Genomic DNA, 55,986 nt, shown 5'->3' with positions numbered 1-55,986 from the left:
ACGATCGTTGGTCGGGGTCTGGACAACATTGAGGACGAGTTCTGCCCCCATCCAGGCCAGGTGCCTGCTGTGTTCGGGGAACCAGGCGTCGTAGCAAATCGACAACCCGACGCGGCCGTAGCCGGTCATGTCGAAAACCACGAAGTCCTTACCGGAACAAACGGTCTCATAGGGCTTCCAGGGAAAGATCTTTCGGTACGCGGCTACTGCTTTTCCTTGTGGAGAGTAGACAACGGCGGTGTTGTAGATATGCCCGTCCGTACCACGTTCAAGCACGCTGCCAGGCAAAAGCCAGATCCCAAGGTCTCCTGCGAGCTCAGCAAGGGTACGGCCGCGTGGGCCATCAAGAGGTTCTGCCGAGGCGTCCATGTAGGCCTGCCGGTCCACAAACCCGGCAGAATCTACCGTGTTCAAGTGAAGCTCCGGGTAAACGAAAAGGTCGGCGACGGCATGCGCTTTGACCCTTCGCTCGAGACCAGCAGCAAAATCAGTCAAGGTCTCGGCGGGTGATTGCACAAGAGCCAGAGGGAGAAGTCGAGTCATGACGGTAGCATTCCTAGCGTGGGAGATTTCATTAACTAAAGATTAATTAAAGAATAATTAACGAACCTGGGTGTGTCAAGGGTCACTTCGAGGCCAGTGTGAAAGCATGGTGAGCATGGCAAGACCACGGAATCAGACAGCCCGCCGGGATCAACTCGTAGCAGCAGCAGGACGAGTCCTGCTGGACAGAGGGTCATCAGCGGCCCGCCTTTCCGACATTGCCAACGAAGCGGGCGTCACCCCGGCTGCGGTGCTGTACTACTACCGGGACGTCGACGAGCTCTTCAGCGAGGTCTTCCATCAAGGAGTTACGGAGTACTGTGACCGCCGGGAGGCCCGCATCAAAGCCGAAAGAGACCCTGAAGCGCAACTGAGGGCCTGCATCCACTCGGGCGTACCTTGGCCCGGGGAAAGCGAAACCGCTTCCCGGATCCTCGTGGAACTCATCCCAGTTTATCTGCGCAACGAGGCAGCCGCTCGGCAGCAGATGGCGTTCGTGGAGCGTCAAACGAACCTTTACAAAGGGATCCTGGAACGAGGCGCGCAGGAGGATGCCTTCACCCTCTCAGCGCCAGCCGGATTCTTGGCCCGGAGCTTCGTAGCCCTCGAGGACGGCCTCGTTATGGATGTACTCCTCGGCGACCTGACGCCGGAAGACGAGTACGAATTCCTGATCAGCTACGCGACGAACATGGTCAAAGCCAAGACCGGCAACAACTTGCAGCTCAGCTGACTCCCCGAGCAACAGCGGACACACGCAAGTTGACGGGCGCCACTCATCGGGCGCGCACCCCGGTGCGTCGGTATGCTCCGGCGATGCAGTCCTCGAAGGTCGTTGACCCCAAAGGATGTCGCGGTATCCGGACCGACGTGGGCCCAGATCCGCGAATCGCTGGGGATCACAAAACAGGCCGCCCACGGCTTCTACCGCCGGAAGATCGAAGAACAGGAGAAGTACCTGCCGAGCTTCACGACGCGGCAGCTGCGCGTGCGGTCCTGAAAGAAGTCCAGGAAGACTAGCCAGGCTCTCGCACCCAGCCTCCTGCGCGCGAAGAGTGCCTGGTTCGATCACTCCCCCAGTTCGCGATAGGTCCGGTATCGGCATTTTCCAGGGAGCGGAAGTAGCTTCGAGAGCTCCTGTCGATGGCCACTGCCCCTGGAGCCACGCCCCGCGAATCCCGTGAGCCCTTAGCAATCAGGGTTCGGGGGCCGGTCAACCACCAGGGCCGAGAGTTGAGGATTGCATCCCTTCTATATTCGAGCGGCGGGGTACAGCTCCGAGGTGAAACGTGAAAGGTTCTGCAGGCACTCCCTTATGGCAGGCGCGGCGAAATGCAGCGGATTCCAGACGCCGAAGAGAGTGAACACGAGGTCCTTTCCCCGATGAGTGATGGGCATGGCGTGCACCCCAAAACTCGGATCATCCGAGAGTACGCAGATGCCTTTGCCGGCGGCTGCCAAGGCTTGGCCGATCCGGGCGGAGCGTACTTCAAATCCGGTCGTGTAGGTCAGGCGCTCAGTGCTAACAGCATCGTCGAACATTGTGCGGACACCAAAATCGGCTGTCATGGTTATGAGAGGCCATTGGACGAGTTCCTGGAGGCTGATTTTCTCCCTCCCGGCAAGGGGGTGTTTGGCGTTGCACTGGGCCCAAAGGAACGCCCTGCCAACTACAACCGATTTGAGCTCGGATGGTGGTGGCTTTGTTCCCAGAGCTAAGTCAGCCTTACCCTCCTGCAGCGCATGGTAGACAAACTCGGGGGTCGCCTCGACAACATTGGTCAGGACTCCATCGGGCCCCTGCGAAACAATGAAAGGGGCGATGATGTCGGCGATGGTGGCAGAGGCTGCCGCTATCGTAAGCCGTTGCACCGAACCTCCGGCCATCGCCCGTGCGGATGATTTGGCCTGGGCGGCGCGGGTGACCAGGTCCTTGGCGATGGGCAGAAACGCAGTGCCCGCCGCGGTCAGCGACAATTTTGCTCCTGATCTATCGAAGAGGGTGAGTCCCAGGTCCTGCTCCAAGGAGCGAAGCTGCCGGGATAAGGATGGTTGGGCCACCCTCAAAGAGCGTGACGCAGCATTGATTGATCCTTCATCAACGATGCTCAGGAAATATGTCAGGTGCCTCAAGTCCACTATGCCTCCAAGGTATGAGTTTTACTCATCATAGGCATTTCCCAGGCATAGTCGCGCTTAGTTAGACTCGTCACACTTTCCTCCCTTCTTCAAGGAGTCTCTGTTGGCACTCTCATTTCCACACCCGGCTCGGACTGTGCTTGTCACGGCCACAGCCGCCGTCGTTGCCCTTAGCGCGGCGGGATGCAGTCCTGCCGCACCCAAAGCTTCTTCCGGCCCCGACGTTTTCTCTGTGGCCGCATCTGCAGCCATTACTACGTGGGATCCGGTTCGTTCGTTTTCCACCGAAGCCCTCTACATGGGCAACATATACGAACCCCTGCTTTGGAAGAACCCTGCAGGTTCCGCAGAAGCGTATTCCCCGGCAATAGCCGAGTCCTGGAGCGCCACTGCCGACGGAAAATCCTGGACATTCAAGATCCGCTCCGGAGCCACCTTCCACGACGGCGAGCCGATCAATGCCGCGGCGGTCAAAGCCAGCATCGACGCTGCCAGGGACCATGCAGCCGCATCCTTCATCTGGGCACCGGTGGAGAGCGTTACCGCCCCGGACGACTCCACTGTCACGCTGCAGCTGAAGTACGCTGCGCCGATGGACCTCGTCGCCTCCTCGACCTACGGCGCCTGGATCGTTGCCCCGAAGGCCCTGGCCGCATCCGCCAAGAATGACAAGTACTTCGAGGCCGGAATCGACGCGGGCTCCGGCCCCTACACCATCGACTCCTACAAGCCCGGCTCTAAGGTCGTGCTGAAGAAGTACGACGGCTACTGGAACAAAAAGGCTGCATCGCACGTCGACTTTGTCGACATCTCTATCACCCCGGATGCAGTCACGGCCCAGCAGATGCTGACCGCAGGTGAGGTGGACTACGCGACCAACATTCCCTTGGAAAACGTCAAGACCCTGGCMAGCGATCCGAAGTTCACGGTGAAAGACTTCAACTCACCGTTCAACTTCCTGGCCATGTTTAACACGAGCCGCGCACCACTCAACGACCCGGAGGTCCGCCGCGCGCTCAGCTACGCGATTCCGTACAAAGAGATCATTGACATCGGCGGGCAGGGCTACGGCACGCAGTCCCACGGCCCTGCTCCCAGCGGCATCTTCCCCTACAGCCAGGACGTCCCGCAGTACTCCCAGGACTTGGAAAAGGCCAAGCAACTATTGGCCTCAGCTGGTCATGCCGACGGCATGAACCTCAAACTCACCTACGCCTCCGAGAATCCCGCGGAAGCACGGTTCGTGCCGCTGATCAAGGACGCCTTCGCCAAAATCGGTGTGAAGCTGGACGTGAAAGCCGAACTTTTCAACCAGCAATGGGACAGCGCAAAGGCTGATCCTCAGAGCGCCCAGGACATCTTTGTACTTAACTACTGGCCGACTTACAGCGACGCCGGCAGCGACAATCTCACGACGCTGTTCCATTCCAGCGAAAAGCCATCCTTCAACCTGAGCTATTGGAAGTCCCCGGAGTACGACAATTTGGTTGACAAGGCGGCAACCTTGACGGGAACGGACAGGGACGCAGCCCAGGGCATTTATAAGGAAGCCATGGACCTCCTCTATAGGGAAGCACCTGCCGCATTCCTCTACGATGCGCGCACAGTCTCAGTCGTTCCGGCCGGGTTGGAAGTTCCCCCCTACAACGAAAATTACCCGTTCACGGCCTTCTTCGCCCCCATCAAACGCGCCGCCTAAACGATACGACGCAGGCAGGGGCCCGGGCTGCACCAACAAAGCCCGGGCCCTTGCCCTGCCCGCCCATCCCGCCACACCAATCAAGAAAAGGAGAACCATGTTGCGTTTCGTCGCCCGGCGGCTCATCACCTCGGTGCTGGTTCTCGCCGTGCTTACCGCGATCGTCTTCATCCTTGCCCGCATCGTTCCCAGCGACCCGGCCGTCATCTACGCCGGCCCGAAGGCGCCCCCAGCCGAGCTGGACAGGGTCCGGGAGCACCTCGGCTTTAACCGTCCGATCCTCGAACAGTACTTCGACTACGTCGCAAAGCTGATCACCGGGGACTGGGGCCAGTCTCTGGCCACAAAACGCCCCGTGTTGGATGAGCTGTTCACCCGCCTCCCAGCCACATTGGAACTCATCGGGTTTGCCATGGTTCTTGCTGTTTCGGCAGGGGTCATCTTGGGCGTTGTTGCCTCCCGCCGTCCCGGCGGATTCATCGACGGAGCAATCCGTTTCCTCTCCATCGGAGGGATTTCCGTGCCCGCCTTCTGGCTCGGACTGCTCCTTCAACTGTTGTTCGTTGGGGGGCTGGGCATACTTCCGGCCACTGGGCAATTCAGCAACTCCATCAAATACTCCAACCCCATCTCTCACGTGACCGGGCTTCCCCTGTTAGACAGCATGATCACCGGCAACGGCGTGGCCTTCACCGATGGGTTGCAGCACGTGATACTGCCGGCCCTCACCTTGGCCGCATATCCCCTCGGACTCGTTGCACGAATGACCAGGGCCGCCATGCTCGATGTCATGAACCAGGATTACATCTTCACCGCCAGGGCCTACGGTCTGAGGGAGACCGCCATCCGTTGGCGCCTGGCCCTGAAAAATGCTCTACCACCAGTCCTGTCTATCGCCGGAATGGCTGCCGCCTACGCCCTGACCGGAACATTCTTCGTCGAAGCTGTCTTCAACTGGCCAGGAATTGGGCAGTTCGCTACATCTTCCATGCTTGCAGTGGACTACCCAGCCATCATAGCAATTACGCTCATGGGCGCCACAGCATACCTGCTGGCCAACCTTCTGGTGGACATCCTGCAATCCCGAATCGACCCCAGAGTGAGCATGTCATGAGCCCCACGACCCAAATCTCCGCCCCGACCCGTTCCGGGCCGGCCGGAGAACAGGCCACCCTCAAACCGATCAAACTACTTAAACAGACCCTGGGCCGTGACCGTTTGGCCGCTGTTGGCGCGATGATCATAGTCCTTGTCGTAATCCTTGCTGTTTTTGGGCAATGGCTGGCACCTTTCCCTGATCAGGGCATGGGGGCGACCAATGCCTCCGACCGAAACCTCGCTCCCAACGCCTTGAACTGGCTCGGCACCGATCAACTCGGTCGTGACGTCCTCAGCCGCATCATCATGGGCGCGAACCCGGCGCTGACCATCTCTGCCGTCGTTGTCGCGGCCGCGGCCCTCATCGGCATTCCCCTCGGCGCTGTCGCCGGATATCGCGGTGGCTGGCTCGACGAAGCCTTGATGCGTGTGACCGAGATCTTCCAGGCCTTCCCGCCTCTGCTCCTGGCCATGGTGACCGTTGCGATCCTTGGGCCCAGCCTCACCAACGCCGGCATCGCCTTGGCCATCAGCTGGTGGCCCTGGTATGCGCGCCTTGTACGAGCGGAAGCAAAATCCCTTCGGGAACGCTCCTATGTCGAAGCAGCCCGCGCCATGGGCATTCCGCAACTGCTCATCATCAGCCGCCATGTACTTCGCAACTGCATGACGCCCATCCTCGTCCAAGCCACCGTCGACATCGGCACTGTGATCCTGGCCGCCGGGTCCCTGGCATTCATCGGCCTTGGAACGCAACCGCCCCTGCCAGACTGGGGCCTGATGGTCGCCGAAGGGCGCGGGCTCATATTCAGTTCCTGGTGGATAGCCACCTTTCCGGGGCTGGCCATCTTTCTGGCCGTCCTGGGATTCAACCTCCTCGGAGATTCGCTGCGCGACCTCCTTGACCCCAGGCAGGTAAAGCGATGACACATGTACTTAGCATCCGCGACCTCAACGTCGAATTCACCGACCGGGGAAGGCTTACCAACCGCCCCGTCCGCGGGATAGACCTCGATGTTTCCGCCGGTGAAATCCTCGGCCTGGTGGGGGAAACGGGGTGCGGCAAGTCCCTGACAGGACTCGCAGCCTTGGGGATCCTTCCACGCGGTGCACGGCGCACGGGGCAAGTGACCATCGGCAACGATCCCTTACAGGCCTCGTCAGAACCAGGTGGCTCGGCGGCCATCGTATTCCAGAACCCCGGGACTGCTTTCAACCCCGTCTTCACGCTTGGCCGCCAACTCAGCGATGTCCTGGCCCGGCACCGGCATATCTCGAGGGCCGAAGGCAAAGCTGAAATCATACGTCACCTAAGCCTGGTCGGCCTTCCGGACCCTGAACGGGTCTACCGCAGCTATCCGCACCAATTGTCCGGCGGGATGCTGCAGCGGGCCATGATTGCCATGGCTCTGCTACGCCAGCCCCGGCTGTTGATCCTGGATGAGCCCACAACGGCTCTTGACGTTACTGTTGCCCGGCAAATTTTGGTCCTCATTGACGAACTCCGACACAAGTTCGGGTTCGGTGTGCTGCTCATCAGCCACAACCTTGGCATCATCCGCGATGTCTGTGACCGCGTGGCGGTCCTTTACGCAGGCAGGGTGATCGAAACCGGACCTGTGGAAGCGGTCATGAACAATCCACGCCACCCATATACCCGCGGCCTCTTGGGCGCCATCCCAGCAGGGCGAACCCACGGCCAGCGACTGAACGCTATTTCTGGAACAGTGCCGGGAAACCTCCTATCCCTCACCGGGTGCGCCTTCAGAAGCCGTTGCTCACATGCAGTCACCGACTGCTCGCTCACCGACCCGCTGCTCACCGAGACCGGGCCACACCAGGCAGTCGCCTGCCTCCAGGAAGGCGAACTATGACCAACGTTCTCACGCTCGAAAACATCGTCAAAACGTTCCCGCACCACAGACGAGTCTTCACCGCAGTCGACGACGTCTCCCTCAGCATCAAGGAAGGTACGGTCTACGGCCTTGTCGGAGAGTCCGGCTCCGGCAAAAGTACCCTCGCCCGCTGCGCCATGCAGCTGATGCGCCCAACATCCGGGCGAGCTGTCTTTGAAGGACATGACCTCGGCAAACTCGGACCCAAGGCACTGCGGACCATCCGTTCCCGGATGGGAATAGTACTTCAGAATCCAGTGGCATCATTGAATCCACGAATGACTATCGGCGCTTCAGTGGCAGAGCCCCTCCGGACCCACACTGCCCTGACAGGGCAGGCCCTCCAAGCAAGAATAAACAATCTGCTGGACGAGGTCGGGCTGGGAGCCGGGCACGCCCATCGGCTCCCGCACCAGCTCTCCGGAGGACAGTGCCAACGCGTCGGCATCGCACGCGCCCTGGCCACCTCTCCCCGTCTCCTGATCCTGGACGAACCCACCAGCGCCCTTGATGTTTCCGTCCAAGCCCAGATTCTGAACCTGCTCCAGGACCTGCAGCAACAAAAAGGGCTCACATATCTGCTCATCTCCCACGACCTGGACGTCGTCCGCTATCTCAGCGATGAGGTGGCTGTCATGAAGACCGGAAAGATCGTAGAAAGCGGACCAGCCGAACGGATCTTCACAGATCCACAGCACGACTACACCCGCAGACTCCTCGAGGCAGCCCCAGGGCGCGGCCGGCCCGAATTGGCAGACTCCCACGCCCTCCCCACCCTCACCACGCAAGGCAGCGACTAGACATGCTAGAGACAACAGCAAATGGTTCCCTTCTGACCAGCCCCGGCAAGATCGACCGCTATGCCGGCCAGGACTTCAATGAGCACGTCACCCTGGACAACTGGCAGGAAAGCCCATTCAATCGCTGGGGCTTCGCTCACATCAGCGAACTCATCACTACCGCAACGATCCGTCGAGGCAGAGCATCCGAGCCCTCTACTGGAAGTGAGTCAGCCACACCGGAACACGCGGAGAGGTGGCACAGCGTTGAGGAGTTCCTGGAATCCACGCACACAGATGCCATCGTCGTACTTCAACACGGGAAACTGGTCCTGGAACGCTATTTTGGCTCTTTCCAGCCGCACGACCGGCACGTCCTGATGTCTGTTTCCAAATCCGTCTGCGCGCTTACCATGGGTATTTTGGTGGGCCGGGGACTCATAGACACGCAACAGCCTGTCCACCACTACGTCCCGCCGCTGAAGGGAAGCGCCTACGGGAACGCGACGGTCCGCCAAGTACTCGACATGACCGCCGCAGTCCGGTACAGCGAGAACTACCTGGACGCGGCCGCTGAAGTCCAGCAGCAGGATAGGATCGCCGGCTGGCGCCCCAAGCTCGAAACAGACCCAGAGGACACTTACGAATTCCTCACACTCCTCCAAGCTGTCGGAGAACACGGCCGATCATTTCAGTACTGCTCAGCCGGTACAGACGTGCTGGCATGGATCATCGAGAACGTCACCGGCAAGCGATACGCCGAAGTCGTCTCCGACGAACTGTGGTCCCAGCTTGGGACACTCGATGATGCACTCATCACCACTGATTCCGGTGGTTTCGCATTTGCGAACGGAGGAATCGCCTGTACCGCACGAGACTTGGCCAAGATCGGACAGCTCATGCTGGACGAGGGGAAAGCCAGCGGGCAAACGGTCGTCCCATCATGGTGGATCAACGACACGATGCGCGGCGGAGACCCGCAACTGGCCAGAGGAACCGGCTACCAGAAAGTCCACCCCAACGGCTCCTACCGGAACCAGTGGTGGGTCCCCGGAGATAGCCGAGGCACGGTCTACGCTGCAGGCATCCACGGCCAATTCATTTGGATTGACCCCGTCAGCGACACGGTAATAGCGAAGTTTTCCTCTTGCCCGCAGCCGGTTGCACTCGAACTCAGCCGGGCACACGCCGCGGGCTTCAGGCAATTGATCAGCATCCTGGAATACACGAGCTGATTGAGGCGACCCCTCGGAGCGCAGGTCCTCAGCAATCCCCACTAAATAAAGGTCAAAGGATAAAAATCGCCTCCACGGGTAATCCGAAGCAGACCGCCGAAGCAGACCGCCGCCCGGCGGCCGTGCACCCAATTGCCGGCCTTCCGCTGCCCATCACAGAGCCAAACCGACTGCTGCAAATCCCGGTTTCCCACTCTGTTCGTTGCCTGCCCCTGTACTTCAGGGTTCGATTCCTTCTCCTGACAACGAACCACAACGGCTCAGACGCCACCTGACACTCCTAGCGGTCCTCCCCCTTTCCCCGACACATGGGCCCTTATCGGCACCGTGTAACAAAGGAGTGGTCATTCTCACCGGACGTGGCCTCGGGTTCCAGCGAAACCTGGGCAGCAGGTAGACGAACCCAAAGTGGTACGCGTCTTTGTCCTCGAGGACGGGCGCAACGCAGACAACTTCGGCGGCCTGGTGGCGGCCATTCCTCCCGAACACCTGACACTGGCCGCCCAGGCACTGGAAATTACCCGCAGCGGTACAAACACGGCCTCTTCCTGACGGTGAGCAGGGACCAGCCTGCCCACTCCAAACACAGTCGACAGTGCGCGCGTACTCGTAGCAGTCAACTGCGGCCATCGCATCTAAGGAATCAAAACCTGTACCCCGGAAGAGCACCAAACGATAGGGAATGCTTGGAAAGCGGAGGCGAGACATCTGGCACGCACGAAATGTGCCTACGAGAGGATTCAAAGTGCTATCGCAATCAACTTCCAACGCCCGCCTAGCGGGCAAAGTCGCGTTGGTCACAGGCGCTACTTCCGGTATCGGGGAAACAATCGCCCGCAGACTGGTAGCCGAAGGAGCCCAGGTGCTGGCAACCGGGCGGTCAATCGAGCGAGGGCGACGACTTGAAGCGGCACTCGGTTCCCATCTGCACTTCTATTCCACGGACATCAAAGACGAAGAATCAGGCAATGCCCTCACCTCCGCAGCAGTTTCACGCTTTGGTCGACTCGACGTGCTGGTCAACAACGCCGCGGTCGATCATACGGGAGACCTTCTGTTAGTTCCCGACAAGGAGATCCGAGAAGTCTTCGAAGTCAACACTTTCGCTGCCATCCGCCTTCTGCAAGCGGCCGCCCGAACCATGCAGGACACTGGCGGATCGATCATCAACATCACTTCACGTTTGGCCTCAATCGGAGTGCCCACCATGGGGATTTACAGCGCCAGCAAGGGAGCAATGCTGGCGCTGACGAAGGCTGCAGCCGTGGACCTAGCCCCCTACAACATCCGAGTAAACGCCGTTGCCCCAGGCATGACAAAGACACCGCTATACGACGAGTGGCTGGAAACGCATGCAGATCCAGCAGCGGCCGAAGCAAGGGTTGTTGACCAAATCCCCCTTAAACGGCTTGCACTTCCAAGCGACGTGGCCGGAGCCGTGGCATATCTGGCCTCGGATGAAGCCTCTTACATCACCGGCACCTCGTTGCCCATAGACGGCGGATACACAGCTCAATAGCCGCCACAAGAAAAGAGGATGACATGTCAACGCCTTCAGTCTCCGCCATTAACATTCCCTGGGCCGACGGCACTAGCCACGTGGACCAATCCAGAGGGCGGCTTCTTCCTATGGGTCACCTTCAACAACGCGATTGACACTTCAAAACTGTTCGAGGTTGCAGTTGCCCAAGGCGTAGCCTTCATCCCGGGTCGCGCCTTCTCGGTTTCCGGAAGTTTCGGCAATGCACTTCGACTTTGCTGCGCATCGCAAACCCCAGAAAGGATTGAGGTAGGGCACGCGCGCCTGGCAACGGTTCTCAAAGAACTCTGACGTTCCAGAGCAACGTGCTGGCGGACCGTATGAGGAACCATGCCGCCAGCAGCGCCGTCGTGGGCACGGACGCCGGAGCTGCGAGGTGACGGGGCCAAACTGGTGAAAAATGAGGACGAGCCCGCCGGCATTGGAACTCCAAGGCAGCCGAAGAGATTTCCCCAAGCCTGTTCGCTCCAATAACCACGTCAACCCACGGTCAGGGACAGCTGAACAATCGTGATGTCAGAAAGGAACACAATGAGGGCCCTTGCCAGGAAGGGAGCATTGCGCAGTGGCGCAAGCTATTTCTCCACGACCCACTGGGCGGCGCAGCACTATCGTGCCCAGGAATACAGCGTGGCCCTCTTGGGCGTGATGTACCCGTGTGCGGTCCAACACTGCCACGACGGCCCAGAACATTTGGAGCCCACGCTGCCACCCGAGATCCCCATCCGTCGACGGAGCACCGACCTCATCTTTTACTACCCCATCCATACCGATGTAGGCCGGATTTCTCAGCCAACCGGCGAACAAACACCGGTACCAGCACGCCACGAAAAGCCCGCCGGCGCGAAGCACGCAAGCCGTAGGGCTTCCATCGACGCCGTAGTCCGCGACCTGGCGGTGCTTCTCCTCCGGAAACGACCACAGTAAAACCGCCGCTGCATTTCCATGATCTAAGCGTGAGAAGGCTGCTCACCACGATTGATTCCCTTCGCCCACCGAGGACCAGGCCTTTTAGGAGTCCGATATCACCGATTACTCATGCCGCACATATGCAGCACGCCCTGTCAGGGTTAGCTACACCCCAGACTGACGTCAGGCGGCCAACCAAATATTGTCAGATTAGGGTCCAGCGGGCGTTTTCTGCACCCCACCGGTTACCGGTCTTGGATCTCAATCTGACAGAAGGAGGCGGAAACGCAGCGCCGGCGCAGCTGGATATCGCTGCCATCAACCACGAATTGGCACTGCTCTTCCCGTCCGTTGCTGTCAACGGACCGGATCCCGGCAGCCAGCAGTGCTCCAAGAACTGATGCATCGGCTGCCTCCGGGCATTCGCCGCGAGTTCCGCTCCTACCTGGCCGGGGCAGGCCTTGACGGGCCGCACTAGTGGACAGGGACGTCGCCGAGGCGATGACCGCCCCTTACCGCTGGCTCGCCCGCCGCATCGGCCCCGAGGCCTAGCCCTCACCGCTGCGAGGATGGGGGCCGCCGGCCGAGGTCCATGAGGAAATGACCGAACTCGACCGGGTCCGGGACTGGATCGTCAAAGGCAACCGCGAGGACCAGACCGTGCCCGGGCTCCTGCTGCGTGAAGGCGCCCAGCAGCTCGGCCTGATCCGCAAGATCAAAGGCAGGCTCGTCCGCGGCGAAGAGGCTGGGTGATGACCGCGCAGTTGTGGCTGTTCCTCGCCCGAGCCATTGGCCGGACCTGCTTGGGCACCTCAGGCCGCACCTCAAGCTGTCCTCGCCGCCCGGAACTTGGACGGAAGCGCCCGTGCACTGCCCCGGAGTCCTTAATGGCCGTGCGCGCCGCGGTCGTCCCTCCGCACGGTTGCGCCCTGTTCAGGTTGATCTGTTGTTATCCAGGTCACATTGCGTCTATCGTTGTCGAGGGCCACAGCGCGGTGGCCCGTTTTAGAGCGGAGAAGTGTGTGAACGAGAAGCTGCGGGTGCTGGTCCGTGTGGACCTCGATGGCGCCAAGGCCCACGTCAAGGTCCAGGGCCACGTGACGGTTCAGAACCTCAATGGCCTCTACGGCGTGGTCCAGCGCGCCAGCTCGCTCGCCTCAGGACTGTCGCTGGAACTCGATGTGACGCGCGCACAGACTGACTCCGACGCCATGGGAGAGCTTCGTGCGTGCGCAAAGTCGCATCACCTGCCGGTGCACGTCGACCCTCGCCAGCACGACTACCAGATCAGCCTCCTGACGCAGAACACCGCGGTGTCCGCGGCCCTGTCGCCAGTCCTGGCAGCCTGACCTGCAGCACTGGCTACTGGGGCTGGCCGTGCCCTTGGCTCACAGCCTGGCCTGCGTGCCTGAATCTGATGTCAGCGCAGGGCGCGCGGAGCATGGGTGCGAGAGAGCGCGTTGAACTTGAAGCATCGCTCCTTTGCGCGACCGGATAGCTTGCGGCATGTCTTATCCCGCGCACTCGATGCAGTACGGGTGGCCGTCCCGTTCTCGCGCGAGCTGGGACCGGTGCCGGACCAGGAAGCAGGAGTAGCAGGTGAACTCGTCCTTGGCCTGGGGAATGACCTGGACGATGAGTTCCTCGGCAACGAACTCCCCGCCGGGGGTCATGGCCTCATCCAGTGCGTCGGTCTCGTCCAGTTCGCGGATGACGCTGCGGGCATCTGGTGCGCTGGCGGACTGCAGCGCTTCCAGGGACCTGTCCTGGGATTCCTTGACGTCGGAACGTACTTCGTCGTAATCAGTAGCCACTGAGGTGTTTCTCTTTCTGGTGTTCTTCTCTGACGGAACTGCAACATACACCATCGCCCGGGTATTCCCTTTGCCGGGAGACTGGCCGACCGGGTCCGGGCGCCCGGCGGAACGCCGGTTGGCGGAGAGGATGCCGATGGCTTCGCTGCGCCGGTCACGTTGGAGTCCATCGCCGATCAGGCCGGCGTAGAAGTTGGGTTTGACGGTGTTACGGGCAGCAGCGCAAGACCGGGGTGCCCCGGCATTGAGCTTGCCGGTCGCAGGCTCGATGGCGCAGTGGCCGGCCATCTGCACTCCGGGTGGCCCTGCCTGACCGCATGGCGGTAGGGGTGGCAGCGCGGGGTCCAGTCGGGGGGATCGATGTGCGTGGGTGCACCGGTGCATCCGGACCGGCAGTGCCCGCCGGTGTTGGGCGGAGAGTCTTGACTTACTCTCCCTCCGGCGAGACCCTGCAGGGATCCGGCAAGTTCCATCGACGAAGGACACCGCCATGCCCGCGGCAAACCACGAAAACGTCGGCGAGGACCTCTCACAGGTCGCTGAACTCGCTGCGCAGCTCCGGGTGGATTCCATCCGGTCCAGCACGTCCGCCGGATCCGGCCATCCGACGTCGAGCATGTCGGCCGCAGACTTGCTGGCTGTCCTGGTCAGCCGTCATCTGCGCTACGACTGGGACAACCCGGATCTGGACACGAACGATCACCTGATCTTCTCCAAAGGCCATGCCTCTCCCCTGCTGTATTCGGTCTTCAAGGCCGTCGGCGTCGTCTCCGATGATGAGCTCATGACCGGCTACCGCCGGTTCGGCCAGCGCCTGCAGGGACATCCGACGCCGGCACTGCCATGGGTAGATTTCGCGACGGGCTCGCTGGGGCAGGGACTTCCGGACGGCGTCGGAGTGGCCCTCGCCGGGAAATACCTGGATCGGCTCCCCTACCGGGTGTGGGTGCTGTGTGGCGACAGCGAAATGGCGGAAGGCTCCATTTGGGAAGCCCTGGACAAGGCCTCCCACTATGGCCTGACCAACCTGGTCACCGTCGTCGACGTAAACCGGCTGGGACAGCGGGGCGAGACCGAACTCGGCTGGGACATGGAGTCCTATGCCCGCCGGGTCCAGGCTTTCGGCGCCCAGGCCATCGTCATCGACGGCCACGATCTCAGCGCCATCGACGAGGCTTTTTCCACTGCGGCAGAAGCACCTGAAGGCAAGCCCGTTGTCATCCTCGCCAAGACCATCAAGGCCAAAGGCTTCGCCGAGATCGAAGACAGCCCGGATTGGCATGGAAAACCCTTACCGCCCGACATGGCCGAGAAGGCTATTGCAGAACTCGGCGGTCCAAGGACCCTGACATTGCGGGGCCCTCTTCCGGAAGAAGGGTCAAAGGCACGCATCGACGCTCCCGGCGCAACCTTCCCCAGCTACACAGTGGGCGAGAAGGTCGCTACGCGAAAGGCTTACGGCGACGCTTTGGCAGCACTCGGCGGCATCGATCCCGCCGTTGTTGCCCTGGACGGCGAGGTCAGCAATTCCACCCATGCGGACCAATTCGCGAAGGCATTTCCCGGCCGGTTCTTCGAGATGTACATCGCCGAGCAGCAGCTCATCGCCGCCGCCACGGGACTGAGCAGCCGGGGATATAAAGCCTTCGCCTCGACTTTCGCGGCCTTCCTCACCCGCGCCTACGACTTCATCCGCATGGGGTCCATCTCGAGCGCCGATCTTCGCCTGTGCGGTTCGCACTCCGGCGTCGAGATTGGCGCCGATGGTCCATCCCAGATGGCGCTGGAGGACCTGGCGATGTTCCGGGCCGTGCATGGTTCGACCGTCCTGTACCCTGCGGACGCGACCAGCACGGCCGCCCTGGTGCAGCGCATGGCGGAAACTTCCGGCATCAGCTATCTCCGGACCACCCGCGGCACCTACCCCGTCCTGTACAGCGCCTCCGAGCAGTTCCCGGTCGGCGGTTCCAAGCTCCTGCGGTCCTCCGGCAACGACGACGTTACCCTCGTCGGGGCAGGGGTCACCCTTCATGAAGCGCTTAAGGCAGCAGACATCCTCGACGCGGACGGAATCCGGGCCCGCGTCGTTGACTGTTACTCCCTCAAGCCCATAGACGCAGAAACACTGCTCACCGCCGCCGGCGAGACACAGGGCCGCGTCATCATCGCCGAAGACCACCGCATCGAGGGAGGCCTGGGATCAGCGGTCAAGGATGCCCTGCTCACGGCACCGCCGAGTGACCTGTCCATCACGCACCTCGCCGTGCACGGCATGCCCGGGTCCGGAACCGGGCAGGAGCTCCTCGCCTGGGCAGGCATCGACGCCGAACATATCGCCGAGGCCGCCCGGCGCCTGGTCGGGCCAAACGCGCGCCGGTCGTCATGGCGCGGCTCCCCGGGACCCACATAGACCCACGACAGGCCTCTCTCCCCGACTCTCGGCACCAAGCCGGGCGCGCGCGATGGCCTCATAGAACTCCTCACCAGGCGAGCCGACGGGCTTGCGAAACTGGGTTGCCTCCTCTACGAAGTAGGGATTAACGATGCCCAACCTGACACGGTGTTCGTTGCCGAGTTGTGGATATCCGAGAGCGCCCACCGGGCCTCCTTGAAACTGGACTCGATCCGGAGCAGCATTGCCGAAGCGATGCCGCTGCTGTCAGGATCGATGAGCAGCCAGGGTTTCGAAGTCGTCGGATCTCCACTGCACGATTGAGGTTCCGCTTACGAATACCGCTTCCTAACCAAAACAACTCCCCCGTAAGCCGCTTCTCCACCGCGAGGAATCCGGAACAGTAATGGTCGCGCTATTGACTCGTCCTGAGGAGCCACAGCACACGGCCCTTCGGGCAGCCTTGTGAAGGCTTCCCAATACGCACGCCGCTAAAACGCCGGCACGGGATTTCGGTGCTCCTGGCGACGCGGCTGTTGTGATCGTTCAAGGGTGTCGCGAAGGATGGCGGGCCGCCGCTGGTGCGTGACTGCGGTGGTTGGCCCTAAGCGGCGGACCGCCCGGAATTTCCAGGTTCGATGACTCTGGGAACATGAGTTACCGGACGACTGTATTGGGGGATCCAGCCGCCCGGGCTCACTGCAAGGTTACTCCGTTTCGTCGGTGAATAGGGCGAAGATGGTCTGCCCAACGTCGCTACCGTGCAGCCCCAGCAGTTAGGCGTCGAAGTACGTCCGGACTGTCGGGTCTTGTGAAAGAGAGGCGACCACTGATGCGGCGATGTCCCGGAGTTTGACGTTTGTGCAAGGGCTGCCCCCTGCCGCAGCTTACGCGCCGCTGCCAAGTCCCGATCACTGTTGGGCCACGGACCATGGCAGCCCTGGCGCTTGGCAGACCCTGGATCTGCCTCGCCGTGCTAGGCCCGCCCCCAAAGTGTCCGTTGAGGGATCCCTCGACGGGCGCCTTGTGGGTGGCGAGTTCGGAGCCGTGGGGATCGGTTTTCGCGAATGCTCACGCTCCTTTTGCTGGCGTGAGCTGGATCAGCTTCGCGAGTTCGTACGCCGTGTGGCGGTCATCTTCGTTGGCGACGAAGACCCGACCGATCAGCAGGGCGGCGTGGTGGGGCACGTCGATCCGTGTCATGCCGTGTGGCGTATCCTCGCCATTTGGGTTCGCAGAGGAGGAAGTCGCCGATAGCGGTTCCAGTGGTGCGTTTGCCCACGTAGGCAAAGTTGGCGCCGCTGGTCGGGTCGGTGAACTGCACGCTGTAATAGCGTTGTTCCATCTCGGGCACGTGCAGCACTTGTGGTCCGGCGTTGACATCCAACCAGCCGCCAAAGTACAGGACGTCGTCGGTGCCGGTCGCGATGACACTGCCGGACAAAGCGGACTGAGACGGGCTCTCCGGCACGGCATAAATCGTGTTCACAGGGATCGGTCCGCCACCCAGCCCGCGCCGGACAAATATTCGTTTGAAGCCGCCCACTGTGATCCGCGGCCAGAAGTAGATGAAGACGAACGTACCGATCATCCAGATGGCCACAGTTGTCGCCACCAGCAGAATGATCGAGCCCAAGCCGCCGGCCGCGATTCGCCGGTAGGTGACCCACGCGAAGATTGCCAGGATGGCGATCGTCACCGGAGTGGCGTATTTCAGGATCAGGCGATTCATGACTGCACCTGGACGAGCGGCGGAACCTCGTACCCGCCGTCTACGATGGCCGGTCCGGGTAGATAGGCGCGGAGCATGAGCTTGAACCGGCCGGGCGGTGTCGCTACCCAGTTCTGCGCCGCACCCGATGGCTGATTCGGTTGGAGCAGAATGTCGACTGAGCCGTCGGCGTTCGTCACGAGACCAGAGTGGTCGTTCACGCTTGCCCGCCCGGTTGGGGCGTTGACCATATAGCCGACGGTGTCCGTCGCGGTAAGCGACCAGAAGGCATCATTCGGTGGAAGCTGACCTACCGAGAAATGAAGGCGATACGCATGCTCCCCACTGAGACGCTTCCCCGCGTCATCGCTGGTCGTTGTCCAGTAGGCGGCCTCTTCGAACACGTTGACAACCGGGAGCGCCTTCTGCAAGGCCGCACGAACGAGTAGTCCGTTGCCTGGATGGCCAGCATTGCGAATCGCGCTCCAGCCATTGACGCTCTTCGTCTCCGTCTTCGCCACGGCGTTCAAGACCAGGACGGTGGTCAGGTACGCGAAGGTTAGGCCCATGATCAGACCCTGCACTATGCCGGAACCCGCGACCCAGGCAAGGAAGCCGCTCACGATGACATCCGCATCACAGCACGACAACGGTAACCACCGCGTCGACGATGACGCCAATGGTCCGCCCACCCTCCAACGAACTGGGATGCCAGCCCGGGTTGGACTCGTTTGGTCGGAACCAAGGCTTCCGCGCTTTAACATCCATGAGTGAAACCTAGCCTGATTCCCACCGCATGAGAGACCAAAGGGCCAGGGCTACGCACGCGTCGTTAGGGCCTCCAGCAACCATGCGACCCGCGCCCGTTAGCCGGTCCCCCACCGCGACACCGTCCGCCCGCACTGGCGCTGCGAGAAATCAGATACAGATACTGGAAACTTGGATTCGCGCATGCCCCGCCCGCAAAACTGTCCCGCTCAGGTTGGACAATCGCGACAGTTGCACCCCTGCCCGCGCAGATCATCGGGCTACGCCCGGATCTCCACCAACGAACAGGACCTGACAGCGCCACGCAATGCGCTTTTTGGCTGGGTGTCCCCAGGGGGCCCGATCTATTTCGACAATGGCTGACCGACAGGAAAAAGAAACGGCCAGGACCAAGCGAAAGCCGTGGCGGCTGTTCGAGCCGGCGACGCCCCTTGTCGTCACCAAACGCGATAGGTTGGCCCGGCTCCTGCCCGCTGCTCGAGAACATTGCCGAGGACACAACGAAAATTTCCCTGGAGTTCTGGCTGCCGACAGGGATGACTATAGAGTTTTTGATCCCGAAGTCGCAGCAGGTCATGCAGTTCCAAGCGCTCCCGGCCATGAAGGAGTAAGCAGCAACACCGCTGTCCAAGGCAAGAGAGGAGCCGCCAGACCGCAACGGGCATCAACAAAAATGGGCCCCCGGAGGGGCCCATAAAAGGAGATTTGTACACACTCAGCGGCCCACAAGCCCCTGAACAGGGAAAACACTTGCCCGAGGTGGGACTCGAACCGCGTTCCCTCCCCGCAAACACTGGACTCCCGCAAAAACATGCGTAAACCGGCCCGATCCGTCCTATCTACAGCCGATCCGACGCCCAAAGTGTGTACTTTGTACACACCCCCAATATCCGATGTACACACCCATATCCGCGGCTACAAACGTCTCAGACCAACGACCGCGCTTCTCATTGACGGAGTGGTCGCGACCTCTCACAATTCTCATCCCCCCACCGCTCTCATCCCCCACGGCGCCATCATGAACCCAGCGTGCGCATGCAAATGACAGCTACGCGTCGGCCCACGACAAGGTTATGACCTGCATACGTCGGTTCCTTAAGAGGCCCCGGACGCCAAGCCAGCGCTGCTCGATGCCGCCAGGGCGAACGCCCTCGACCTACTTTAGGCAGCCGCCGGCCTGTCGACGGTGTGCACTTAGCACAAGGCGAATGTCCCCCCGTTGACAGGCGCAGCCCGGCATCTTAAATTTTCTATGTACCCGAAGCCGGGACGGTTTTGCTTCACCCCTTGATAGCTGTGCCAGTTGAGCGGCTACGCCGCGGACGCAGGAGGCCAAGATGTTGAAGTCACCGCTACACGAATTCGTCAATGACTGCATCGCCCGGAACCAGGACGCTGACGGACTCACCCAGGAAGAGCTGTACGGTCTATACCTGAGCTGGTGCTCCCTCCGGGGAACCACACCCGCTCCAGCCAGAAGTTTCAGAGCCGGGCTGCGCGCAGCGAACATCCAGCCCGACCACCCGGGCGGCCTGTGCACCGGGCTGGCGATGATTGGCCCCGCTGCCTGCGATTACATCGTCCACCGGGAACTTCCCCTCGCACCGCTCCCCCAGGGATTCCAAACCAAGGGTGCCGACGCCGACCGGACCACCCCGATCGGCCGGGGACCGGCGAAAGAAAACGGCCCGGCATCGGCTCCGGCTGCCTAGACCCCGGGCCGTTTCCTCGATCCGTGGGGGAACACTTGCGCTCCCAGGCGTTGCAAAATTGTGCCTTTTGCCCAGAAAGATCGTGTGCGACGATGCGGTCATGAACGAACACACCGAACCCGGGCCGGCACTACGCGCTGCCCCGTGGACGCGCCGCGAGGACCTGACCACACACCAGATGCGCACCATCGGGCAACGGCGCGCGGCCGCTGAGGAAAAGCTCGCACGCCATCTCAAGCAAGCACACCACTCGTCCGGAGAAAACCCTCCGGCCACGGAAAAATCTCCTGACGTCTAACCGGCCACATCAGCCCCGCCCTACGCCGCACCGGACCGGGCCGGCGTCGGGTGCAGGCCGCACGCAACCCGAACCGAATCCGTGCGAGCCCCTTTCGGGGAACGCCGCGGGCAAATTGGCAGACCGGCCAGGGGGCAGAATCAGCATTTCCACTCGCAGAAAAACAAGGGAGACTCTCATGCTGCTTTGGATAGCCATCATTATCGCTGTTCTCTGGCTTCTCGGCTTGCTCGGAGGCATCGGCGGTGGGCTCATTCACCTGCTTCTGGTAATTGCCGTGGTCGTCCTGATCTTCCACTTCCTCCGCGGCAGGTCCCGCGTGTAGTCCCGCGTGTGAATAGGAACTATGTTCCCGCCGCCGCCGAGTTGTCGGACAGTCGGCAGGTGCCGGAAGAGCATCCATGATGCCCAGCCAGTCAACGCGCCGGGACAAAACTGCCGACGGGTGTTTGCCCCGCCGGTCTCCTGGGAACACAGACATTGAGTGAAGGACTCCCATCCGTAGATCCCGGTCACCTGATGCCCGGCAAATCTCGTTGAACGGCCGGCAGGAAGCGGACCGCAGGATCGCTGAACGGCGGGCTGGACGGACGATGCGGCTCCATCAGCTGGTGGGGCATTAGGCCGCAGGCCGATGGCATAGTTGTTGCATTCGAAACGGAAGGCGGTCCGAATCCTATCCATTCCAGGTGCTTTTTGACTGCGCTGGAGGGAGATGTGATGCCCGGCCGCACGCCGGTTGAGGAGAGCCCGCGGCCGGAGTCTTTGGATCTTCGGCCGAGCCGGGGTTGGCATTTCGGGGCTTTTCTCAATGTCCCTGTTCGGGCTGAGAACAGCCTGAGAGCCGTCCCTCCACGGTCCCGCATCCCACCGGCCGGACCGGGGCCATCAGCAAGCCCGCTTAGGTGGTTGGCCCCGGCGAGTTCCAACGCCACACTCGGGCCAACCACCGCCGCGCGGCCCCCCACTGCGGGCGCACGGCCACGGCACGAAAACCTACCTCCGCACCCGCCGCGCGGCAAGAGCCCGAGGCCCACAAAATCAGAGTGCCCCCGCTGTGTCTACGCAGGGAGAGCCCGCAGCTAGTGTTGACGAGAACGAGGCAAATAGAATCTGGCTGGAGGTCACCGCTGCATGAGCGAACCTTCAACGTTGGGTTTTACCCTGACGCTCCCGCCACACTTCGAGTGGCGCTGCTGTCCTCCTGGCCGGGATCATCACCATGAGCGCGCTACTGGCCTTGGCCGGAGTCACCGCTGCACTGCCGGGACATTCCCGTCCATGGCTCGGCTCCTGTCATAGTCCCCTCCATCCGGAAAATGTGCGGCGGGCTGGCTGTGGAGTCCCGCGCCCGAGAGGCTTCACAGGGCTTACTCAGGGGCTACAGAGACAATGTTGATTCTGGTGTGGAACAGTAGACGCCACTTGGCACCTGGCCCATCGGGAGCCGGGCCAGAGAGAAAGCCGGAACCGATGAGCCGGAATACCTTCGAATTTCTGGGGCTGGACCGCGCGGCACGACCCGCCTCGCTGATTCTTGCAGCCATCCTCGCCGTGGCGGCTACGGCCTGTGAGCCCACCCCGCCAGGAGGCGGGCCATCGCCGGGCAAGGGCAAGACAACGGCCGCCCCCGGCACTCCTACGACAACCCCCTCCCCACAACCCACACAGGCCTCGGGGAAGCCCGGCCACGTCTTCGTGATCAACTTGGAGAACCACGACTACAACGACGTCTGGGGCGCCGAATCGGCGGCCACCTACTTATCGAAGACCCTGCGCCCACAGGGCGTGCTGCTCTCCCAGTACTACGGGACAGACCACAACTCCCTCCCCGACTACCTGGCCCAGATTTCCGGGCAGGGCTCGAACGCCATGACGCGCGCCGATTGCCCTGTATATGCCGAGTTCCAATAAACCGGGACATCCGAGGCGGGCCAGGTGCAGGGTACCGGCTGTGTGTACCCGGCCTCGGTTCCCACCCTTGCAGGCCAGCTCAGTTCCGCCGGCAAGACCTGGAAAGGCTACATGGAGGACATGGGCGCTCCCTGCCAGCATCCCGAGCCCGGCTCCACGGACGATCACAACAAGGCGAAGGCGGGCGACCAATACGCAACGCGCCACAACCCGTTCGTGTATTTTGACGAAATCACATCGTCTCCGGACTGCCCGAACAACGTGGTGGACTACACCCACTTCGCTGATGACCTGAAGTCCACGGACACGACACCGAACCTTTCCTACATCACACCCAACCTGTGCAACGACGGACACGACACACCGTGCATCGACGGGAGGCCCGGCGGTCTCGAAAGCGCCGACAGGTGGCTGCAGCACCAGGTCCCTGCCATCCTGGACTCCCCAGCCTACAAACAGGACGGGATGCTGGTCATCACCTTCGACGAAACCGAAGCCAAGACCTCCGGTCCGTCGGGAGTCGCCGGAGGCACAGCGGGCGGGCGCGTCGGCGCGCTGGTGATCTCGCCGTTCACCAAGGGGAGAACGACGTCGGACACGATGTACAACCACTACAGCCTGCTTGCCAGCATCGAAGACATCTTTTCAGTACCCAGGCTCGGATACGCCGGGGCCGCCGGCCTGAACAGCTTCGGCCCGGATGTCTTCAACGCCCGGTAATCGCCCGTGTCACTTAATTTCCCAGCATTGCCGCTCCCCAATGCAGGGCTCCCACATGGCAAGAAAAACCGCAGTTTCAAATCCTACTGTTGCGTTGTGGCACAGCAGCCCACTAAGGGGCATGTCACAACGTCATTTCTCCTCAGAATGACGAAGGGCACCCCAGAGACCGGCGCCAACTTCCTGGCCTCCGCGGAATCCAGCTTCGTCGCGGGCGAGACCCCTCAACGTCAACGGGGGCGGCCCCACTCCGTGACCCCTTGGCGGATCTAAACATAGCGGCCGCAGTGCCGAGGGGCTGACCCAGCGGGCCCCTATTCGTCGTGGCCCTGGTCCCGGCTCATCGCGTCTTCGGCCGGGGGCGTCTCTCCCGGAGGGACTCCCCCGCCTGGCTCCAGCCCCATGATCTTGCCGCTGAGCGGATCCGGGTTGGCCGAGGCAGCCGGCTCGGCGGCCGGCTCACCCCTCGTGCCCGGATGCGCTAGATGCTCCCCGTTGTTCCCCGACTGCAGTGGCTCCGGGTTGGCCGGGTCACTTTCGGGATGATAGGCGCTCATGATTGTCCCTTTCCTCGTGTGGCGGCTCTGGACTATTTGTAAGCATGCTGATAATCCTGGAACCGTCAATGGCGGGGAACCCGAAGCACTTAAGCGATGTGAGGAGCAAACCGATGGGAATTGGTGACAGCATCAAAAGAGCCGCAGAAAACGCCATGGAAGACCTGGGCGGGACCTCTATGTCGAAGGATGACGGGCATGTGCCCGAGCCGGGGGCGCCCGACGAGGACATCCGGGTTCACTCGTCCATCAGCGAAGGGTCCAACGCCATGGACGACGCCAAGGAGACATCCCGCCGCAGCAACGACCAGCAGCAGCTAACGGACGAAAACGCGGGCCCCGGCGGCGAGGGGAAAACCGGCGACCTCGCGGCTTCGGATGCAGACAGTGCGGTCCGTGAGGTTCCGCGGGACGTGCCGGGCCCGGCAGGCCTTCCCGGCGCGGACCCGGACGCGCTCCGCGCTGACCCATCAGAGGGTGACGAGGATCCCTCCAAGGAAATGGGCCGAAGCTGAAGGGCACCCTCCCGGACCTGAACGTAGAGAGCGTAGTGACATGGTCGAGCGGATAGCCAGTCGCTTATTGCTCGCTGGGCGAACTATATGTTGTCCGGCCCCGCGCCTCAGGGGATTCGTTGTCCTGTTCCTCGGCCGGGCCCGAGGACTTGATCGCATCCTCGGTGCTGCCAGGGACACCGGGCAGATTACCGTTGCCACTGTCCAGGGCTTCGGTTCCCGCTCCGGCACCCGGGTGGTCCGTCGCCGTTGTGCCTTCGTCCTCCCGTGGGTCCCTCGGGATATGACGGGTTCCGTCCCGCCCGCCATCAGGCACGTCGTCGCCAGGCTGGCTAGGTTCGTTGCTCATGACTTCTTAGCTCCTTCCGGAGGCATCGTCCCTCTCACGCTAACAATTGATTGCCTTGAAGGTAAGGGCCGGGCCGGGTTCACCCGGCCACGGGCCCGGCCACCAACGCCTCCCGGAAAGGAATTGAGATGACCTCCGCCTACTTTGCCCGGTTCCTCAGCGAAGCTCTCGCCACCGGCCGCGAGTCCGACGACGGACTGGGCAAGGACGAACTGTACGGCCTCTACACCCGCTGGTGCCTGACAACCAGGACCGGCCACAGCTCGCCCCGTCCCTCCGGGCGGGATTGAAGGAACACCGGATCAACCCAGTGGACAACCGCCTGACGTGACCGGACCGGCCGCCACGGACTACATCCTGGCCAGCTCGCCCGACTTGGCCCAATCGGAACCGCCACCCGGTTCGCCTGAAGCGGTTCCCGCCGGGCTCCGCCGCCCGGCGGGAACCGGCGCCTGCCTCGGCTAGCTGCTCGACACACCGGGCGCCGGCCATTGGGTTGGCCCCATGACTGAGATTCCAGACGAAGACACGGGCCGCCGAGGACGACGCGGCCAGGGATTCACTGGCAGGGAGTTGGACATCGACGACACACACCAGGGTCGAACCGGTGTTGACACCATGGACTCCCTCAGCTGGTCACGGCTTTGGGGCAGGCGCGAGTCTAGTCCGGCAAGTGTCCAGCAGCAATGTCTCCAGGGCCTGAATTTGGGCCGCCGCGCGGTTACTTAGCTGTTCCATGCGGTCCGGGTCGATGCGCTTGTCTTCACGTGACAGCACACGAAGTGTCTTCCAGAGCAGTAGCTTTCCGGTGACGGCTGAGATCAGCGACTCAAGCTCGAGTTGCCCTTTGGCTCCCTCGATGGAATGCAGCGGGTTGAGCGGATCGAGGGCGGCAACCTGCGCCCCGGCCCAGGCAACGGGCTTCTTGTAGGCAGGCATGCTCGAATGAAGTTGTTCGCAGATTTCTTCCAGCGCCCGTTTGTCTTCACTCACCTCGGCTGCGAGCCCGCCGACTTCGCCGGCATGGGACGTGTCCCGCCAGGACTTGGCGGCCTGCTCGAAGAGACGCTCCCCCGCGCTGGCGGCGGTCAGATGGCTGTGCAAGTATGCAGACAAGGAATGGCTGGCAGCTGTATCTTCGGAATCGGCGCTCTTCTTCATCGCAATTTCCCCTTTGTGATCGTACTGATGGTCGTCTGCGGACCGGCTGTTTGCCCGGCATGGTCGGGGGATTTGCTGCGGGGTGTGCCGTCGAAGCTGCGGATCCGGTCCACCACCGCAGTGGTGGACTGTTCAGGAACGTAGTCCAGGATCGCCACCCGGCCGCCATAGCGCTCCACGACGGAGGTTTCTGCCAGCATTTCGGGGCTGTAGTCGCCGCCCTTTGCATAGATCTCCGGACGGATCCTCTTGAGCAGGGGAATGGGCGTGGGAGTGTCGAAAACTGTGACATAGTCCACGCAGCTAAGGGCGGCAATCACAGCGGCACGGTCTGTGATGGTGTTAATGGGCCGTCCGGGCCCCTTCAACCGGCTGACGGATTCGTCGCTGTTCAGAGCCACCACCAGGACATCGCCCAACTGTTTGGCTTGATTGAGGTAACGGGTGTGGCCGCGGTGCAGGACGTCGAAGCACCCGTTGGTGAGAACCACGCGGCGTCCCTCCTCACGGTGCCGGCGCACTTGCCGGGCGAGTTCGTCGGCGTCGAGGGCGGCGCCGGTGAACCCCTCAAGGTGGCGGCTGAGATCCTCAGTACTGCACACCGAAGTTCCCGGACGGTGCACCGCAACGTCGGCGGCGGCCTGGGCAAGATCAACGCTGGTGGTCAGCGGCAGTGACGCCGCCCGGGCAACCGTCAGCGCGGCAACGAAAGTGTCGCCTGCGCCGGATGCTTGCGCCTCTTGGACGGGACGTGCCCACGTCCGGTGGACTTCCCCGGATTTGGGCAACAGAACCGTCCCTTCGCGGTCCAGCGTCACAACCACCGCCTGCGCGCCGGCCGCTTCCAGCAGCTCGTTGCGGTGATCGACGACGGCGGCCGCCCGCTCGGGTCCGGCGGTGAGCTTAACGCCGAGCATGGCGGCAGCTTCCAGGGCGTTCGGGGTGGCCAGGTCCGGTTTCAGTCCGGCCCAGGCACGTGGCTGATGTGCGTCCACGACCAGCAGAAGATTCGAGCGTCCCGGCAGCACGTCAAACAGGGCGCTCCGTACCGCTCCGCTAAGCGCCCCGGCTCCGTAGTCACACAGGACCAATGTGTCCTGGTCTTGCAGCAATTGAGGGATGCATTGTGCCAGTCGGCTCAAGGCCTCCGCCGGGGTCTCACCTGCGACTTCGTCGAGCCGGAGCAGAATTTGGCCGCCGCTGCTGATCCGGATTTTGGTGGTTGTGGTCAGACCGGCCACCTGGTCCACGTAGGTGGCGTCCACGCCACTGTCCCCTAATTGGCGGAGCAGCTCGGCCGAGGCATCATCGCGCCCCGTTAGCCCTGCCAGTCGTACCTTGGCCCCGAGGGCGGTCAGGTTCATGGCGGTGTTGGCGGCGCCGCCCGGAGAGAATTTCCGCTGGCCGACTTCCACGACCGGGGCCGGCGCCTCACGACAGAGCCGGTCAATGGATCCCGACCACCAGCCGTCGAGCATCAAATCGCCGATGACGGTGATGGAAGGCTCAGCCGCCGCCAGCCGTCGGGGCAGCCAGCCGGTCAGGCCGCGCTGGTCCGAGAGGCCGCCCCGGCGCTCGTCGCCATCCTGCGGGCGCGGGCGGGTCACGGCTTCACCCCGCAGTGTCTGATCTGCACGATCGCTGGCATGTTGTTCCTTTCCGGCGGCCCTGTGGTTCGAATGCAAACTGCCCCGTCACGGTCCGGGCGGGAGATCACTCCTACGTAGACCCATACCCTCGTGCCGGGGCATCTACACCCTGCAGCCACGGACAGTTTCAGGTTCCCGAACATCCAGTGCCGGTCCGCGGAAACCGGACCATTGCTTGCGGGGCGAAATGTAGCCAAAGGTTGCGTCCGGGATTTATGGTGGCCCCACACATGTGCACCGGACGGACAGGACAGGACGGGTGGTGGCGGACCTCAGGGCGGAATTCGGCGGAGCTGACATAGCAGGCTGGGGCGTCGGGCCGGTGCTGGAAAAATTTCCGAAGGTCTCGCGGATCGCGGTCCTGYGGGGCGGCGGGCTGGGTGATCTGCTGTTTGCCCTGCCGGCAGTGTCGGCGCTCGTCGCGGCGTACCCCGGGGCAAGTGTCACGATGCTGGGGACCCCCGTCCACACTGAACTGCTGGGGGGCACCCTGGGGCCGGTCAGAGACGTCCGGGTGCTGCCCATAGTGGAAGGCTTGAGGCCCGGCAGGGAAGAACCCGCAGCCACCGACGCCTTCCTGGCCTCCATGCGGGACGAGGAGTTCGATCTCGCGGTTCAGCTTCATGGCGGCGGCCGCTACTCCAATCCGTTCCTCCTGCGCTTGGGGGCCCGCCACACCGTGGGAACGCGGACGCCCGACGCTACGCCACTGGAGCGTAGCGTCCCCTACGCCTATTACCAGCACGAGCCGCTTCGGGGGCTGGAGGTGGCGGGACTGGCCGGCGCTCCCCCGGTTGACCTGGAAGCCAGGCTGCGGCCACAGGACCAGCACCTGTCCAAGGTCAAGGAATTCCTTGATCGCCTCCGCGACAGCGCGGCAACCCCTGTTGTGGCTGTCCATCCCGGCGCCATGGATCCCCGCCGGCGCTGGCCGGCGGAGAGGTTCGGCGAGGTGGCGGCGGCCTGCGCCGCCGATGGCTGCCGTGTGGTGGTAGTAGGCACCGCGGACGAACGGCAACTCGCTGCCGGGGTCGTGACGGCGGCCGGCTCAGACCGGGTCATCTCACTGGCCGGCACACTCAGCCTGGGCGCCTTGGCGGCGTTGTTGGAGAGCTGTGCTGTGTTGCTGGGCAATGACAGCGGCCCCCGCCATCTGGCCCAGGCCCTGGGGACGCCGACGGTGGGCTTGTACTGGGTTGGCAACCTGATCAACGCAGGGCCGCTGGGCCGAAGCCTGCACCGCATCCATCTGTCATGGGTGACGCGGTGCCCGCAATGCGGCGCCGACCTCACCCAGGTGGGATGGACGGCGCCGCGCTGCGGGCACGATACCTCCCTCCTGGCGGGAATCAGTCCGGCGGATGTTTACGCGGACGTGCGGTGGTTCACGGCCAGGACTCCTCTTGCGCATGGCAGATGAGCAACTCGCGGACTTCACAGCCCGGAGGCTGGGAAAGTGCAAACATCACGGCCTGCGCCACCCTGGCCGGATCGTTCAGGCGCGAACCGTCCTGCGGCTTGTACTTCTCGGCCCGGTCGTCGAAGAACCGGGTATTCATCCCGCCCGGGATCAGCGTGGTCACGCCGATCTCTGCACCCGTCTCCGCGGCAAGCGCCTGGCTGAATCCGATGACGCCGAACTTGGACGCGCAGTATGCCGAAGCCTCCGGCAGCGCCCGCAACCCCAACGTCGAGGCCACCGTGACAACCCGGCCGCGGGAGGATTTCAGGTACGGCAGGGCCGCCCGCACCACCGAGACTGTACCGAGGAGATTGACGAAGATGACCTGTTCCCAGTCGTCTGCCGGGACGTCCTCGAGCTTTCCGCACCGGTCAATTCCTGCCGCTGTCACCACCGCGTCCAATCCGCCCAGGGCCTCCGCGGCCTGCGCAATGGCGGCCGTCACCGCTGCCCGGTCAGCAACATCGACTTCGAGGGCCTTCGCCGCGGACACGTTCCGGACATCGCGGTCGAGGACGAACGGCGTCCCGCCGGCGTCGAGCACGGCGTTGACGACGGCGGCACCAAGTCCTGATCCCCCTCCGCTCACCACCACCCTGCCGGGCGTGGATGGGGCAGGTGGGCTAAACCTCTTCATGGTGTTCCTTTCATTGGCGGCCAATACCTGGCCGGTTTGGATTCACGGGAAATGGATTCAGATGATCTGACCATTTGCCGCTGGGTCAGCCCACGCGGGCGAGCGCCGCGGCGAGCAGGGTCGTGGAGCGGGCAGGGTGGTAGGGAACGCTAAGGCAACGGCCTCCCCAGCTCTCCACCACGGCGGACTCGGGCAGTTGTGCGGCCTCGTAGTCACCGCCCTTCACCCAGACGTCCGGGCGCAACCGTTCAAGGCACCGTTCCGGGGTGTCCTCGTCGAACACCACGACGGCGTCGACGCTTTCGAGGGAAAGCAGCAGCTCGGACCTGTCCTGTTCGCCCATGATGGGACGGCTTGCCCCCTTGATGCGGCGGGCCGAGGCATCTGAGTTCAGGCAGACGACGAGGCAGTCGCCCAGGGCTCTGGCTGCTGCGAGGGTGCGGGCGTGTCCGGCGTGCAGGAGATCGAAGCACCCGCCGGTCGCAACCACGGTTCCACCGTTTTGCCGCACCCTGCGGATCCAGTCCAGCGCGTCAGTTTCCTGTGCCGGGAAGGGCAGTGGCGGAGGCGCCGACGGCAGGGCGGCAACGCCGCCTGTTGCCAGGAATGAAGAGGCCTCGCGGACCGCTCGGCGGCAGGAATCTTCGAGCCCCCTTCCGGCCATAAGGTGGACCGCCAGCCTGGCCGCGAGCTTGTCGCCCGCACCGCAAGCATCAGCCACAGCGATTCGCGGCGCCGGGAGCTGAACAGGCGCGGGTGACGACTCCCGTACGAGGGTCGCTCCCTGTCCGCCCTGTGTGACGAGGACGGCCCGGCTGCGCCAATGCCGCAACAGCTTGCCCGCGAGTTCACCGGTCCCCGCCATCGAGTCCGTCCCTGCCTCCGGGAACGGAGCCGCCGACGCCCTGGCCCTCAGGGCGGCCGCGATGTTGGAGGCCTCGGAGTGGTTTGGTGTCACGACGGCGACCCCTGGAACAGGATCGGCTCCGGCCGGGTGCGGGTCCCAGATGACGGGGATGTCCCGGGCGAGGCGTTCGAGTGCAGTGCGCAGGGCACGGTTCGACGTCAGGCCGCGGCCGTAGTCCGCCACGACCACGGCCCCGGCTCCCTCCAGTGCCTGGAGCATGTCCGGTGTCACTTCCGGCAGGGGCCGGCACTGGCAACCTTCGTCAAACCGGGCCACCGGGTGCCCTCCTGCCCGAAGGCGGGTCTTGACCGGGGTCGGGGCTCCTGACGGGCCGGCGACCACGGTGATGGCGCTCAGCTGTTCCAGGAGCCGATGGCCTGGTTCGTCCCGGCCAAGTGCGGTCACGAGGCACACCTGGTGGCCGTCACTGCTCAGCATCCGGGCCACGAGCCCGGCACCCCCGGCTCTCGCCCTGACGGCCGCGACGTCCACGACGGGCACTGGCCCGTCCGGGCAGAGCCGGGTCGCTGAACCGTCAAGGTCAACGTCGAGCAGCACGTCACCTACAACCGCGATCTTCATGGCCGCCCCCGTTGCTGCTGTTTGTGCCGGTCCAGTCGATGGATCTCGGCGTCGAACGCCCGACACATTGCGTGCAAGGCGATCAGATGGCACTCCTGGACGTTGGCTGCGGGCCCATCGATGGCAATCGCTTCATCGCACCTGAGCGAGAGGGGGTTCGGCCCCCGGCCGGTCATAGCCCACGTCGTGACGCCCACCCGGGCGGCAGCTTCGGCCGCGCGGAGGAGGTTGGGGCTTTTTCCACTTGTGGACAGCAGCATCAGGATGTCCCGGGGGCGGCCGTGCGCCCGCACTTGCCGGGCGTAAAGCTCCTCGAAGCCGTAGTCATTGGCGATAGCTGTCACCGCGGAGGTCTCGGCGTGCAGCGAAATGGCGGAAAACGGCGCCCTTTCGGCGTCGAAACGTCCCACCAGCTCGGCCGTGAGATGCTGGGCCTCCGCCGCGGAACCGCCGTTCCCGGCGGCAAGCAGGCGGTTTCCGCCCAGCAGCCGCCGGGCTAGTTCCTCGCCCCAGGCAGCCAGTGTCGGGGACTGGCCCAGCAACGATTCCAGGGACGGCACCACACATCGCAGGTGCGCCTGGACTGCTGCGACCGAGTCAGGACGAGTCTTGGTGTCCGCGCTTTCGCCACCTTGAACCGCTGACGACACCAGGCCGGCCCACGGGACCGATCGGGGTGTGATTTGTGCCTGCGTAAGCGGCGGCTCGATAGTCACAGCACTGCTCCTTCCGCGGCGTGCACTTGGCCGGCGGCGCCGAGCCGCCGGGCCGTCGCGTTTCCGGTGAGGGTCTGCAAATAAGCCTTTTCAGTCTCGGCCGCCACCCGGTCCCAGCTGTAGCGGGCCCGTGCGCGCTGCTGGCCAGCGCGGCCCAGTTCCTCCCGCAGCCCCTTATCGGACAACAGCCGGGCGAGCGCAGCAGCGGTGGCCCCGGGGTCCAAAGGCGGAACGTGCAGGCCAGTGCCGCCGTCCACGACGGTGTCCCTGAGGCCGCCCACGGCCGAGGCGACCACCGGGACGCCGCAAGCCATGGCTTCGAGGGGCACGATGCCGAACGGTTCGTACCATGGCGTACATGCGACGGCGTCTGCGCTGCGGAAGATCTTCGGCATGGCCTCCCGGGGCTCTTGTCCACGGAAGATGACGTGCTCCCGGACACCGAGTTCCGCAGCGATGGCCAGCAGGCGGCGGGCTTCGGCGTCTGATTCGGTCGCTGTGGCATCGCCTCCGCCGCCGACGATCAGGAGCTCGACGTCGCCAAATCCGGCGACCATCAGCAGCGGCAGTGCCCGGATGACCACTTCGACGCCCTTTCGGGGCACGAGACGTCCGACCGACAGGATTCGGTGGGTCCTGTTGCGTTTGTCGGCGGGTCCGGAACCCGTAAAGAGATCCAGATCGACCCCGCATGGGGCTATCGAGATCTTCTCCGGAGGGATCCCCATCGCCTTGAGCTCGAAGGCCTCGTCGGAGCAGGTGGCGATGATCCGGTCCGCGCCGTGGCCGACCGACGGCTCCAGCCATTGCCTCTCAAGAGGGCTGGTGTCCGCTCCGCCCTGATGGCGGCGTTTGACCGTGCCGAGGGCGTGGAAGGTCTGGACCACCGGGAGGTGGACGCTGCCGCCTGGCCTGCGCCGCGCCGCGTCAAGCGCCGCCACGCCGGACATCCAGAAGTGCCCGTGCACCAAATCAGGTGGCCGTCGTGCCCAATCGCGCGCCAATCCGTTCGCCAGTTCGCCCATGAAGGGAAGGAGTTCGTCCTTGGGCACGGGCGCTGATGGTCCGGCCTGGACGTGGACCACTTCCAGCCGCGGGGAGATCCGGACCCTGCCCGGCAGGTCCGCTGAGTCCCGCCTGGTGTATACCGTGACGTCGTGGCCGCGCCTCGCCAGGGCGGCCGACAGGGCCGCCACGTGGACGTTCTGCCCCCCTGCATCAACTCCGCCGAGGGCGGCCAGCGGGCTGGCGTGCTCGGAAACCATTGAAATTTTCACTGGTTCTTCCCTTCTTGAGTTGGACTGAGGAGCCTGCCGGTGCGGAAGCGCGCGTCGGTCACATCCCCCAGCAGGACATCCCAGGCAGCGAGGAAGGCCTGGAGGCCATACCGGTCCAGGGCCACCTCGCGGGCAATGTCACCGCGCCGTCTTGCTTCCTGCGGGTCATCGATGAGCACCCTCGCGGCGCGCACGAGTTCGTCGACGTCGGTGGAGATCGCTCCCGCTTCCGGCGGCAGTGCGCGTACCGCCTCCGTGGTCGCCAGCGCTACTGCGGGCATGCCAAGGTGCATGGCCTCGAGAAGTGCCAGGCCAAGCGAGGTCCAGCGGAAGGGGTGGAGGTAGACGCGGCAACGAGACATTTCGCGGTGCAGCTCGGGCGCGGGCAGATCTCCGCAGATCGTGAGCCTTTGGGGCGGCAACGCGGCGGCGGCGCGCAACCCGTTGGCGCCCATGCCGAATATCCGCAACGGCGCCGCCGCAGTAAACCGGTCCAGGAGGTCCGAGCCGGTCACCCGCCACCGCCGGACGGGCTCGTTGATGACGGCTGCCAGCTCCGGGATCTCCCCGGTGTAGGTATGCCCGGGATCAGGGATGCCGTGCTCAATCACGAGCGTGGGCGCGGCGCCGTTATCCCAGAACAGTTCATTGAAATGCGTGACGTGGACTATGGGTATGAACTGCTGGTCTGCCAGCGGATGCACCGAATTCGGCACGTTCCCCTTGGGGGTGTTGTGCTCTACATAGGCTGCCGGCAAGTCTTTCCCGGGCCGTCGGCCCAAGACCCGGGTCACCTCGCCCAGTTCCTCCGGCCGTTGCAGCACCACAGCATCCACACTGTCGGCGTCAAGGTCGTCGAGCCGGACTTCGCGGACAGAGGTCGGCCAGGACCGGCCTGCCCGGCCCAGACCCCATGGCCCACGTTCGGGCAGGACCGGCAGGAGGTACTCATGGGCACCGCGGACGAACGCGTCCGTCCAGGATCCATGTACGTGCCAGAGCAGGATTCTCATGGGTGACGCACCTTTCGGCGGGTGGATAGCGAGGACACCCCGCCGATCAGTCGTTCCACTGCATCCACGAGCTGTTCGGGAGCCACAGTCGACAGGCAAGGATGACCCGGGACCGGGCACTCCGTGGCACGGCTGAGTTTGCACGGCGCATTCTGGTCGCCGAGGATCTCCAGGGGCGCCCCGTAGGGGGCCCATCGGATCGCGGGCACCACGGGCGAGAACAGACTTGCCACCGGCGTACCCAGCGCCGCGGCGAGGTGAGCAGGCCCTGTGTTTCCGGTAACCAGGGCTTCGGCTCCGGCAAGCACACCGGCAAGGGCCTTCAGGTCCGTGCGGCCGCCCAGGTCCAAAGCGGACGGGCCGGCGACTGTTGCCGTGAGGCCCGTTTCTCCGGGCCCGCCTGTCACCACTACCCGGTGTCCTGCCCCTTCGAGCAGTTCTACGGCCGCGGCGTGATGCAACGGGGGCCACGCCCGTGAGGGGGCGGACGCCCCGGGGTGGACCACGACATAGGGCTCCTCCCCCACCAGATACCGGACATCGGGATAATCGTGCACCCGGAGCTTCCCGGAATCTCCGCGGGGCAAGGTAAAGCCAGCTGCCTGGGCGATGCCGAGCGCACGTTCGGCTTCAGGCTGGTCTTCGGGAAAATCCTCACCGGGCCTGAGTCGAACGTCCATCAGAGTGCCGGCATAGTCCACTGAAGCTCCCGTGATCCGTCCGACTCCGGCTAGCCGCAGCAACAAGGCCAGCGGCAAGGGAGACTGATGGAAGGAAGTCAAAATGACGGCCTCGGTGACCCTGGAGTCCCTCACGAACGACGTCAGGGTTTCCAGATGGGGCCCAGCAACTCGTGGAGCAGGCTTCACGATCCACGGGCAACTCCAGCTGTAGAACTCGAACACGCCAGGCAGGAGGGACGCAGCTGGTTCTCCTTGGGGGCCACATAACAGGATGACATCGTTCGGCGCCCCGCCATCCGGATGCCGCCCGTGCGCGACTGCGCGGATCGCTGGCCCCGCAAGCAGGACATCGCCGAGCCCGTCCAGCCGAGCCACCAGGACGCGGCTCACGAGGCGGCCCGTCCGGATGGTGCCTTCATCAAAAGGCACAATGCGGAACGAAGATCCACAGCGACCTCTGGAGCAGCCTCAACTTCCACCGGTAGTGTCAGGGGCGTGGGGACCATGACGCCGCGGGCACCCGCCGCGCGGGCCGCCTCAACGTCAGCTCCAATGTCGCCAATGTACGCGGCCTCGGCGGTAGTGATTCCCAACCGGCGGCACGCCCCGCAAATCATGAAGGGTGCCGGCTTCCGGCAGTTGCAGCCGTCCTCGGGCCGGTGCGGACACAGTTCCCAGACATCGAATCGCCCCAGGAGCTGCTCAACCCGAAGATTGACCGCCGCAACCTGCTCCGTGGTCAGGATCCCGCGGCCTATCCCCGATTGGTTGCTCACGACGCCTACGGCAATTCCCATGGACCGAAGGGTTTGCAGCACGTCCCCGGCCTGAGGCATCGGTTCCACCAACTTGGGATCGCCGTTGTATGGCACGTCACGGATCAGGGTGCCGTCCCGATCGAACAGTACGGCCCTCAGCGGTGGTCGGGGAAAAGGTCCCATAAGTGCCTTGTTCCCCGATATCAGTCCAGCTAAACGCCCGGCGGGTCCATCTCCGGACTAAAATCCAAAATCAGGCGAACTCGGAAGGGCGGCCACGATGGGCGGATTTCGAGAAGATGGAAGGCCGGTACTGCTGGTTCTACGGGCGCTGCAGCTCGGCGATCTGCTGGTTGCCGTCCCGGCCCTGCACGCCCTGAGCCGCGCGTACCCCAACCACCGCCGGCTGTACGCCTCACCGAGCTGGCTCGGGGAGGCGGTAGAGCTGGTTGGGGGTTTTGAACTGTTGAATGCGCAAGGGCTAAATGAACCACTGGCGCTGAAACCCGGGATTGTGGACGTTGCGGTAAACCTCCACGGCCGCGGCCCGGAGAGCCAATCCCGGATTCAAGCGCTCCTGGCCACCCGGGTGATCGCCCACGAAGCGGGCGCCGGTGCTGGTTCCGGGCCGGCTTGGGTGGAGGGCATCCACCAGCGCGAACGCTGGACGCGGCTGCTGCAATGGCACGGAATCGACGCCGACGCCGAGGATCTGCGCCTGGGCGCCTCGGCCGTCCCGACGCCGCAGCCGGGGGCCACAGTGGTCCATGTTGGCGCTGCCTACGGCAGCCGGTTGTGGCCTGCCGGACGGTTCGCCGAGGTTGCTGGACTCCTGCGGGACGCCGGGCACAGCGTGCTCTTCACAGGCAGCGCTGCGGAGCGGAGCCGCGCCTCGGAAGTTGCCAGCGGGGCCGGGTTCCAGGCCGATGCCGTCCTTGCAGGCCGCCAACCGCTAGGGGAATTCGCGGCTCTGGTTGCCGGCGCCCGCCTGGTCATCTCGGCTGACACGGGCGCGGCCCACCTCGCGTCGGCCTACGGCCGGCCCTCCGTTGTGCTCTTCGGGCCAGCCACGCCGGCGGAATGGGGTCCCCCGCCGGGGCCGCACATCGCCTTGACCAAAGCCGAACTGCGCCGCGGCGACCCCTTTGCCGGCGACCCGGATCCAGCGCTTTTGGGTGTCTCTGTTCACGATGTGCTCGAAGCGGTCCGTGGGCTTGGGTTGCTCTGAGATTCCGTTTCCGTGAGCCGCCGCTGCAGTTGCACGAGCACCCGTGAGAGCCGGCGCGAGATTTGCATCTGCGACACTCCAAATCTCCTGCCCAACTCCGTCTGGCTCTCCCCGCAAAAATAGCGCCGGTACAACAGTGCCCTCTCCGGGGCGGAGAGCTCGGCGATGACCCGGCTCAGGCACACCACCTCCTCAAGCCGCTCAAATCCCGGCTCCTGCACCGCCGGCTCTTCCGCGGCCGGCGCCCCGTCACCGCGGCCGTCGGAACTATCGAGCGAATCGGGGCGCATGCTGGAAACAGCTGCCGCTGCCTCCAGGACGGACTCGACCGATACACCAAGTTCCCGCGCCAGCTCCGCAGGAGTGGGGGTGCGGCCGAGGGTCTGCGCGAGGGCCGGCTCAGTGCGCAGGAGTTCGGCACGGAGGAGCTGTATGCGGCGCGGGGGGCGGACGACCCAGCAACGGTCGCGCAGATAGCGCTTTAGTTCCCCAGTGATGGTTGGGGCGGCAAAACCCGGGAAGGTGGTGCCTCTGGATTCGTCGAACGCTCTAGCCGCCTTGACGAGTCCCAGATAGGCCACCTGGATCAGGTCTTCCCGCTCGTGGCCCCGGCCGGCGAAGCGTGCTGCCAGGGACTCAGCGAGATCCAAGTAATCAAGGACAAGCCGGTTCTCGAAAGCCTGGCGGATCTGCCCGTGCGGGGCCGGAATTTTCCTGGAGTCAGCCATGTCAGTGGTCCTTTTGAACATGGATTCTGGTCTAGCCCGTGACAGGACTTAGAAGCAGGAAAACATAAGTCTACTTATAATTCAATGCCCCTTCCTTCTCACGTCCTTTCTCGGAAACTCCGAGGCGCGGAGCGCGTCGGAGCGATGCCAGGACGCGACTCTTCGGAAAGCTCTGGACTGCTGCTAAGCATGCTGATAAATCTGGTGATCGGGCCGATGTTTCAACAACGGGACCCGCACTTCAATTGCCGCGCGGGTTTCTCCAGCAGCCGGGGCGGCCGGATGTGACGGGTCCGGGAACTGCAGGGGTACCGCTCCTAACGTGCGGAGCAGCTGAACAGGAGGATGACGGTGGTTGACCGGATTGCCGAGATTTGGGGAACGAGAACTCCCTACCCGAAGGACGGGCTGTGGCCGGTGCGGGTGGACCAGGCTCTGGGTGATGGCGTCACCGAGGGCGACGTGGACCAATGGGTTCAGTCAGCGTGCGTGCTGTGCAGCAACGGCTGCGCGTGCGACATCGCCGTAAAAGACGGGGCCATGGTCGGGATCCGCGGCCGCGCAGGGGATCTGGTCAACCATGGCCGGCTTGGGCCCAAGGGCCTCTTTGCCAGCTGGCAGGGGATGTCCGGCAAAGACCGGCTCAAACGGCCTTTGATCCGCGAGAACGGCCGGCTGGTCGAATGCGACTGGGATACCGCGATGGACCGGATCACACAGCGAAGCCGGCAGCTGCTGGAGGAACGGGGACCCCTCAGCCATGGTTTCTACACCAGCGGCCAGCTGTTCCTCGAGGAATACTATGCCCTGGCCGTCCTCGGCAAGGCCGGCATTGGCACTCCCCACATGGACGGTAATACCCGCCTCTGCACGGCGACGGCAGCTGCAGCGTTGAAGGAGTCTCTCGGGGCCGATGGCCAGCCCGGAACCTACACGGACATCGACAGTTGCGACGCGATCTTCCTTTACGGGCACAACATGGCCGAAACGCAGACCGTGCTGTGGTCCCGTGTGCTGGACCGCATTGCGGGGCCGGACCGCCCAAAGCTCGTCTGCGTTGACCCCCGCGACACCGAGGTTGCCAAGTACGCGGACGTTCATCTGGCCATACGGCCGGGTACCAATCTGGCCCTCATGAACGCACTGGTCCGTGAAGTCCTGGCCAACGGCTGGGCCGACCAGGACTACGTGCAGGCGCATACACTCGGCCTGGACGAACTCAAGGCCGCGGTCGAGCCATGGACGGCTGAGGCGGCCGCAGCGGTCTGCGACGTGGACGCCGCCCGCATCAGGGAAGCGGCGAGGATCTTCGGCACCTCGTCGCGGGTGCTCTCCACTGTCCTTCAGGGTTTCTATCAGTCCGCCCAGGCCACCGCGGCGTCGTGCCAGGTCAACAACCTTCACTTGCTGCGGGGGCTGCTGGGCCGGCCAGGGTGCGGGATTCTGCAGATGAACGGCCAGCCAACGGCGCAAAATAACCGCGAATGCGGGGCAGACGGCGACCTCCCCGGCTTCCGGAACTGGGAAAACCCGGAGCACATCGCGGAACTCGCGCGGCTGTGGGACGTGGACCCCCTGACCATCCCGCACTGGGCTCCCCCGACCCATGCGATGCAGATCTTCCGCTACGCCGAACAGGGCTCGATCGAATTCCTCTGGATTTCGGCAACCAACCCGGCCGTGTCCATGCCCGAACTCCCCAGAATCCGGAACATCCTGGCCAAGCCCGGGCTGTTCCTCGTGATCCAGGACCTCTACCTCACAGAAACGGCCCAGGTTGCCGACGTCGTGCTTCCCGCCGCCGGGTGGGGCGAAAAGACCGGTACGTTCACGAACGCCAACCGGATCGTCCACCTCTCGGACAAGGCCGTGGAGCCGCCCGGGGAGGCACGCAGCGACCTGGACATTTTCCTCGATTACGCCCGCCGCATGGGCTTCACCACGGTGCGCGGGAAACCCCTACTGCCATGGGCGGGCCCTGAGGAAGCCTTTGAGGCGTGGAAGGAGTGCTCCCGCGGCCGGCCCTGCGACTATACCGGCATCACCTATGACAGGCTCCGCGGCGGCAGCGGCATCCCGTGGCCGTGCAATACCGGGAATCCGGACGGCAGGGAACGGCTCTACGAGGATGGCATCTTCCCCACGGACCCGGACTACTGCGAAAGCTATGGCCACGACCTGCTGACCGGAGCCACCGTCGGCCCTGAAGCCTTCCGGGCCCGCGCTCCCGGCGGCCGCGCCATCCTCAAGGCCGCCGACTACCATCCCCCGCACGAGGAGCCCGACGGACGCTACCCGTTCCGGTACACCACCGGGCGGACCGCGTACCACTTCCACACGAGGACCAAAACCGGAAGATCCCGGGTACTGACAAGCGCGGCCCCAACCGCGTGGGTGGAAATCAGCCCGGACGACGCTGGCCGGCTGGGAATCCGGGAAGGCGACCTCGTCAGGGTGACGTCGCGGCGGGGCCGGATCGAGGTCCCTGCCCGCGTCAGCGACATCCGAAACGGCACCGTCTTCGCACCGTTTCACTACGGCTATTGGGACCAGGACGGTGCCCCCGGGGAACACCCGACGGCTGCCAATGAACTCACGATCACGGAGTGGGATCCCGTGTCCAAACAGCCCTCCTTCAAGAATGCCGCCGTGAGCGTCGAGAAGATCGGCGACGCCGTGGGCCAATCCCCTGCGCCCACCACGACGGCATCGCGCCCGGCTGCTGCCGCTGGGCCACGTTCCATACGGCCGACCGCTGGAGGCAAAGACGCCGAGGCCACAGAACGGGTCGGCGGCTCCCCGCCCCGCTTTCCGGATGCGGTCCGGCGCGGCCGCCAGGGAGGAACGCCGTGAACCTGAAAATCTATTTGGGCATGCTCCGCAAGGCCGAACAGACCCTCGCGGAGTCTTTCCGCCAAGTGGCAGAAGGCCACGCCGCCGAGCCCGACGTGCACTTCCTGTGCCATACGCTGGCAACGCAGTGCGAGGAGCACAGCCGGCTGCTGCTCCCCGTCGTTCAACGCTACGGGGAGGACCGCTCAGATAACGAGCCCGAACGGATCCATGCCGAAGGACTGTCCGCAACCCGGCAGGGTCCGGTGGGCCTGCTGCGGGACCTCCAGGACCTCTATCTCCTGGCGAGCCTCGTCGACGTCACCTGGGCCATGGTCAAACAGGCCGGCTCGGCGCTCCGCGACCGGGAACTCCTTGACGTCGTGTCCCGCTGCGACGGCGAAACAGCCGTCCAGCTGCGCTGGTTGCAGACCCGGATGAAGCAGGCAGCCCCGCAGGCGCTTGTCGCGGCGCACTGAGCATCTCACAACGGAAGACAGCTCCCATGCCAATGACACCGTCCCTGCTGAAAAGGCTCAACTCTCGCCGCAGCGCACTGGGCCCCGCCGTTTACGCTGCCGTGCTTTCGCTCGTCGTCCTCGCGTTGGCCGGCGCGGTCGGGTTGGTACTGCACCTCCCCTGGCTCTTTCCCAGTCTGGGCCCGACCGTGATGCTGTTCTTCGAGTCCCCGGAACAGCCCTCCTCCCGGCCGGTGAACACCCTGGCCGGACACCTCACCGGACTGGTGACGGGTGTCCTCTGCCTATACACTTTCGGCCTCCAGGACAGCTTACCGGCCCCTGTCGGCGGGCTTACCGTCCCCTATGTTGCCGCCGGGGCCATTTCCGTAGCGCTCACCACGCTGGTGCTGACCTGGCTTCGAAAACCGCACCCTCCTGCCGGCGCGACAACGCTCATCGTCAGCCTCGGCATCTTGTCGAGCCCTCAGCAGCTGCTGTCCATGGCCGGGGCCGTCCTCCTCATCACCGCCGCGGGCTGGGGCCTGAATGTGCTTCTTGGCACCAGACCGGCAAATACAGAGTGACCTTCGCACGGACTTCGCCTGCGCCGGTTGCCACGAGTTCTCCCCATAGGCAGAGTCCGTGGTCCAAAGCCGCTTCAAAGGATGGCCGTGTGTGGGGCAGGTGCCGGACTGCGCACCCCGGCGGAAAAGCACTCCGATACCGCTGGACCCAGTTGAACGAGGATGCCCCTCAGTGCCGATTCCAGTGTCAGGGCCAGCGCGGCCCGGCGGTCATCGGCAGCCTGATCCCACGACTGGGGGCCAAGCACGGCCTTGCCCCGGGCATGGCCGTGGCCTTCCCCCGGCTGATGCTCCCCGTAATGGCAGAGAAGCGGGAGTGCCGGTCGTCTGCACGGGAGCGGTCGGCTCGATGCCCATGGCTCCAATCCCGAACTAGCCATGTCCGCAGGGGAGATCCTCATTACCACCCCGGGACACGTTCCACATCAGGCCGCGCGGAAGGGCGGCCCGGGCGAGTTCCAACGCCACACCCGGGCCGGTCCCAACGGCAAGACCGCCATTTAGCGGCCTGAACGTCGGGGCATGCCAATACCTATCTTCTGCCGACGGAACCCGCAAGAGCCCTGCGTTTGGCAAAGCGACACTCCTGTCTGTCACTCCGCCCTCTCCCCTTAGGGAAGCGACACAGCGGTGTCGTGGCTGTTGGCGGCCCGCCAGCCTGTGTCTAAGGTTCTATCCTGTTGTACCGGTGTTACCGTGCGGTGAACCGACGGGTTTGGACTCCGGGGACCCGCGCTGGCGAAGATAAATTGACAAGACCACCATTGACCCAACCGCCAGGAACTCGGACTACCAGTTCTGCAGTGTCCTGTTCCAGAATTCCGGGGAAACCACGTACTCGGCCCACGAGACGGGCAGCTGGAAGTTCTTGAGCTGCTCCTCGTTGTAGGCGCTGTTGCCGGCGATCGATTGGACGAGCCAGGACAGCACAAAGATCAAACCCATTGTGGCGCCCAGCGAATTCGAAAACACCGTCAGGCGCCACCCGCGCACTTTGGCCCAGGCCGGGGATTTCGCGGTGCTGTGCTCCCCGACATTCTGTTCCCGGTCTGATTCCAAACCGGTCTTATCCAGTTCCTTAGACTCCGGCGATCCCTTTTGAACCAGCCAGATCGTGGCGGTGATGTACAGCAGGAACTGCAGATATTCCGATTGCCAGTTCTCCGAAACGTCCACCGCGAAGCTGGACGAGTGAGGTATTGGCCAAGGCTGATCTCTTCCAGACCGGCAGAGAGCTGCTCCTCGTTGAACAAGGCATGACCGGTGAGGCCCTGACCGAGGAGGGCGAGCAAGAAGATCAGGCCAAAGAACAGACTCAGGCCATTGTTTCTCAAGGCTGTTTTCACGGTTCGGCCTCTATCCCCGTACCAGCCCGACAGCGGCCATATAGGCCAGCCCGCCAAATATCAGAACCAAGTACAACACGAAACACCAGCGCATCTTTACCCTCCCACTTCACAGTCGTATGGCAACTCCCCCCGGGGCTTACAGCCGGCCCCGGTCACCAGCCACCCTGAACCGTCGGCTGTCAGGAAGACGGTGTCATCTTCGAATTCCACGATCGCGTTCCGGCCGTAGCGTTCTGTCCGCAGAGCTGCCCCGGTCGTTGGCAGCTGCAGCGACGCCAGCTGGTCCTTGCAGGTGCTGTCTGCCGCGGTTTTCTCACGTGCTTTCGGGCTGAGGATGGAGCATGCGGCGGCTGTGTCCCCGGCCGCTGCGGCCCGCCGGAACACCTGCGCCGCCGCCGCCGCGCCGGCACTCTCAGGAGCACACCCCGACACGGCAAGCGCGACCAACACCAGGCCTGCCTTCATGAGCCTGGGCAACGTCCCCGCCCGGGCAAGGCGCCCGGTCTCCGCCGGAACACCTTTCATGCTTCCTCCTGACCACGCCGTCACTCAGACAGGACCCTCACACGGAACTTACCCCCACACGCGGTCAATGACGCGCTTCCCCGGGCAATAGCCTGAACGCCACCGGGGTCCAGTCAAGGGATTCCGGCGCGCAAACCTGCCGGGGGGCCTGAAGGGGCTGTTGCGCACCGGGTCCGGCGCAGTACGATCGCCGAACCGTAGCGTCCAGACCAGGAGGCCCAGTGATTCCCCGTTCGCCGTCCCTCTCCTCGATCCTTGCCTTCCGTCGTGAGCCCTACACGTTCATCTCTTCCCGCTGTGACGCGCTCCAGAGCGACGTGTTCCGGACACGTCCGGGCCCTCGTCCTGTGGTCTGCATGCGGGGCCTGGAGGCCGCCGCCATGTTCTACGCCCCAGGACGGTTCACCCGCAAGGGCGCCGTGCCGCCCTCCGCTCAGCGGCTGCTTCAGGACCAGGGAAGCGTGCAACTTCTGGACGGGCCAAACCACATTCAGCGCAAAGCCACGTTCATGCCGCTCATGGATCCAGCATCGGTTGCCACACTGGCCGACCGGTTCGAAGAGGCCTGGGCGGCGTCCCGCAAGCTGAGAAGTGCCGGGGACCCAGTGGTGCTGCACGATCATGCACGGCTTCTGCTCACCAAAGCCGTCTGCGCCTGGTCGGGCATACCGATCACCGACGACGAGACGGCAGCCAGGGCTCGTGAGTTCGCGGCCATGATCGACAGCGCTGCCCGCTTCGGTCTGCATAACTGGACGGCCCACCTGTCCCGCCGCAGGACCGAACTGTGGGCCGGGCGGGTCATCCGGGAAGTGAGAGGCGGCGCCATTCGTCCGCCGGACGGTTCGGCTGCCGCGGTAGTGGCCAGCCACCGCGATCTGCAGGGAAACCTTCTGGACCAGAAGACCGCCGCCGTCGAACTGATCAACATCCTTCGCCCCACCGTCGCCGTGGGCCGGTTCATCGTCTTCGCTGCACACGCCCTCGAACAGCACCCGGACAGCCGGGACGTCCTAAGCCAAGGCCAGGACTCCGATCTCGAGGCGTTGGCCCAGGAGGTACGCCGGTACTATCCGTTTTTCCCCGCGGTGGCCGGTCGCGTGCGGGAAGAGTTTTCCTGGCGGGGAGACCATTTTGCCCCTGGCCAGTCCTTCCTCCTTGACCTCTACGGAACCAACCATGACCGGAACATCTGGAACAGCCCGGAAAGCTTCCAGCCCGATCGGTTCAGAACCTGGAACGGGGATCCGAACACGCTCATCCCCCAAGGCGGAGGCGACGCCAGCCATTCTCACCGGTGTCCCGGCGACAGAATCTCCGTTGAGTTGATGAAAAGAGCCCTCCTCCTCCTGACCCGGGAAACCTATACAGTCCCGGCCCAGGACCTGACGATTAGCCTGTCCAAGGTTCCTGCGCTGCCCCGCACGGGACTAATCCTCCGCCCGGCACCTGAGCACTAACCTCAAGCAACACCACTGCCATTCTCACCGAGCCGGCAGCCACTGGCGGGCCCCGGCGTCCTTGAAAGCCCCATCTACGATTACGTCGGCGGCCTGGAACAGCGCAACGGCATTCCGTACCGGGAACCGGTCGCCGTCGCCGGCGCCGGCATGACCCCAACACCGCCGAGAGCACGTCTCCGAGGCGAAATCGGCGTTCATGGCCTGAACGGAGACCGCATCTCGCATCAGAACGGCGACGGACGGGAAGCAACAAACTGCCTTAGGCAAACCGGCCTACTGAGCCTCATCCGGTGACGCTGCTGCATGCCTTCCAGACGGTGTTCTCCTGATAACAGGCCAAGGTGCTGTGTCGAAGTACCGGTAGTCCGTCACGGGCACGCGGATTGTTCCGGCAGCCTCCGCTTTCTCCCGGATGAAATCGTGGTCCTCCGGGGAGAGCACGAGCTGTCCGTTCGGGTCGAACGCTATATCCCGTGTGCATCCTTGCCGATTCTGGCCGACATGGCGAGAGGAAGGATCAGGCATCCCGGATTTTCCAGGAGCCCTGTCCGGGTCTCAGTGTCGAGCCTGTCCCATACGTCCCTGAGGTTCACGCTCGTGCGTACCGCCTTCCTGTCCGACCTTTCCTGATGGTGAATTCCGTCCAGATTACGCCTGACCCTAAGCCGATGACAGGGAAGGCGCTGCCCTCTTGCCAGCTTCCGGGACTGATGCTTCGGCACGGCCCGGCGTGTAGCCGGCGCCGGAACGGGCGTATAGGTTGTGCCGTCGCGGAGCATGGCCCAAAGGACTTTGAGGCGGCCCGGGCCAGGGAGAGCATGGCCCGGATGTGGGTTTTCCCTTCGGTGCGTTTGGTCGTAGTACCTCCGGGAAGCGGGGCAGCTTTTCAGCGCTGATATGTCCGGACCGTTCGCCGAAGGCTACCGCACCATGATCCGGACCTCAGCTGCCGGGCGCACGGGCACACCGGCCGAAGTGGCTACCACTGCGGCGTTCCTCCTCGGACCCGAAAGCGCCTTCATCACCGGCTCCGACCTGCTCATGGTGGCGGGGTAATTGCAGCCATGCGGGCCGGCCAGCTCTAGGATCTGACTCCGAGGCCAACAACAGCTGTCCACAACTGGGCGTCAATTCGGGTTATCCACGGCTGGAGCGGAGGAGCCAATAGGGGTAGCTCCCTAACCGCCGTAGCGGTGGATAACCCATGAGAATTGTCCCCGGTTGTGKGCAGCGGGACCGTTAGGGGACCGAGACGCCGGCGGGGGTTGCATGAGGGAGACGTAATGCCGGCCGCCCGCCGGTTGAGGAGAGCATGCGGCCGGGGTCTGTGGATCGACGGCTGAGTCGGAATCGGCATTTCGGGGCTTTCTCTCAATGTCTCACCCCGCGCGGAGAACAGGCTGAGAGCTGTCTCTCCGCGGTCCCGTATCCCGCCGGCCCGCCGGGACCATCAGCGCACGCGAGTAGATGGGGTGGCGGCCCGGGAGAGTTCCAACGCCGCACCCGGGGCCAGCCACCGCCGCGCCGGCCCGCCCCACTGCGGGCGGACGGCCACGGCATGCATAACCTACCCCCGCACCCGCCGGGCCGCAAGAGCCCAAGGCCCACAGGAACAGAGTGCCTGCGCTGCGCTGCATCAGCGCAGGTACCGAGACGGCCGGTGCGGGGCGTCGAAGCCCGGTGAAGACCAGCCGGTCTTGTCCATGCTTTTTTCAGGCCGGGAGTGCTATACCTAGCTCAGAGGCGCGTCCTCGCCCCGGGGCCACCGGCGCCGGCCGGGGCCGGTTCCCGAAGTGGAGGCGGATATGGCGAAGGGGTCACAGCGGTCCCGGACCGCGCTCCGCGGTGCGTGTTTTGTCTGTGCCGGCGTCGCGGGTGCCGTTCTTCTCAGCGGTTGCGCCGGGGCGCCGGGCAGCGTCCAAGACAGTGTGTCCACAGCGCTGAAGGACAGTTCCTCCGCGGTTGCCACCGCCCGGCTCGCGCTGGCGCTCGACGCCGGGGGCAAGCTGACCACGGCGGCAACATCCACGACGCTCGATGACGCCCTGAAAGAACTCGAAACCACGCGGACCACCGTCCTCCAGCTCTCCCCCACAGTCCAGGACGACCGTGAGACGCGCCGGGAGGCCCTCACCGTCCTGGATGAAAGCATCGCAGGGGTGACCACGGCGCAGGACGCCATCGCCAGCACCGACGGCAGCCCCACACTCCAGGACGGCGACCAGCTGCTGGAGAACGCCGCCGGCAGGATGGCCACACTCAAGACTCAGCTGGGGGGACCATGAAGCGCCTGCTCGGGGTGGCCCTGGGGGTCCTGACCGCGATCGGCGGGTTCGTGGACATCGGCGATCTGGTGACGAACTCCGTCGTCGGCTCACGGTTTGGGCTCTCGTTGGTCTGGGTCGTCGTCGTGGGCGTGGTCGGTATCTGTGTGTTCGCCAACATGTCCGGGCGGGTAGCCGCCGCGTCGGGCCGGGCGACGTTCGAAGTGATCCGGGAACGGTTGGGCCCCCGGGCCGGTCTGGCCAACCTGGCCGCGTCGTTCCTGATCAACCTGATGACGGTCACGGCGGAAATCGGAGGCATCGCCTTGGCGCTGCAGCTGGCCAGCAGCGTTCAGTACCTGCTGTGGGTTCCGTTAGCGGTGGTCGCCGTATGGCTGGTCATCTGGCGGGTGAGGTTTTCCATCATGGAAAACGTCACCGGGCTGCTGGGCCTGACGCTCATTGTTTTCGCCGTGGCACTGTTTCTGCTGAAGCCGGACTGGAGCTCCCTTGGCGCCCAGGTCCTGGCCCCGTCCGTTCCGGAGCAGGAAACAGCCGCCTCGTACTGGTACTACGCGGTGGCACTATTCGGGGCGGCCATGACGCCCTATGAGGTGTTCTTCTTCTCTTCCGGGGCTGTGGAGGAAGGCTGGACCATCAAAGACCTGATCCAGTCCAGAATCAACGTACTCGTCGGGTTCCCGCTCGGCGGCCTGCTCTCCGTGTCCATTGCCGCCTGCGCCACAGTCGTTCTGCTCCCGGCCGGGATTGCCGTCACCTCACTGTCCCAGGTCATCCTGCCGGTCGCCGAGGCAGCCGGGAAAGTCGGTCTGGCCTTCGTCCTGATCGGCATCGTCGCGGCGACGTTCGGAGCGGCCCTGGAGACCACTTTGTCCAGCGGGTATACCCTGGCGCAGTTCTTCGGATGGTCTTGGGGCAAGTTCCGCCGCCCGGCCCAGGCCGCCCGCTTCCATTTGTCAATGATTATCTGCCTCCTGAGCGGCGCGGCGGTCCTGGCCACCGGGGTCGATCCCGTCCTGGTCACGGAATACTCGGTCGTGTTCTCAGCCATTGCGCTGCCGCTGACCTACCTGCCCATCCTGATCGTGGCCAATGACCCCCAATACATGGGCGAACACGTCAACGGCCGCCCGGTGAATGTGGTGGCCATGATCTACCTGGTCATCATCCTCGCCGCGTCCCTCGCCGCCATACCACTGATGATCGTCACGGGAGCCGGATCATGACCACAGCACGCAGGCCCAGATACCTCCGGCCCCCGGGGCGGACCCTCGATGCCCAGCTGCACCTGCTGGACCGGCAGGTACTCGACGTCGACGGCGTCCCGGTCACCACGGTCGACGACATCGAAATCAGCGCCCCTCCCCCGGACACGCGCATACCGGCCGGAACCCCCGCCCCGACGCTCACCGCCCTGCTCACCGGGCCGGTCCTTGGAACACGGATTTTCGGCGGCCGGCCCCCGTCATCGCGGCTCATCCGCATCCCCTGGCGTGACGTCGCCGACGTCGGGGTCGTCATCCGGCTGGGCGTCCGCGGAGAGCCCCTGGACGCGGACTGGGTGGAACGCTGGATCCGCGACAAAATCATCGCCCGCATCCCCGGAGGCCGCCATGATCCTCGGTGATCTCCTCGGGACACCCGTCCACGACCCCGCCGGTCTACGCCTCGGACGCGTAGCCGATGCCCGGTTCACCATCAACGGACCACCGGGCCAGCTGCTCGCCGATGCCAGGCTGCTGGGCCTGATCGTCAGCCCGCACAGCGCCTCCTCATTCCTGGGCTACGAACGCACCGGCCTCGCCCGGCCCTGGCCGATCGCCCACCTGCTCCGCTGGCGGCACCGCGGCTCATTCCTCGTGCTCTGGGCCGACATCGACACGATCGGCACGGACACCGTCCGCCTCCGGGAAGGATTCACCGCCTACAACCCCGCCCTGAACGACACCGGAAACGAATGACCCAGACAGATGCCGTGCGCCTCCAACGTGCCGGTTCCGCTCGCCGTGCCGACTTTCGTCAGCACCGACAAGCGGGTGCGCGAACGAAGGCCATCCTGGGGCAGCTTCCCTCCGCAAACCGCCGCTGGTGGGCGCCAGATGGGGCCTCCTCAGACGATCGTCGCTCCTGGGGTGCCCGGCCTTGCGCACTACTAAGCATGCTGATTAAATCTTGGTAGTGGTCGCAATCGACGACCGATCGAATGAGAGGAAGTGCAGTCGTGGGGATTCTCGGATTTCTCCTTCTCGGGCTTATCGCGGGAGCCATCGCCAAGGCGATCCTGCCTGGCCGCCAGGGTGGCGGCTGGGTAGTCACCCTTGTGCTGGGTGTCGTGGGTGCAATCCTCGGCGGCTGGATCGGTTCGTTGATCTTCGGGGGAGGCCTCGGTGACTTCTTCAATCTGCGGACCTGGCTTCTCGCCATACTCGGCGCCATCATTGTGCTCCTGATCTACGGCGTCGTTGCCGGCCGCAGGGGCAGCAGGGTATAGAGGGCACCGGCAACGAACGGGGCTCCCGGCATCAGCCCCGCCCCGGGAGGGCTTCTGCAAGTGAATGAAACGACACTGCCACGAATCCGCATCCACAGACACCCTCTGAAGGGAGTTGAACACCATGACCGAACCCGCGTTCCCGCAGTCCTTCATCAAGCACAAACTCCGTGAAGTCCTCGAAGGCCAGATCCTGCGGGTTGCCGATGCCAGCTTCGCCGTCGTGGCCAAGCACCGCCGGCACCGGCTGGTCCACCTCGATCTGGAAGCAGACGACGGGACGCGCGCCACGCTGATAGGCGTTCCCGGCGCCCGCGTCAGACTGCGCGAGGAAGCGACGCCGACGCCACACTAGACGTCCGGGGCCCGCCGCGGACGAAGCACCAATTATGCTCTGGCGCGGATGCATCACCGAAAAGTGGAGTTTGATTTCTTTCCCGTCAGTTCTTCTAAACCCGTCAAAGGAGACATCGTGAGCACCAAGGTTGAAAAGCGGACTCTGGTCAACGTTCCTGTAAGCGTGGCTTACAACCAATGGACCCAGTTCGAGGAATTTCCGCACTTTATGGGCGGGGTGTTGAGCGTCAAACAGCTCAGTGATGACCGGCTCGAGTGGGTTGCGGAAATCGGCGGGGTGCGCCGGCAATGGCAGGCCAGAATCCTCGAGCAGGTACCGGACCGAAAGGTCGCATGGGCCGCCACAGAGGGCGCAACCAACGCCGGGGCCGTGACGTTCGAAGACCTCGGCGGCGGGCAGACGTCCGTACAGCTGTCCCTGGAATATGAACCCGAAGGGATCGTCGAAAAGGTCGGCGACAAGCTGAACATCGTAGAGAGGCAAGCCGAGAGTGACCTCAACCGGTTCAAGGCCTTCATTGAAGACGAGGGCTACGCGACCGGCGCCTGGCGCGGATCCGTCCGCGAAGGCGCATCCGCCGGCACGCCCGGAGTCGATGAGGCAGCAGGGTCACGGGGGGACAGCGGCAAAGCCGGGGTCTCGGGCAAGGTAATTGCCGGAGTCGGGCTCGCCGCTGCGGCCGCGGCAGGCGTCGCAGCCGCAGCCGGCAACAAAGCGTCCGGCGCAGACGCGCCGGCTCAGGCCACACCATACCAGGAGGCGGACGCCGTCCCGCCCACCGGGACCGCGGGCAGCGTATTCCCCGATGAGGGCGTACACCCGAGCGCGCTTCCTGCGTCCGAGCAGACTGTTGGCCGGTCCGAAGCGAAGCCCTTCGACCAGACCAACGGACTCATCGACACCGAAGGCGATTCGGACGGGACAGCTGCGAGCGACTCCACCGGCGCCGCGGACCGGGTCACGGGCGTAGAACGCGCACCAGGCCCTATCCCGCCGACCGGAGGAAGCCTGGGACAGCACTGACTGCATGCCGCGTAGGGGGTGTCCCTGCTGTGACACCGACGCCAGTCCCTCTGCCACGTCGTTAGGTCTTGAGTACCGAGGACCGTTTCAGGGCAGTGAGGACTCAGCGAGCGGGCCCCTTTCCAAGAAGGAGACACCATGATCGAGAAACTGATTTGCTGCGCCCTGGGCTTGTTCCTCTTCGGGGGTGTCCTTGCCGCCGCGCCGGCCCAGGCCGGTACAGCCGCGGAAAGCGCCCCAGTTGTGTCCTCTGCCGCTCAGGCACCGGGTACCTCGTCCCATGCCTTCGCGACCATCCTTTCCATGTCCTCGCCATCACCGTCCCCCAGTGGCCCCGTCGATCCCGGGACCGGCGAAACCAAACAAGCGAAGGAAGCACGGGTCGACTACGCGCCCTACGTCATCGGGGCAGTAGTTTTAATCGTGCTGATAATCGGCTTCATCTTCTGGCGCAAGCGCCGGACCTCGCACCAATAAACCGTAGTGAAATCAAGGCCCAGGAGCGCAAGCGCGGGACTGCACACGGCACCCTATCTGGCCAGCGGGCATGCTGGTTCGACCGAAGGGGCGCGGGTCGGTGGCCACACCAGATCTGCTTGCGGGAGCGGAAGGCCCGGGTTAGCGTTGGGCACGAGTTCCAGCCTGTTGCCGTGGGAGGCGTATCAGCTATGGATCAGAACGAAACCCCCATTGTCAGTGCGCTTGCCGATTATCACCGCATGGGCCGGTACGGGTTCACTCCGCCCGGTCACCGGCAGGGCCGCGGAGCCGCCGAACGGGCGCTAGATGTCCTGGGCAAGGACACTTACCGCTCCGATGTGCTCGCCTCGGCGGGTCTGGATGACCGCTCCTCCTCACATGGGTACCTGCAGAAAGCCCAGGAACTCATGGCGGACGCGGTGGGGGCCGAACACGCCTTCTTCTCGACCTGCGGCAGTTCGCTTTCCATCAAAGCCGCGGTTCTGGCCGTCACCTGCGGCACCGGCGAGATTCTGGTCGGCAGAGATGCCCATAAGTCGGTCACCGCGGGTTTGATCCTCTCCGGTCTTCAGCCCCGGTGGATCAGTCCCAGCTGGGACGATGAGCAGCATCTGGCCCATCCGCCCTCGCCGGAAGCGGTGGAAGCAATGTGGCAGCGCCACCCCGACGCCGCAGCGGCCCTGATCGTCAGCCCTACACCCTACGGGACCTGCGCCGATATCCAGGCGATTGCGGATATCTGCCATCAAAGGGGCAAACCGCTCATCATCGACGAAGCGTGGGGCGCGCACCTGCCATTCCACGACGACCTCCCCACTTGGGCCATGGATGCCGGCGCCGACATCTGCGTCGTCAGCGTCCACAAGATGGGCATGGGCTTCGAACAGGGATCGGTCTACCACCTCCAGGGTGGACTGGTTGATCCCGTCCGGTTGCGACAGTGCGCGGACTTGCTGTCCACCACCAGTTCGAGCGTAATCATGTATGCAGGCATCGACGCCTGGCGTCACCAGATGGTTCAGCACGGACGGGAGCTCCTCGACGTTACCCTGACCCTGGCCATTGACCTCAGGTCGCGCATCGACGCACTGCCGGGCATCAAGGTCCTCGAAGACGAACTGCTCGGAGCCGAAGCCTCGCACGATCTGGACCGCTTGCACGTCCTGATGGACGTCAGCGGACTCGGTATCAGCGGCTACCAGGCCGCGGACTGGCTAAGGGCCAACCGCGGCATCGACATGGGGATCAACGACCACCGCCGCATCGAGGCGACCCTCTCAACGGCCGACGACGAATCGACCACCCAGCGTCTGATGGAGTCCCTCCACGCCCTTTGCGGCGCGGCGAAGGACCTGCCGCGCCCTCCGGAGGTCCGATTGCCGCGTTCCTCCGATCTCGAGATGGAGACCGTGAATCTCCCCCGCGAGGCGTTCTTCGGACCCGTCGAAGTGGTCCCCGTCGAGGAGGCCGCCGGACGCACCGCCGCCGAACAAATCACCCCGTACCCGCCTGGTGTGCCGGCCATTCTTCCAGGGGAACGCATCAACGCCGCGGTCATCGACTATCTCGTCTCGGGCAAGGAAGCCGGCATGGTCCTGCCCGACCCCGCGGACCCCTCATTCAAGACCATCAGGGTCGTCCAGGAACAACCCTGAAGCTGCCGCGAACCGGGCATGGGCGCAGGAGCTTCGCCGCCATCGATTCTGCCCGGATAAGTCATGTGCGCCCGTCGAGGGCTGCGAGCATCAGGGCTTCGGCCAGGATCGCCTTCCGGAGGTCTCCGAGGTGGGCCGACTCGTCCGGCCCGTGAGCGCGCGAGTCCGGATCCTCGGCCCCGGTAATGAGTATCTGCGCGTCAGGAAACCTGCCGGCCAGGTGCTCGACGACCGGGATCGAACCGCCGACGCCCATCCTGACCGGGACGACGCCCCAGGCCTGCTCCATTGCCCAGAGCGCGATCCGGGACGCCTCACCGTGGGCAGCGGCGGAGAACGGGGCGCTCGTGCTCCCCGGGAAGAACCTAACTTCCGCGCCAAAAGGCGCGTTGGCCATGACGTGCCGGCGTACCGCTTCCATGGCCTTGTCCGGATCGGTGCCCGGTGCCAGTCGAAGGCTGAATTTCGCCCGGGCCGAGGGCAACAGGGTGTTCGACGCCATGGCCGTGCCCGGCGCGTCCAGACCGACGATTGACAACGCCGGCCCGTTCCACACCCTCGACGCGATGCTTCCGGTGCCCGCCAGATGCAGGGCACTGGGCAGCGAAGCCGAGGCGCGGAACTCCGCTTCACCGATGCCCACCGCCGGATCGGCAGGTTCGTCTGCGGTCGGAAGCCCGCGAATGGCCACCGTGCCGTCGTCGTCGTGGAAGGTCGCGATCAGCCGGGCCAGAAGTGTCACCGCGTCAAGGACGGGCCCGCCAAACGTCCCCGAATGCAGCCCGTGATCAAAGGCTTCGACTTCGATGAACCCGTCGACCAGCCCGCGGAGGCTGGTGGTGAGGGCGGGAACCCCGACTTGCCAGTTTCCCGAGTCCGCAATAATGATGACGTCGGCCCGAAGCTGGTCCTCGTTTGCCTCGAGCAGGCCATCCAAGGTGGGAGAACCGGATTCCTCCTCGCCCTCAATGAAAAACGTGACGCCGAGACCGAACCCGGTGCCCAGCACCTCAGTGAGGGCACGGTAGGCGGCTAGATGCATGATGATCCCCGCCTTGTCGTCGGCCACGCCCCGCCCCCACAACCGTCCCTCGCGTTCGACGGCGGTGAATGCCGGAGCGCTCCACAGCTCGGGCTCGCCGGGCGGCTGGACATCATGGTGCGCGTACAAGAGAACCGTGGGACAGCCCTCGGCTGCAGGTTTCCTTGCCAGAACAGCCGGACCGCCCGGCCTTCCGCCCGGCCCCGCTCCCGGCACAATCCGGACATCACCGATGCCCGCGACCCGAAGCAGCCCGCGACGGCTTCGGCGCTAAGATCCAAATGCCGTGGATCAAATGCCGGCCAGGCAATGCCGGGAATGCCCACCAGATTCACAAGTTCAGCCACGGTCGACCCAAAACCGGCATCCACCCGGCTCCGCAGCGCATCAACGGGAACAGCGCCACCGATCGTCATGCCCACCACCCTAGACCCATGAACCGGCGCCTGGGACGAGCTGCCGGTAGCGTCCCACCCACATATCACCCAGCCGCCAGTGAGCGCCCCGTTTATTCCGTTCCCGAAATTCTTCTCGTCTGCATGTCCCAAAACCTTCGGATATCAGGACTGCACGCTCCGTTGGTTCGCCGGTGAGTTCGGGCTGGAATTTGCCTGATAGCTGATAGTCGGCACGGTACCGGCTTGTCAGGGCAAACGGTTTGGACTGCGTCACCTGAACTCCCACGTGAGCATGCGGGCATGGTGCTGTGGCGAACGAGCTTCGCTCCGAGGGAAGCCGGGGGGACGGAGGGTCCGTTCCAAGCTGAACGCGGCCGGGCTATGTACAATCCCCGGCAGCGCGAGGTAGTTTCAATGCAGGACCCCTGTGCTGGTTCTTTCCCCTGGGACCTCCTTCCGGCCTTGTGCAGGGTCTGGAAGTGACGCTGCTATAGCCACATGGCGGCCCTCATGCACCTTGAGGAAGGAGCCTGATCATGGCCACCTCGCATTTCCAGCAGTTCCGTCACGATGCTTCCCCTGCCCCCGACACCGAGGGGTCCTTGGGTCCGGACTCTCTTGACGGGCCGTGCACGAGCTGGTGCCTGCTCCAGGGCAGGAGACCCCGGCCCGGCGCGGCCTTCCGGGCAGGCATACGCCTCTGCCGCGTCAATCTCCACAAGGGCCGGCTCGGGATGACCGGACGCGCCGCGGCAGACCACATCCTCGCCAGCTACCCGTACTCCGGCTGATCATGGCACCCGGGATCCCCGACTTCCGTCCCGACGACACCAGGCGGCCGCCCGGCGTGCTGCCGGTGATATGCGGCAACTGCGGCACGGACCGCCACCTCGCCATCAGATCCGTCATCCACCTCCAGGACCAACCGTCCGATATCGTGACGGTTGCCCACACCTGCACGCGATGCCGGCGCTTCAGCGAACATCCTGCCTGGGTCCCTGACCTGTCCCCGGTTCTGGCCCGCCTGGAACAAACAGCCGACGTGCTGATACTCGGCGGCCACTATTTGCACTGCGGACAACCGATGAAAAAGGCCGGCTCCGAACTCCGCCGGCTCTCCGCGCCCCGGTCCACCAAGATCGCAGCCGAAGACGACCTGGAGGTATACCTCGCCACCCGGGTCCTCAGATGCGTCTGCGGCTTCCAGCTGGAACTGCCTGAATGACCGGCTCCACGGCAACCGAAAAACCAACCGGAGTGCGCGTGTTTTGAGGGAAGGCAGGAGGGCCTCCGGAATGAGTCTTCCGTGACCGTGAGCGAAGGGGCAGCGGGCCTGTGTGAGGCTCGAAGCCGGTGCGTGCGTACGCTGCGCACAGCCAACGGGCGGCACCACGGGTGGTATCGCGTTAGCGAGTAGGTCTCCCGTGGCGCCGCCCGATGTGCGTTTACTCGGTCGCTACAGCGTTTTGCCGAGCTATTCGCTGCCGAGCCCTTGGGCGGAGATCTTCTTGCCGGCCGCACTCTCGCTCAGAACGCTGTTGAGCGCCGTGAGGTCGAAGATGCCGTTGATGTCGGCCTGCTTGGTGGTGCCAGCGTCGACGCCGTCCTGGAGCAGCTTCTTGTACGTCCCTGCGAGCGGGTCGGTGGTGAAG

58 protein-coding genes and 3 pseudogenes (1 of these 61 only partly in view) are annotated in these 55,986 nt (G+C 64.2%); 40 read left to right on the top strand and 21 right to left on the bottom strand.

Going from position 1 to position 55,986, the window contains the following annotated elements; translation table 11 throughout:
* On the bottom strand, nt 1-543 hold the 5' portion of the coding sequence (locus AC1D1A_RS20330) for a carbon-nitrogen hydrolase family protein (RefSeq protein ID WP_476858051.1). Its footprint begins 378 nt before the window's first position; 543 of the gene's 921 nt are visible here — the first part of the coding sequence; its start codon is at nt 541-543; its stop codon lies beyond the left edge, outside the window.
* Between the two features lie 115 nt (nt 544-658).
* Here AC1D1A_RS20330 and AC1D1A_RS20325 point away from each other — a divergent pair, with 115 nt between their 5' ends.
* Nucleotides 659-1,276 (top strand): TetR/AcrR family transcriptional regulator, encoded by a 618-nt coding sequence (locus tag AC1D1A_RS20325; protein WP_476858050.1) that lies wholly within the window; start codon nt 659-661, stop codon nt 1,274-1,276.
* 102 nt (nt 1,277-1,378) lie between these two features.
* Complete coding sequence (locus tag AC1D1A_RS20320) at nt 1,379-1,543, top strand: hypothetical protein (protein WP_476858049.1); 165 nt, start codon at nt 1,379-1,381, stop codon at nt 1,541-1,543.
* 251 nt (nt 1,544-1,794) lie between these two features.
* Here AC1D1A_RS20320 and AC1D1A_RS20315 read toward each other — a convergent pair whose 3' ends face one another.
* Nucleotides 1,795-2,682 carry a LysR family transcriptional regulator gene (locus AC1D1A_RS20315; protein ID WP_476860270.1) on the bottom strand — a complete coding sequence of 296 codons (888 nt, stop codon included), beginning with the start codon at nt 2,680-2,682 and terminating at the stop codon, nt 1,795-1,797.
* A gap of 232 nt (nt 2,683-2,914) precedes the next feature.
* On the opposite strand from AC1D1A_RS20315, the gene AC1D1A_RS20310 reads away from it, so the two are divergent.
* The 11 genes from AC1D1A_RS20310 (at nt 2,915) to AC1D1A_RS20260 (ending at nt 13,186) form a co-directional block, all read left to right on the top strand.
* Nucleotides 2,915-4,381 (top strand): ABC transporter substrate-binding protein, encoded by a 1,467-nt coding sequence (locus AC1D1A_RS20310; protein ID WP_476948565.1) that lies wholly within the window; start codon nt 2,915-2,917, stop codon nt 4,379-4,381.
* A gap of 100 nt (nt 4,382-4,481) precedes the next feature.
* On the top strand, nt 4,482-5,495 hold the full coding sequence (locus AC1D1A_RS20305) for an ABC transporter permease (RefSeq protein WP_476860269.1): 1,014 nt from the start codon (nt 4,482-4,484) through the stop codon (nt 5,493-5,495).
* Nucleotides 5,492-6,406, top strand: a complete 915-nt coding sequence (locus tag AC1D1A_RS20300) for an ABC transporter permease (protein ID WP_476858045.1) — start codon at nt 5,492-5,494, stop codon at nt 6,404-6,406. Before AC1D1A_RS20305 ends, AC1D1A_RS20300 begins: the two co-directional genes overlap by 4 nt.
* Nucleotides 6,403-7,353 carry an ABC transporter ATP-binding protein gene (locus AC1D1A_RS20295; RefSeq protein WP_476948564.1) on the top strand — a complete coding sequence of 317 codons (951 nt, stop codon included), beginning with the start codon at nt 6,403-6,405 and terminating at the stop codon, nt 7,351-7,353. The genes AC1D1A_RS20300 and AC1D1A_RS20295 overlap by 4 nt, the downstream gene beginning before the upstream one ends.
* Nucleotides 7,350-8,174 (top strand): ABC transporter ATP-binding protein, encoded by an 825-nt coding sequence (locus tag AC1D1A_RS20290; RefSeq protein ID WP_476858043.1) that lies wholly within the window; start codon nt 7,350-7,352, stop codon nt 8,172-8,174. The genes AC1D1A_RS20295 and AC1D1A_RS20290 overlap by 4 nt, the downstream gene beginning before the upstream one ends.
* A gap of 2 nt (nt 8,175-8,176) precedes the next feature.
* The gene (locus AC1D1A_RS20285) at nt 8,177-9,388 is read left to right on the top strand and encodes a serine hydrolase domain-containing protein (protein WP_476858042.1); all 1,212 of its coding nucleotides are present in this window, start codon (nt 8,177-8,179) and stop codon (nt 9,386-9,388) included.
* Nucleotides 9,389-9,796: 408 nt separating this feature from the next.
* Nucleotides 9,797-9,940 carry a hypothetical protein gene (locus AC1D1A_RS20280; RefSeq protein WP_230008577.1) on the top strand — a complete coding sequence of 48 codons (144 nt, stop codon included), beginning with the start codon at nt 9,797-9,799 and terminating at the stop codon, nt 9,938-9,940.
* A gap of 130 nt (nt 9,941-10,070) precedes the next feature.
* A complete protein-coding gene (locus AC1D1A_RS20275) occupies nt 10,071-10,907 on the top strand; it encodes an SDR family NAD(P)-dependent oxidoreductase (RefSeq protein WP_476948563.1) in 837 nt (278 codons plus the stop codon).
* 18 nt (nt 10,908-10,925) lie between these two features.
* Entirely contained in the window at nt 10,926-11,219 is a 294-nt protein-coding gene (locus AC1D1A_RS20270; protein WP_308288903.1) for an aminotransferase class I/II-fold pyridoxal phosphate-dependent enzyme, read from the top strand.
* Between the two features lie 1,218 nt (nt 11,220-12,437).
* A complete protein-coding gene (locus AC1D1A_RS20265; protein ID WP_230008575.1) occupies nt 12,438-12,590 on the top strand; it encodes a hypothetical protein in 153 nt (50 codons plus the stop codon).
* 269 nt (nt 12,591-12,859) lie between these two features.
* Nucleotides 12,860-13,186: a hypothetical protein gene (locus tag AC1D1A_RS20260; RefSeq protein ID WP_230008574.1), complete on the top strand. Its 327-nt coding sequence runs from the start codon at nt 12,860-12,862 to the stop codon at nt 13,184-13,186.
* A gap of 162 nt (nt 13,187-13,348) precedes the next feature.
* Here AC1D1A_RS20260 and AC1D1A_RS20255 read toward each other — a convergent pair whose 3' ends face one another.
* Nucleotides 13,349-13,651, bottom strand: a complete 303-nt coding sequence (locus AC1D1A_RS20255) for a DUF4193 domain-containing protein (protein WP_476858068.1) — start codon at nt 13,649-13,651, stop codon at nt 13,349-13,351.
* 490 nt (nt 13,652-14,141) lie between these two features.
* On the opposite strand from AC1D1A_RS20255, the gene AC1D1A_RS20250 reads away from it, so the two are divergent.
* The gene (locus AC1D1A_RS20250; RefSeq protein WP_476860264.1) at nt 14,142-16,061 is read left to right on the top strand and encodes a transketolase; all 1,920 of its coding nucleotides are present in this window, start codon (nt 14,142-14,144) and stop codon (nt 16,059-16,061) included.
* A gap of 45 nt (nt 16,062-16,106) precedes the next feature.
* Nucleotides 16,107-16,367: pseudogene (locus tag AC1D1A_RS20245) on the top strand (putative quinol monooxygenase); the annotation flags it as partial.
* 808 nt (nt 16,368-17,175) lie between these two features.
* Here AC1D1A_RS20245 and AC1D1A_RS20240 read toward each other — a convergent pair.
* Complete coding sequence (locus tag AC1D1A_RS20240) at nt 17,176-17,775, bottom strand: DUF1254 domain-containing protein (protein ID WP_476948562.1); 600 nt, start codon at nt 17,773-17,775, stop codon at nt 17,176-17,178.
* Complete coding sequence (locus tag AC1D1A_RS20235) at nt 17,772-18,377, bottom strand: DUF1214 domain-containing protein (RefSeq protein WP_476948561.1); 606 nt, start codon at nt 18,375-18,377, stop codon at nt 17,772-17,774. The genes AC1D1A_RS20240 and AC1D1A_RS20235 overlap by 4 nt, the downstream gene beginning before the upstream one ends.
* Before the next feature lie 1,482 nt (nt 18,378-19,859).
* Between AC1D1A_RS20235 and AC1D1A_RS20230 the strand changes: the two genes are divergently transcribed.
* The 5 genes from AC1D1A_RS20230 to AC1D1A_RS20210 all read left to right on the top strand — a co-directional run bounded on the left by AC1D1A_RS20230 (nt 19,860) and on the right by AC1D1A_RS20210 (nt 23,166).
* Nucleotides 19,860-20,234, top strand: a complete 375-nt coding sequence (locus AC1D1A_RS20230) for a hypothetical protein (protein ID WP_476948560.1) — start codon at nt 19,860-19,862, stop codon at nt 20,232-20,234.
* Between the two features lie 100 nt (nt 20,235-20,334).
* Nucleotides 20,335-20,532, top strand: a complete 198-nt coding sequence (locus tag AC1D1A_RS20225) for a hypothetical protein (protein ID WP_476948559.1) — start codon at nt 20,335-20,337, stop codon at nt 20,530-20,532.
* A gap of 178 nt (nt 20,533-20,710) precedes the next feature.
* Entirely contained in the window at nt 20,711-20,857 is a 147-nt protein-coding gene (locus AC1D1A_RS20220) for a lmo0937 family membrane protein (RefSeq protein WP_441410653.1), read from the top strand.
* Between the two features lie 1,148 nt (nt 20,858-22,005).
* A complete protein-coding gene (locus AC1D1A_RS20215) occupies nt 22,006-22,446 on the top strand; it encodes a hypothetical protein (protein WP_476948558.1) in 441 nt (146 codons plus the stop codon).
* Between the two features lie 24 nt (nt 22,447-22,470).
* Complete coding sequence (locus tag AC1D1A_RS20210) at nt 22,471-23,166, top strand: alkaline phosphatase family protein (RefSeq protein ID WP_476948557.1); 696 nt, start codon at nt 22,471-22,473, stop codon at nt 23,164-23,166.
* 314 nt (nt 23,167-23,480) lie between these two features.
* Here the strand turns inward: AC1D1A_RS20210 and AC1D1A_RS20205 are convergent, their stop codons facing one another.
* Nucleotides 23,481-23,723 (bottom strand): DUF6480 family protein, encoded by a 243-nt coding sequence (locus tag AC1D1A_RS20205; RefSeq protein WP_476948556.1) that lies wholly within the window; start codon nt 23,721-23,723, stop codon nt 23,481-23,483.
* A 113-nt stretch (nt 23,724-23,836) separates the two neighbouring features.
* Here AC1D1A_RS20205 and AC1D1A_RS20200 point away from each other — a divergent pair, with 113 nt between their 5' ends.
* Nucleotides 23,837-24,238, top strand: a complete 402-nt coding sequence (locus tag AC1D1A_RS20200; protein ID WP_476948555.1) for a hypothetical protein — start codon at nt 23,837-23,839, stop codon at nt 24,236-24,238.
* A 64-nt stretch (nt 24,239-24,302) separates the two neighbouring features.
* On the opposite strand, the gene AC1D1A_RS20195 is transcribed toward AC1D1A_RS20200, so the two are convergent.
* Nucleotides 24,303-24,587, bottom strand: coding sequence for a hypothetical protein (locus tag AC1D1A_RS20195; protein WP_476948554.1), 285 nt, complete (start codon nt 24,585-24,587; stop codon nt 24,303-24,305).
* 128 nt (nt 24,588-24,715) lie between these two features.
* Here AC1D1A_RS20195 and AC1D1A_RS20190 point away from each other — a divergent pair, with 128 nt between their 5' ends.
* On the top strand, nt 24,716-24,877 hold the full coding sequence (locus AC1D1A_RS20190) for a hypothetical protein (protein WP_476948553.1): 162 nt from the start codon (nt 24,716-24,718) through the stop codon (nt 24,875-24,877).
* A gap of 346 nt (nt 24,878-25,223) precedes the next feature.
* Here the strand turns inward: AC1D1A_RS20190 and AC1D1A_RS20185 are convergent, their stop codons facing one another.
* Together AC1D1A_RS20185 and rfaE2 are read right to left on the bottom strand one after the other, a co-directional pair.
* Nucleotides 25,224-25,748 (bottom strand): hypothetical protein, encoded by a 525-nt coding sequence (locus tag AC1D1A_RS20185; RefSeq protein WP_476948552.1) that lies wholly within the window; start codon nt 25,746-25,748, stop codon nt 25,224-25,226.
* The gene (gene rfaE2 / locus AC1D1A_RS20180; RefSeq protein ID WP_476948551.1) at nt 25,745-27,355 is read right to left on the bottom strand and encodes a D-glycero-beta-D-manno-heptose 1-phosphate adenylyltransferase; all 1,611 of its coding nucleotides are present in this window, start codon (nt 27,353-27,355) and stop codon (nt 25,745-25,747) included. The genes AC1D1A_RS20185 and rfaE2 overlap by 4 nt, the downstream gene beginning before the upstream one ends.
* Nucleotides 27,356-27,659: 304 nt before the next feature.
* Between rfaE2 and AC1D1A_RS20175 the strand changes: the two genes are divergently transcribed.
* A complete protein-coding gene (locus tag AC1D1A_RS20175; protein ID WP_476948550.1) occupies nt 27,660-28,817 on the top strand; it encodes a glycosyltransferase family 9 protein in 1,158 nt (385 codons plus the stop codon).
* Here AC1D1A_RS20175 and AC1D1A_RS20170 read toward each other — a convergent pair.
* From AC1D1A_RS20170 to AC1D1A_RS20140, 7 genes are all read right to left on the bottom strand, one after another.
* Nucleotides 28,783-29,496: an SDR family oxidoreductase gene (locus tag AC1D1A_RS20170; protein ID WP_243177893.1), complete on the bottom strand. Its 714-nt coding sequence runs from the start codon at nt 29,494-29,496 to the stop codon at nt 28,783-28,785. The genes AC1D1A_RS20175 and AC1D1A_RS20170 overlap by 35 nt on opposite strands.
* Nucleotides 29,497-29,581: 85 nt before the next feature.
* Complete coding sequence (locus AC1D1A_RS20165) at nt 29,582-30,985, bottom strand: PfkB family carbohydrate kinase (RefSeq protein ID WP_476948549.1); 1,404 nt, start codon at nt 30,983-30,985, stop codon at nt 29,582-29,584.
* The gene (locus AC1D1A_RS20160; RefSeq protein ID WP_476948548.1) at nt 30,982-31,701 is read right to left on the bottom strand and encodes a D-sedoheptulose-7-phosphate isomerase; all 720 of its coding nucleotides are present in this window, start codon (nt 31,699-31,701) and stop codon (nt 30,982-30,984) included. The genes AC1D1A_RS20165 and AC1D1A_RS20160 overlap by 4 nt, the downstream gene beginning before the upstream one ends.
* Nucleotides 31,698-32,966, bottom strand: a complete 1,269-nt coding sequence (locus AC1D1A_RS20155; protein WP_476948568.1) for a glycosyltransferase — start codon at nt 32,964-32,966, stop codon at nt 31,698-31,700. Before AC1D1A_RS20155 ends, AC1D1A_RS20160 begins: the two co-directional genes overlap by 4 nt.
* A gap of 8 nt (nt 32,967-32,974) precedes the next feature.
* Complete coding sequence (locus tag AC1D1A_RS20150) at nt 32,975-33,991, bottom strand: glycosyltransferase (protein WP_476948547.1); 1,017 nt, start codon at nt 33,989-33,991, stop codon at nt 32,975-32,977.
* Nucleotides 33,988-35,064, bottom strand: coding sequence for a glycosyltransferase family 9 protein (locus AC1D1A_RS20145; protein WP_476948567.1), 1,077 nt, complete (start codon nt 35,062-35,064; stop codon nt 33,988-33,990). The genes AC1D1A_RS20150 and AC1D1A_RS20145 overlap by 4 nt, the downstream gene beginning before the upstream one ends.
* Nucleotides 35,061-35,615, bottom strand: coding sequence for a D-glycero-alpha-D-manno-heptose-1,7-bisphosphate 7-phosphatase (locus AC1D1A_RS20140; protein WP_476948546.1), 555 nt, complete (start codon nt 35,613-35,615; stop codon nt 35,061-35,063). Before AC1D1A_RS20140 ends, AC1D1A_RS20145 begins: the two co-directional genes overlap by 4 nt.
* A gap of 97 nt (nt 35,616-35,712) precedes the next feature.
* Here AC1D1A_RS20140 and AC1D1A_RS20135 point away from each other — a divergent pair, with 97 nt between their 5' ends.
* The gene (locus AC1D1A_RS20135; protein WP_476948545.1) at nt 35,713-36,660 is read left to right on the top strand and encodes a glycosyltransferase family 9 protein; all 948 of its coding nucleotides are present in this window, start codon (nt 35,713-35,715) and stop codon (nt 36,658-36,660) included.
* Here AC1D1A_RS20135 and AC1D1A_RS20130 read toward each other — a convergent pair.
* On the bottom strand, nt 36,618-37,388 hold the full coding sequence (locus AC1D1A_RS20130) for a sigma-70 family RNA polymerase sigma factor (RefSeq protein WP_476948544.1): 771 nt from the start codon (nt 37,386-37,388) through the stop codon (nt 36,618-36,620). The genes AC1D1A_RS20135 and AC1D1A_RS20130 overlap by 43 nt on opposite strands.
* 345 nt (nt 37,389-37,733) lie before the next feature.
* On the opposite strand from AC1D1A_RS20130, the gene AC1D1A_RS20125 reads away from it, so the two are divergent.
* Genes AC1D1A_RS20125 through AC1D1A_RS20115 form a run of 3 tightly spaced genes read left to right on the top strand, consistent with a single transcriptional unit; the run spans nt 37,734 to nt 41,265 of the window.
* Nucleotides 37,734-40,241: a molybdopterin oxidoreductase family protein gene (locus AC1D1A_RS20125; protein WP_476948543.1), complete on the top strand. Its 2,508-nt coding sequence runs from the start codon at nt 37,734-37,736 to the stop codon at nt 40,239-40,241.
* Nucleotides 40,238-40,699: a hypothetical protein gene (locus tag AC1D1A_RS20120; RefSeq protein WP_476948542.1), complete on the top strand. Its 462-nt coding sequence runs from the start codon at nt 40,238-40,240 to the stop codon at nt 40,697-40,699. Before AC1D1A_RS20125 ends, AC1D1A_RS20120 begins: the two co-directional genes overlap by 4 nt.
* Nucleotides 40,700-40,725: 26 nt before the next feature.
* On the top strand, nt 40,726-41,265 hold the full coding sequence (locus AC1D1A_RS20115) for an HPP family protein (RefSeq protein ID WP_476948541.1): 540 nt from the start codon (nt 40,726-40,728) through the stop codon (nt 41,263-41,265).
* 672 nt (nt 41,266-41,937) lie between these two features.
* On the opposite strand, the pseudogene AC1D1A_RS20110 reads toward AC1D1A_RS20115, so the two are convergent.
* Together AC1D1A_RS20110 and AC1D1A_RS20105 are read right to left on the bottom strand one after the other, a co-directional pair.
* Nucleotides 41,938-42,611: pseudogene (locus AC1D1A_RS20110) on the bottom strand (DUF6766 family protein).
* 96 nt (nt 42,612-42,707) lie between these two features.
* A complete protein-coding gene (locus tag AC1D1A_RS20105) occupies nt 42,708-43,139 on the bottom strand; it encodes a hypothetical protein (protein ID WP_476948540.1) in 432 nt (143 codons plus the stop codon).
* Nucleotides 43,140-43,360: 221 nt separating this feature from the next.
* Between AC1D1A_RS20105 and AC1D1A_RS20100 the strand changes: the two genes are divergently transcribed.
* The 11 genes from AC1D1A_RS20100 to AC1D1A_RS20050 all read left to right on the top strand — a co-directional run bounded on the left by AC1D1A_RS20100 (nt 43,361) and on the right by AC1D1A_RS20050 (nt 52,894).
* Nucleotides 43,361-44,599 (top strand): cytochrome P450, encoded by a 1,239-nt coding sequence (locus tag AC1D1A_RS20100; protein ID WP_476948539.1) that lies wholly within the window; start codon nt 43,361-43,363, stop codon nt 44,597-44,599.
* Between the two features lie 900 nt (nt 44,600-45,499).
* A complete protein-coding gene (locus AC1D1A_RS20095) occupies nt 45,500-45,658 on the top strand; it encodes an SDR family oxidoreductase (RefSeq protein WP_476948538.1) in 159 nt (52 codons plus the stop codon).
* Nucleotides 45,659-46,530: 872 nt separating this feature from the next.
* On the top strand, nt 46,531-46,887 hold the full coding sequence (locus AC1D1A_RS20090) for a hypothetical protein (protein ID WP_476948537.1): 357 nt from the start codon (nt 46,531-46,533) through the stop codon (nt 46,885-46,887).
* Nucleotides 46,884-48,113 carry an Nramp family divalent metal transporter gene (locus tag AC1D1A_RS20085; RefSeq protein ID WP_476948536.1) on the top strand — a complete coding sequence of 410 codons (1,230 nt, stop codon included), beginning with the start codon at nt 46,884-46,886 and terminating at the stop codon, nt 48,111-48,113. The genes AC1D1A_RS20090 and AC1D1A_RS20085 overlap by 4 nt, the downstream gene beginning before the upstream one ends.
* Nucleotides 48,110-48,514 (top strand): hypothetical protein, encoded by a 405-nt coding sequence (locus AC1D1A_RS20080; protein WP_476948535.1) that lies wholly within the window; start codon nt 48,110-48,112, stop codon nt 48,512-48,514. Before AC1D1A_RS20085 ends, AC1D1A_RS20080 begins: the two co-directional genes overlap by 4 nt.
* Nucleotides 48,501-48,848 (top strand): PRC-barrel domain-containing protein, encoded by a 348-nt coding sequence (locus AC1D1A_RS20075; protein WP_476948534.1) that lies wholly within the window; start codon nt 48,501-48,503, stop codon nt 48,846-48,848. Before AC1D1A_RS20080 ends, AC1D1A_RS20075 begins: the two co-directional genes overlap by 14 nt.
* A 260-nt stretch (nt 48,849-49,108) precedes the next feature.
* Nucleotides 49,109-49,378 carry a GlsB/YeaQ/YmgE family stress response membrane protein gene (locus AC1D1A_RS20070; protein WP_476948533.1) on the top strand — a complete coding sequence of 90 codons (270 nt, stop codon included), beginning with the start codon at nt 49,109-49,111 and terminating at the stop codon, nt 49,376-49,378.
* Between the two features lie 124 nt (nt 49,379-49,502).
* Nucleotides 49,503-49,733: a hypothetical protein gene (locus AC1D1A_RS20065; RefSeq protein WP_476948532.1), complete on the top strand. Its 231-nt coding sequence runs from the start codon at nt 49,503-49,505 to the stop codon at nt 49,731-49,733.
* A 117-nt stretch (nt 49,734-49,850) separates the two neighbouring features.
* Nucleotides 49,851-50,759 (top strand): SRPBCC family protein, encoded by a 909-nt coding sequence (locus AC1D1A_RS20060; protein ID WP_476948531.1) that lies wholly within the window; start codon nt 49,851-49,853, stop codon nt 50,757-50,759.
* Nucleotides 50,760-50,897: 138 nt separating this feature from the next.
* Nucleotides 50,898-51,236 carry a LuxR family transcriptional regulator gene (locus AC1D1A_RS20055; RefSeq protein WP_476948530.1) on the top strand — a complete coding sequence of 113 codons (339 nt, stop codon included), beginning with the start codon at nt 50,898-50,900 and terminating at the stop codon, nt 51,234-51,236.
* Between the two features lie 191 nt (nt 51,237-51,427).
* Nucleotides 51,428-52,894: an aminotransferase class I/II-fold pyridoxal phosphate-dependent enzyme gene (locus AC1D1A_RS20050; protein WP_476948529.1), complete on the top strand. Its 1,467-nt coding sequence runs from the start codon at nt 51,428-51,430 to the stop codon at nt 52,892-52,894.
* A 61-nt stretch (nt 52,895-52,955) separates the two neighbouring features.
* Here the strand turns inward: AC1D1A_RS20050 and AC1D1A_RS20045 are convergent, their stop codons facing one another.
* On the bottom strand, nt 52,956-54,152 hold the full coding sequence (locus AC1D1A_RS20045; RefSeq protein WP_476948528.1) for a M20/M25/M40 family metallo-hydrolase: 1,197 nt from the start codon (nt 54,150-54,152) through the stop codon (nt 52,956-52,958).
* Between the two features lie 718 nt (nt 54,153-54,870).
* Here AC1D1A_RS20045 and AC1D1A_RS20040 point away from each other — a divergent pair.
* Both AC1D1A_RS20040 and AC1D1A_RS20035 read left to right on the top strand, forming a co-directional pair.
* Nucleotides 54,871-55,125 carry a hypothetical protein gene (locus tag AC1D1A_RS20040; protein WP_476948527.1) on the top strand — a complete coding sequence of 85 codons (255 nt, stop codon included), beginning with the start codon at nt 54,871-54,873 and terminating at the stop codon, nt 55,123-55,125.
* Nucleotides 55,126-55,127: 2 nt separating this feature from the next.
* The gene (locus AC1D1A_RS20035; protein WP_476948526.1) at nt 55,128-55,559 is read left to right on the top strand and encodes a hypothetical protein; all 432 of its coding nucleotides are present in this window, start codon (nt 55,128-55,130) and stop codon (nt 55,557-55,559) included.
* A 249-nt stretch (nt 55,560-55,808) separates the two neighbouring features.
* Here the strand turns inward: AC1D1A_RS20035 and AC1D1A_RS20030 are convergent.
* Nucleotides 55,809-55,986, bottom strand: a pseudogene (locus tag AC1D1A_RS20030) (sulfonate ABC transporter substrate-binding protein); the annotation flags it as partial.

It is taken from the genome of Arthrobacter sp. P1_B9 (assembly GCF_056406495.1).
This window is presented reverse-complemented; position numbering and strand designations above follow the sequence as displayed.

Coding starts and splice junctions, on each gene's coding strand:
- AC1D1A_RS20325 (WP_476858050.1), top strand. CDS start 659: ATGGCAAGACCACGGAATCAGACAGCCCGCCGGGATCAACTCGTAGCA.
- AC1D1A_RS20300 (WP_476858045.1), top strand. CDS start 5,492: ATGAGCCCCACGACCCAAATCTCCGCCCCGACCCGTTCCGGGCCGGCC.
- AC1D1A_RS20295 (WP_476948564.1), top strand. CDS start 6,403: ATGACACATGTACTTAGCATCCGCGACCTCAACGTCGAATTCACCGAC.
- AC1D1A_RS20290 (WP_476858043.1), top strand. CDS start 7,350: ATGACCAACGTTCTCACGCTCGAAAACATCGTCAAAACGTTCCCGCAC.
- AC1D1A_RS20285 (WP_476858042.1), top strand. CDS start 8,177: ATGCTAGAGACAACAGCAAATGGTTCCCTTCTGACCAGCCCCGGCAAG.
- AC1D1A_RS20275 (WP_476948563.1), top strand. CDS start 10,071: ATGCTTGGAAAGCGGAGGCGAGACATCTGGCACGCACGAAATGTGCCT.
- AC1D1A_RS20270 (WP_308288903.1), top strand. CDS start 10,926: ATGACATGTCAACGCCTTCAGTCTCCGCCATTAACATTCCCTGGGCCG.
- AC1D1A_RS20265 (WP_230008575.1), top strand. CDS start 12,438: ATGACCGAACTCGACCGGGTCCGGGACTGGATCGTCAAAGGCAACCGC.
- AC1D1A_RS20250 (WP_476860264.1), top strand. CDS start 14,142: ATGCCCGCGGCAAACCACGAAAACGTCGGCGAGGACCTCTCACAGGTC.
- AC1D1A_RS20240 (WP_476948562.1), bottom strand. CDS start 17,775: ATGAATCGCCTGATCCTGAAATACGCCACTCCGGTGACGATCGCCATC.
- AC1D1A_RS20230 (WP_476948560.1), top strand. CDS start 19,860: ATGTTGAAGTCACCGCTACACGAATTCGTCAATGACTGCATCGCCCGG.
- AC1D1A_RS20225 (WP_476948559.1), top strand. CDS start 20,335: ATGAACGAACACACCGAACCCGGGCCGGCACTACGCGCTGCCCCGTGG.
- AC1D1A_RS20220 (WP_441410653.1), top strand. CDS start 20,711: ATGCTGCTTTGGATAGCCATCATTATCGCTGTTCTCTGGCTTCTCGGC.
- AC1D1A_RS20215 (WP_476948558.1), top strand. CDS start 22,006: ATGAGCCGGAATACCTTCGAATTTCTGGGGCTGGACCGCGCGGCACGA.
- AC1D1A_RS20205 (WP_476948556.1), bottom strand. CDS start 23,723: ATGAGCGCCTATCATCCCGAAAGTGACCCGGCCAACCCGGAGCCACTG.
- AC1D1A_RS20200 (WP_476948555.1), top strand. CDS start 23,837: ATGGGAATTGGTGACAGCATCAAAAGAGCCGCAGAAAACGCCATGGAA.
- AC1D1A_RS20195 (WP_476948554.1), bottom strand. CDS start 24,587: ATGAGCAACGAACCTAGCCAGCCTGGCGACGACGTGCCTGATGGCGGG.
- AC1D1A_RS20190 (WP_476948553.1), top strand. CDS start 24,716: ATGACCTCCGCCTACTTTGCCCGGTTCCTCAGCGAAGCTCTCGCCACC.
- AC1D1A_RS20185 (WP_476948552.1), bottom strand. CDS start 25,748: ATGAAGAAGAGCGCCGATTCCGAAGATACAGCTGCCAGCCATTCCTTG.
- AC1D1A_RS20170 (WP_243177893.1), bottom strand. CDS start 29,496: ATGAAGAGGTTTAGCCCACCTGCCCCATCCACGCCCGGCAGGGTGGTG.
- AC1D1A_RS20165 (WP_476948549.1), bottom strand. CDS start 30,985: ATGAAGATCGCGGTTGTAGGTGACGTGCTGCTCGACGTTGACCTTGAC.
- AC1D1A_RS20155 (WP_476948568.1), bottom strand. CDS start 32,966: ATGGTTTCCGAGCACGCCAGCCCGCTGGCCGCCCTCGGCGGAGTTGAT.
- AC1D1A_RS20150 (WP_476948547.1), bottom strand. CDS start 33,991: ATGAGAATCCTGCTCTGGCACGTACATGGATCCTGGACGGACGCGTTC.
- AC1D1A_RS20140 (WP_476948546.1), bottom strand. CDS start 35,615: ATGGGACCTTTTCCCCGACCACCGCTGAGGGCCGTACTGTTCGATCGG.
- AC1D1A_RS20135 (WP_476948545.1), top strand. CDS start 35,713: ATGGGCGGATTTCGAGAAGATGGAAGGCCGGTACTGCTGGTTCTACGG.
- AC1D1A_RS20130 (WP_476948544.1), bottom strand. CDS start 37,388: ATGGCTGACTCCAGGAAAATTCCGGCCCCGCACGGGCAGATCCGCCAG.
- AC1D1A_RS20125 (WP_476948543.1), top strand. CDS start 37,734: ATGACGGTGGTTGACCGGATTGCCGAGATTTGGGGAACGAGAACTCCC.
- AC1D1A_RS20115 (WP_476948541.1), top strand. CDS start 40,726: ATGCCAATGACACCGTCCCTGCTGAAAAGGCTCAACTCTCGCCGCAGC.
- AC1D1A_RS20105 (WP_476948540.1), bottom strand. CDS start 43,139: ATGAAAGGTGTTCCGGCGGAGACCGGGCGCCTTGCCCGGGCGGGGACG.
- AC1D1A_RS20095 (WP_476948538.1), top strand. CDS start 45,500: ATGTCCGGACCGTTCGCCGAAGGCTACCGCACCATGATCCGGACCTCA.
- AC1D1A_RS20085 (WP_476948536.1), top strand. CDS start 46,884: ATGAAGCGCCTGCTCGGGGTGGCCCTGGGGGTCCTGACCGCGATCGGC.
- AC1D1A_RS20080 (WP_476948535.1), top strand. CDS start 48,110: ATGACCACAGCACGCAGGCCCAGATACCTCCGGCCCCCGGGGCGGACC.
- AC1D1A_RS20075 (WP_476948534.1), top strand. CDS start 48,501: ATGATCCTCGGTGATCTCCTCGGGACACCCGTCCACGACCCCGCCGGT.
- AC1D1A_RS20065 (WP_476948532.1), top strand. CDS start 49,503: ATGACCGAACCCGCGTTCCCGCAGTCCTTCATCAAGCACAAACTCCGT.
- AC1D1A_RS20055 (WP_476948530.1), top strand. CDS start 50,898: ATGATCGAGAAACTGATTTGCTGCGCCCTGGGCTTGTTCCTCTTCGGG.
- AC1D1A_RS20050 (WP_476948529.1), top strand. CDS start 51,428: ATGGATCAGAACGAAACCCCCATTGTCAGTGCGCTTGCCGATTATCAC.
- AC1D1A_RS20040 (WP_476948527.1), top strand. CDS start 54,871: ATGGCCACCTCGCATTTCCAGCAGTTCCGTCACGATGCTTCCCCTGCC.
- AC1D1A_RS20035 (WP_476948526.1), top strand. CDS start 55,128: ATGGCACCCGGGATCCCCGACTTCCGTCCCGACGACACCAGGCGGCCG.